This is a genomic window from Luteimonas salinisoli, assembly GCF_013425525.1.
In the GTDB taxonomy this organism is placed as follows: Bacteria; Pseudomonadota; Gammaproteobacteria; order Xanthomonadales; family Xanthomonadaceae; genus Luteimonas; species Luteimonas salinisoli.
Genome location: NZ_JACCKA010000074.1, coordinates 1 through 48,332, shown reverse-complemented (window position 1 = coordinate 48,332; position 48,332 = coordinate 1). Strand labels below are relative to the sequence as shown.

The 48,332-nt window shown below is 71.5% G+C and carries 44 protein-coding genes; 22 read left to right on the top strand and 22 right to left on the bottom strand.

What is annotated here, in order from left to right; translation table 11 throughout:
* Nucleotides 1-32: 32 nt before the first annotated feature.
* Nucleotides 33-512: an FKBP-type peptidyl-prolyl cis-trans isomerase gene (locus tag H0E84_RS13380; protein WP_180679158.1), complete on the bottom strand. Its 480-nt coding sequence runs from the start codon at nt 510-512 to the stop codon at nt 33-35.
* A gap of 264 nt (nt 513-776) precedes the next feature.
* Between H0E84_RS13380 and H0E84_RS13375 the strand changes: the two genes are divergently transcribed.
* The 5 genes from H0E84_RS13375 to H0E84_RS13355 all read left to right on the top strand — a co-directional run bounded on the left by H0E84_RS13375 (nt 777) and on the right by H0E84_RS13355 (nt 6,287).
* Nucleotides 777-2,819, top strand: a complete 2,043-nt coding sequence (locus H0E84_RS13375; RefSeq protein WP_180679157.1) for a S9 family peptidase — start codon at nt 777-779, stop codon at nt 2,817-2,819.
* A gap of 244 nt (nt 2,820-3,063) precedes the next feature.
* Nucleotides 3,064-3,522, top strand: a complete 459-nt coding sequence (locus tag H0E84_RS13370) for a PA2169 family four-helix-bundle protein (RefSeq protein ID WP_180679156.1) — start codon at nt 3,064-3,066, stop codon at nt 3,520-3,522.
* A 328-nt stretch (nt 3,523-3,850) separates the two neighbouring features.
* Nucleotides 3,851-4,216, top strand: a complete 366-nt coding sequence (locus tag H0E84_RS13365; RefSeq protein ID WP_180679155.1) for a DUF6164 family protein — start codon at nt 3,851-3,853, stop codon at nt 4,214-4,216.
* Between the two features lie 46 nt (nt 4,217-4,262).
* Nucleotides 4,263-5,615: an MFS transporter gene (locus H0E84_RS13360; RefSeq protein WP_180679154.1), complete on the top strand. Its 1,353-nt coding sequence runs from the start codon at nt 4,263-4,265 to the stop codon at nt 5,613-5,615.
* A gap of 48 nt (nt 5,616-5,663) precedes the next feature.
* The gene (locus H0E84_RS13355; protein ID WP_180679153.1) at nt 5,664-6,287 is read left to right on the top strand and encodes a hypothetical protein; all 624 of its coding nucleotides are present in this window, start codon (nt 5,664-5,666) and stop codon (nt 6,285-6,287) included.
* Nucleotides 6,288-6,375: 88 nt separating this feature from the next.
* Here the strand turns inward: H0E84_RS13355 and H0E84_RS13350 are convergent, their stop codons facing one another.
* From H0E84_RS13350 to H0E84_RS13330, 5 genes are all read right to left on the bottom strand, one after another.
* Entirely contained in the window at nt 6,376-6,780 is a 405-nt protein-coding gene (locus H0E84_RS13350; RefSeq protein WP_180679152.1) for a VOC family protein, read from the bottom strand.
* Between the two features lie 134 nt (nt 6,781-6,914).
* Nucleotides 6,915-7,457 carry an SRPBCC family protein gene (locus H0E84_RS13345; protein WP_180679151.1) on the bottom strand — a complete coding sequence of 181 codons (543 nt, stop codon included), beginning with the start codon at nt 7,455-7,457 and terminating at the stop codon, nt 6,915-6,917.
* A gap of 22 nt (nt 7,458-7,479) precedes the next feature.
* The gene (locus H0E84_RS13340) at nt 7,480-7,851 is read right to left on the bottom strand and encodes a VOC family protein (protein WP_180679150.1); all 372 of its coding nucleotides are present in this window, start codon (nt 7,849-7,851) and stop codon (nt 7,480-7,482) included.
* A complete protein-coding gene (locus H0E84_RS13335; protein WP_180679149.1) occupies nt 7,848-8,348 on the bottom strand; it encodes an SRPBCC family protein in 501 nt (166 codons plus the stop codon). The genes H0E84_RS13340 and H0E84_RS13335 overlap by 4 nt, the downstream gene beginning before the upstream one ends.
* A gap of 70 nt (nt 8,349-8,418) precedes the next feature.
* The gene (locus H0E84_RS13330; protein WP_180679148.1) at nt 8,419-8,787 is read right to left on the bottom strand and encodes an ArsR/SmtB family transcription factor; all 369 of its coding nucleotides are present in this window, start codon (nt 8,785-8,787) and stop codon (nt 8,419-8,421) included.
* Between the two features lie 162 nt (nt 8,788-8,949).
* Here H0E84_RS13330 and H0E84_RS13325 point away from each other — a divergent pair, with 162 nt between their 5' ends.
* The 4 genes from H0E84_RS13325 to H0E84_RS13310 all read left to right on the top strand — a co-directional run bounded on the left by H0E84_RS13325 (nt 8,950) and on the right by H0E84_RS13310 (nt 12,093).
* Nucleotides 8,950-10,506: a leucyl aminopeptidase gene (locus H0E84_RS13325; RefSeq protein WP_180679147.1), complete on the top strand. Its 1,557-nt coding sequence runs from the start codon at nt 8,950-8,952 to the stop codon at nt 10,504-10,506.
* Nucleotides 10,507-10,566: 60 nt separating this feature from the next.
* Nucleotides 10,567-11,325, top strand: coding sequence for a sulfurtransferase (locus H0E84_RS13320; protein ID WP_180679146.1), 759 nt, complete (start codon nt 10,567-10,569; stop codon nt 11,323-11,325).
* A complete protein-coding gene (locus H0E84_RS13315) occupies nt 11,322-11,516 on the top strand; it encodes a hypothetical protein (RefSeq protein WP_180679145.1) in 195 nt (64 codons plus the stop codon). The genes H0E84_RS13320 and H0E84_RS13315 overlap by 4 nt, the downstream gene beginning before the upstream one ends.
* Nucleotides 11,517-11,592: 76 nt before the next feature.
* On the top strand, nt 11,593-12,093 hold the full coding sequence (locus H0E84_RS13310; protein WP_180679144.1) for a pyridoxamine 5'-phosphate oxidase family protein: 501 nt from the start codon (nt 11,593-11,595) through the stop codon (nt 12,091-12,093).
* A 151-nt stretch (nt 12,094-12,244) separates the two neighbouring features.
* Here H0E84_RS13310 and H0E84_RS13305 read toward each other — a convergent pair whose 3' ends face one another.
* Complete coding sequence (locus H0E84_RS13305; RefSeq protein ID WP_180679143.1) at nt 12,245-13,000, bottom strand: type 1 glutamine amidotransferase; 756 nt, start codon at nt 12,998-13,000, stop codon at nt 12,245-12,247.
* Between the two features lie 744 nt (nt 13,001-13,744).
* Nucleotides 13,745-15,520 carry a DEAD/DEAH box helicase gene (locus H0E84_RS13300; protein ID WP_180679142.1) on the bottom strand — a complete coding sequence of 592 codons (1,776 nt, stop codon included), beginning with the start codon at nt 15,518-15,520 and terminating at the stop codon, nt 13,745-13,747.
* A gap of 135 nt (nt 15,521-15,655) precedes the next feature.
* On the opposite strand from H0E84_RS13300, the gene H0E84_RS13295 reads away from it, so the two are divergent.
* The gene (locus H0E84_RS13295) at nt 15,656-17,215 is read left to right on the top strand and encodes a protein adenylyltransferase SelO (protein WP_180679141.1); all 1,560 of its coding nucleotides are present in this window, start codon (nt 15,656-15,658) and stop codon (nt 17,213-17,215) included.
* Between the two features lie 525 nt (nt 17,216-17,740).
* Complete coding sequence (locus H0E84_RS13290) at nt 17,741-19,690, top strand: ATP-binding cassette domain-containing protein (RefSeq protein WP_180679140.1); 1,950 nt, start codon at nt 17,741-17,743, stop codon at nt 19,688-19,690.
* A gap of 179 nt (nt 19,691-19,869) precedes the next feature.
* Here H0E84_RS13290 and H0E84_RS13285 read toward each other — a convergent pair whose 3' ends face one another.
* From H0E84_RS13285 to H0E84_RS13255, 7 genes are all read right to left on the bottom strand, one after another.
* Complete coding sequence (locus H0E84_RS13285; RefSeq protein WP_180679139.1) at nt 19,870-21,144, bottom strand: efflux RND transporter periplasmic adaptor subunit; 1,275 nt, start codon at nt 21,142-21,144, stop codon at nt 19,870-19,872.
* 36 nt (nt 21,145-21,180) lie between these two features.
* Entirely contained in the window at nt 21,181-23,550 is a 2,370-nt protein-coding gene (locus tag H0E84_RS13280) for an FtsX-like permease family protein (protein ID WP_219339747.1), read from the bottom strand.
* 4 nt (nt 23,551-23,554) lie between these two features.
* Nucleotides 23,555-24,283 carry an ABC transporter ATP-binding protein gene (locus H0E84_RS13275; protein ID WP_180679138.1) on the bottom strand — a complete coding sequence of 243 codons (729 nt, stop codon included), beginning with the start codon at nt 24,281-24,283 and terminating at the stop codon, nt 23,555-23,557.
* A gap of 150 nt (nt 24,284-24,433) precedes the next feature.
* Complete coding sequence (locus tag H0E84_RS13270; RefSeq protein ID WP_180679137.1) at nt 24,434-25,147, bottom strand: hypothetical protein; 714 nt, start codon at nt 25,145-25,147, stop codon at nt 24,434-24,436.
* A gap of 26 nt (nt 25,148-25,173) precedes the next feature.
* On the bottom strand, nt 25,174-25,614 hold the full coding sequence (locus tag H0E84_RS13265) for a YbaY family lipoprotein (RefSeq protein ID WP_180679136.1): 441 nt from the start codon (nt 25,612-25,614) through the stop codon (nt 25,174-25,176).
* Nucleotides 25,615-25,664: 50 nt separating this feature from the next.
* On the bottom strand, nt 25,665-26,504 hold the full coding sequence (locus H0E84_RS13260; protein WP_180679135.1) for an endonuclease/exonuclease/phosphatase family protein: 840 nt from the start codon (nt 26,502-26,504) through the stop codon (nt 25,665-25,667).
* Nucleotides 26,505-26,509: 5 nt separating this feature from the next.
* Nucleotides 26,510-28,285: a M14 family metallopeptidase gene (locus tag H0E84_RS13255; protein WP_180679159.1), complete on the bottom strand. Its 1,776-nt coding sequence runs from the start codon at nt 28,283-28,285 to the stop codon at nt 26,510-26,512.
* A 217-nt stretch (nt 28,286-28,502) separates the two neighbouring features.
* On the opposite strand from H0E84_RS13255, the gene H0E84_RS13250 reads away from it, so the two are divergent.
* Nucleotides 28,503-29,126 carry a rhomboid family intramembrane serine protease gene (locus H0E84_RS13250; RefSeq protein WP_180679134.1) on the top strand — a complete coding sequence of 208 codons (624 nt, stop codon included), beginning with the start codon at nt 28,503-28,505 and terminating at the stop codon, nt 29,124-29,126.
* A gap of 14 nt (nt 29,127-29,140) precedes the next feature.
* Here the strand turns inward: H0E84_RS13250 and H0E84_RS13245 are convergent, their stop codons facing one another.
* On the bottom strand, nt 29,141-29,320 hold the full coding sequence (locus H0E84_RS13245) for a penta-EF hand family protein (protein ID WP_180679133.1): 180 nt from the start codon (nt 29,318-29,320) through the stop codon (nt 29,141-29,143).
* 219 nt (nt 29,321-29,539) lie between these two features.
* Between H0E84_RS13245 and H0E84_RS20525 the strand changes: the two genes are divergently transcribed.
* The 5 genes from H0E84_RS20525 (at nt 29,540) to cfa (ending at nt 33,388) form a co-directional block, all read left to right on the top strand.
* Nucleotides 29,540-30,475 carry a histone H1-like repetitive region-containing protein gene (locus H0E84_RS20525; protein WP_257644223.1) on the top strand — a complete coding sequence of 312 codons (936 nt, stop codon included), beginning with the start codon at nt 29,540-29,542 and terminating at the stop codon, nt 30,473-30,475.
* Nucleotides 30,468-30,782: a GNAT family N-acetyltransferase gene (locus H0E84_RS13235; RefSeq protein ID WP_180679117.1), complete on the top strand. Its 315-nt coding sequence runs from the start codon at nt 30,468-30,470 to the stop codon at nt 30,780-30,782. The genes H0E84_RS20525 and H0E84_RS13235 overlap by 8 nt, the downstream gene beginning before the upstream one ends.
* A gap of 234 nt (nt 30,783-31,016) precedes the next feature.
* The gene (locus tag H0E84_RS13230) at nt 31,017-31,226 is read left to right on the top strand and encodes a cold shock domain-containing protein (RefSeq protein ID WP_180679131.1); all 210 of its coding nucleotides are present in this window, start codon (nt 31,017-31,019) and stop codon (nt 31,224-31,226) included.
* 127 nt (nt 31,227-31,353) lie between these two features.
* Nucleotides 31,354-32,208 (top strand): DUF3298 and DUF4163 domain-containing protein, encoded by an 855-nt coding sequence (locus tag H0E84_RS13225; RefSeq protein ID WP_180679130.1) that lies wholly within the window; start codon nt 31,354-31,356, stop codon nt 32,206-32,208.
* Nucleotides 32,209-32,266: 58 nt separating this feature from the next.
* Entirely contained in the window at nt 32,267-33,388 is a 1,122-nt protein-coding gene (cfa, locus tag H0E84_RS13220) for a cyclopropane fatty acyl phospholipid synthase (RefSeq protein WP_180679129.1), read from the top strand.
* A gap of 154 nt (nt 33,389-33,542) precedes the next feature.
* On the opposite strand, the gene H0E84_RS13215 is transcribed toward cfa, so the two are convergent.
* Entirely contained in the window at nt 33,543-35,771 is a 2,229-nt protein-coding gene (locus H0E84_RS13215; RefSeq protein ID WP_180679128.1) for a M3 family metallopeptidase, read from the bottom strand.
* Nucleotides 35,772-35,953: 182 nt separating this feature from the next.
* On the opposite strand from H0E84_RS13215, the gene H0E84_RS13210 reads away from it, so the two are divergent.
* Nucleotides 35,954-37,990: an amidohydrolase family protein gene (locus tag H0E84_RS13210; protein WP_180679127.1), complete on the top strand. Its 2,037-nt coding sequence runs from the start codon at nt 35,954-35,956 to the stop codon at nt 37,988-37,990.
* A 2-nt stretch (nt 37,991-37,992) separates the two neighbouring features.
* Entirely contained in the window at nt 37,993-38,484 is a 492-nt protein-coding gene (locus H0E84_RS13205; RefSeq protein ID WP_180679126.1) for a glutathione peroxidase, read from the top strand.
* A 109-nt stretch (nt 38,485-38,593) separates the two neighbouring features.
* Here the strand turns inward: H0E84_RS13205 and H0E84_RS13200 are convergent, their stop codons facing one another.
* Complete coding sequence (locus tag H0E84_RS13200) at nt 38,594-39,016, bottom strand: universal stress protein (protein WP_180679125.1); 423 nt, start codon at nt 39,014-39,016, stop codon at nt 38,594-38,596.
* Nucleotides 39,017-39,110: 94 nt separating this feature from the next.
* The gene (locus tag H0E84_RS13195; protein WP_180679124.1) at nt 39,111-39,905 is read right to left on the bottom strand and encodes a ferredoxin--NADP reductase; all 795 of its coding nucleotides are present in this window, start codon (nt 39,903-39,905) and stop codon (nt 39,111-39,113) included.
* A gap of 107 nt (nt 39,906-40,012) precedes the next feature.
* On the opposite strand from H0E84_RS13195, the gene H0E84_RS13190 reads away from it, so the two are divergent.
* Nucleotides 40,013-40,558 carry a DUF488 domain-containing protein gene (locus H0E84_RS13190; RefSeq protein WP_180679123.1) on the top strand — a complete coding sequence of 182 codons (546 nt, stop codon included), beginning with the start codon at nt 40,013-40,015 and terminating at the stop codon, nt 40,556-40,558.
* 37 nt (nt 40,559-40,595) lie between these two features.
* Here the strand turns inward: H0E84_RS13190 and H0E84_RS13185 are convergent, their stop codons facing one another.
* The 3 genes from H0E84_RS13185 to H0E84_RS13175 form a co-directional block, all read right to left on the bottom strand.
* Nucleotides 40,596-40,796, bottom strand: coding sequence for a hypothetical protein (locus H0E84_RS13185; protein ID WP_180679122.1), 201 nt, complete (start codon nt 40,794-40,796; stop codon nt 40,596-40,598).
* Nucleotides 40,793-41,425: a TlpA family protein disulfide reductase gene (locus tag H0E84_RS13180; RefSeq protein ID WP_180679121.1), complete on the bottom strand. Its 633-nt coding sequence runs from the start codon at nt 41,423-41,425 to the stop codon at nt 40,793-40,795. Before H0E84_RS13180 ends, H0E84_RS13185 begins: the two co-directional genes overlap by 4 nt.
* A gap of 152 nt (nt 41,426-41,577) precedes the next feature.
* On the bottom strand, nt 41,578-43,443 hold the full coding sequence (locus H0E84_RS13175; RefSeq protein ID WP_180679120.1) for an ABC transporter ATP-binding protein: 1,866 nt from the start codon (nt 43,441-43,443) through the stop codon (nt 41,578-41,580).
* A gap of 425 nt (nt 43,444-43,868) precedes the next feature.
* Here H0E84_RS13175 and smc point away from each other — a divergent pair, with 425 nt between their 5' ends.
* Together smc and zipA are read left to right on the top strand one after the other, a co-directional pair.
* On the top strand, nt 43,869-47,372 hold the full coding sequence (gene smc, locus H0E84_RS13170; protein ID WP_180679119.1) for a chromosome segregation protein SMC: 3,504 nt from the start codon (nt 43,869-43,871) through the stop codon (nt 47,370-47,372).
* A gap of 64 nt (nt 47,373-47,436) precedes the next feature.
* On the top strand, nt 47,437-48,186 hold the full coding sequence (gene zipA, locus H0E84_RS13165) for a cell division protein ZipA (RefSeq protein ID WP_180679118.1): 750 nt from the start codon (nt 47,437-47,439) through the stop codon (nt 48,184-48,186).
* The last annotated feature ends 146 nt before the right edge of the window (nt 48,187-48,332 follow it).

Here is a 48,332-nt window from a genome sequence, read left to right as displayed (position 1 = left end):
CGGCCGTCTGGAAGGCGCTGCCTCCGGCCGGATCAGGCCGCGGACTGAGGCATGTCCACGTGGCCGACCTGCTTCTCCTCGGGCGAGGCCTCGCGCACGTCGGCCACCTTGACGTCGAAATGCAGCTTGCGCCCGGCCAGCGGATGGTTGCCGTCGATCTTGACCTGCGCTTCGCCGACCTCGACCACGGTGACGAGCAGCGGGCCGCGTTCGGTCTGGGCCTTGAACTGCATGCCGGGCTCGACCGCATCGACGCCCTTGAACGCTTCGCGCGGCACCGCCTGCACCAGCGCCTCGTTGCGCGGGCCGTAGGCCTCCTCGGGCTTCACGTCGACCTCGACGGCGTCGCCCGGCTTCTTGCCGTCGAGCGCCTTCTCCAGGCCGGGGACGATGTTGCCGGCGCCGTGCAGGTAGCTCAGCGGCTGCGACTCGGGCGAGCGGTCGATGACCTGGCCGTTCTCGTCGGTCAGGGTGTAGTGGATGGTGGCAACGCGTTCGGCGGCGATCTCCATGGATGATCTCCTCGATGAATGGGTGGAGGGGGAGGCGCCGGCGGTGTTCACGGCACGGGTAAGGGTCGAGCTGTCCAGGCAGGCTAGACAACTACGCCGCGCTCCGCAACCGCCGGCGCGCAGCGCGAGGCGGTCGCGCAGCCCTCCTGCCGCCGGCGGCGCCGGTGCGCGGCGCCCTGCAGACGCACGGTTGTGCGGTCCTTGCTTTGTCGGCGCGACGCGCTATGGCAAAGTGCGGGCTTCCTGAACGCGGAGCGAGAAATCATGCGCAGATGGCGGATGCCGTTGCTGTCGTCGTGGCTGCTGCTGGCCGTCGTCGCGGGCGCGTCGGCGCGCGAGGGCATGAGCCTGGAGCAGATCGCCACCGCGCGCGCCGTCACCAGCGTGGCGATCAGTCCCGACGGCGGCGAGACCGCCTACGTGCTGTCGGTGCCGCGGCGCCCCGGCGTCGACGACGACGGTCCCGCCTGGTCGGAGCTGCACGTGGTGGACCGCGCCGGCGACAGCCGCGGCTTCGTCACCGGCAAGGTGAGCGTGGCGTCGCCGGAATGGATGCCCGACGGCCGCCACATCGCTTTCCTGTCCAAGCGCGAAGGCGACGATCACCGCGCCCTCTACCGCATCCCGCTGCGCGGAGGCGAGGCCACGCGGATCGCCTCGCTCGGCTCGGCGATCTCCTCCTTCAGCCTGTCGCCCGACGGCCGTCAGGCGGCGCTGCTCGCCGGCGCGCCGGAAGACGAGGCGCTGAAGAAGCGCCGCAAGCAGGGCTTCACCCAGAAGGTGCACGAGGAGGACTGGCGGCCGGTGCAACTGTGGATCGCCGATCTCGACGACCAGGAGGCCGAGCCGCGTCTGGTCGAGGTCGAGGGCAGCGTGCAGAAGGCGCTGTGGAGCCCGGCCGGCGACCGGCTGGCGCTGGTGGTGGCGCCGCGCCAGCTCACCGACGACACCTACGTGGCGGCGCGGGTGCGCATCGTCGGGACCGACGGCCGCGAGCTGGGCCGCGTCGACAACCCCGGCAAGCTCGGCGACCTGGCCTGGAGCCCCGACGGCGCGCACCTGGCGGTCATTTCCGCCGAGGACGAGAACGATCCGCGCGAAGGGCGCCTCACCGTGGTCGGCAGCGCCGGCGGCGCGCAGCGCGACTTGCTGCCGGGCCTGGAGGGCCATGTCTGGAGCGTCGGCTGGCGCGACGCGTCGCGCCTGCTGTTCGTCAGCCATGAGGGCGTGCAGACCCGGCTGGGCGAGATCGGCGTGGACGGCGGCGGCGCGCGCACGGTGCTCGCGGCCGAGGGCCCGGTCTGGTACGGGATGAGCGTGGCGCGCAACGGCGCGGTCGCGCTGCTGGGCAACGCCCCAGAGCATCCCAACGAAGTGTTTCACCTGGCCGCGGACGCGGCGCAGCCGCGGCGCCTGACCGACAGCAATCCCTGGCTGTCCGGGGTCCGGTTCGCGCGCCAGGAGGTGGTGCGCTACCGCGCGCGCGACGGCCTGGAGCTGGAGGGCGTGCTGGTGCACCCGCTCGAGCGCCGCGGCAGCGCGCGCGTGCCGCTGATCCTGGTGGTGCACGGCGGGCCGGAATCGCATTACGCGAACGGCTGGATGAACAGCTACGCACAGCCGGCGCAGTACGCCGCCGGGCGCGGCTTCGCGATGTTCTTCCCCAACTACCGCGCCAGTACCGGACGCGGGGTGGCCTTCTCCAAGCTCGACCACGGCCGGCCCGGCATGGAGGAGTTCGACGACCTGGTGGACGGCGTCGACCATCTGGTCGAGATCGGCCTGGTCGACCGCGACAAGGTCGGCATCACCGGCGGCTCCTACGGCGGCTACGCCAGCGCCTGGGGCGCGACGTACTACAGCGAGCGCTTCGCCGCCTCGGTGATGTTCGTCGGGATCTCCGACCAGGCCAGCCTGGTCACCACCGGCGACATCCCGCAGGAACAGTACCTGGTGCACATGCAGACCTGGCCCTGGGAGAGCCCGGAGCTGTACCGCCAGGCCAGCCCGATCACCCATGCGCAGAAGTCGCGCACGCCCACCCTGATCCTGCACGGCGAGGCCGACCCGCGCGTGCCGCCGATGCAGTCCTACATGATGTACCGCTACCTGAAGCTGGCCGGCCAGGCGCCGGTGCGCCTGGTGCTCTATCCGGGCGAGGGCCACGGCAACGCGCGCGCCGCCTCGCGCTGGGACTATGCGCTGCGGCTGATGCGCTGGATGGAGCACTACCTGCAGGGTCCGGGCGGCGAGCCGCCGGAATACGAAATCGACTACCGCCTGCCGGAGGCGGAGAAGGCTTCCTGAGCGCGCGATCGCGGGGCGGCGCAGGAGGCGCGCCGAGGCGCTCGCCTGAACGCCGCCTCCACCCTGCTGACTGCATTCATCCGGACGGGCAGGCGCATCACGTCCCCTTGAGCGGGCGAGGACTACTCTTGGCGGCGTCGCATCGCATCAGAGCGATCGCGTACGTTTCCCCGGCGAATGCCGCATCCCCCCGTCGCACGACGATGATTTCCGTCGCAGGTGCGATTGCCAAGGAGAGTCCCCCATGAGCGACATCAACAAGAAGACGACCCATACCCTCAACGACCTGATCGCCATCGCCCGCGATGGCCGCGAGTTCTACGAGGAGGCCGCGCAGAAGGTGGACGACGTCGACCTGAAGGCGCTTTTCACCCGCCTGGCCGGCGTCAAGGCGGCGATCTCCAACGAGCTCGGCGGCGCGGTCCAGGCCGCCGGTGGCACCCCGGAGGATTCGGGCACCATGGCCGGCAACATGCGGCAGATGTACGCGAAGCTCCGCGCCGGCCTCGGCGACAAGGAGTACGGCTACGTGGCCGAGCTCGAGGAGTCCGAGGACCGTCTGCTGAAGGCGTTCCGCGAGGCCGCTTCGGACAACGACACCCCGGCCGCCGCGCGCGACATCGTGTCGCGCCTGCTGCCCGAGGTCCAGGCGTGTCACGACGTGATGCGCGATCGCAAGCTGGCGATGAAACGCGCCGCCTGATCGGCGGAACCGCTGCTGTCCCGGCTTCGCGCGCGGATCGCCGCGCGCGAGCCGGGGCAGTCGCGAGACAATCCGCGCAAGCAAGGAAAGACCGGCTGCCGGTGCAGCCGGTCTTTTTTCGTGGCGGATCCTCGCGCTTCGTTGGAGCGCAGTGGCCGGCGCTCGTTGCAAGCGCGATGGCGGCTGCGACGCCCGCGCGGCGAATCCGGCTTCCCTGCGGTCGCGTCCGCGAGCGCATGCCGCGGTGCGGCGGACGCCCGACTTCGATGGCCCGCGTTCCGGCGTAGCCCGCCTTCCGGCGTAGAATGCCGCCGACCGGAGGAACCGCATGTCGAAGCTGCTGCTCAACCTGCGCAACGTGCCCGACGACGAGGCGGCGGACGTGCGTGCCTTTCTCGACGCGAACCGCATCGCCTGGTACGAGACCAGGCCCGGGCCGTTCGGCATCTCGATGGGAGGAATCTGGGTCAAGCACGACCAGGACGTCCCCGAGGCCAAGCGCCTGATGGCCGATTACCAGGCCGGGCGCAGGACGCGGGTGCGCGCCGAGCACGAGGCCGCGCGCCGCGAGGGCCGCGAGGAGACCTTCGCCATGCTGCTGCGCGAACGCCCCGGCTGGGTCCTGCTGCGGGTGGCGGGGATCCTGCTGCTGCTGGCGTTGATGGCATTGCCCGGCTACCTGCTGTGGCGGTAACGTCCGCGCTGCGGCCGAATCCTGGCCGCGCCGCGGGCGGGGAGCGATGACGGCGATCGACGGCAAGGCAACGGACACCGGCGCGGACTTGCTGCCGACCGGCGCGGCACGCCGCCGGGTGTTGTTCGCCAGCCTGGTGGGCACCACGATCGAGTTCTTCGATTTCTACATCTACGCCACGGCGGCGGTGCTGGTGTTCCCGGCGCTGTTCTTTCCGTCGGCGGATCCGGCATCGGCCACCCTGCAGTCGCTGGCCACGTTCGCGCTGGCGTTCTTCGCGCGCCCGGTGGGCTCGGCGCTGTTCGGCCATTTCGGCGACCGCGTCGGCCGCAAGGCGACCCTGGTCGCGGCGCTGCTGACCATGGGAATTTCCACCGTGATCATCGGGCTGCTGCCCACCCATGCGCAGATCGGGGTGGCGGCACCGGCGTTGCTGGCGCTGTGCCGGCTCGGCCAGGGACTCGGGCTCGGCGGCGAATGGGGCGGGGCGGTACTGCTGGCCACCGAGAACGCGCCGCCGCATCGCCGCGCCTGGTACGGCATGTTTCCCCAGCTCGGCGCGCCGATCGGGTTCTTCATGGCCACCGGCATCTTCCTGCTGCTGACCGCGTCGATGGACGAGGCGACGTTCTTCTCCTGGGGCTGGCGGGTGCCGTTCCTGGCCAGCGCGGTGCTGGTCGGGGTGGGCCTGTGGGTCCGGCTGCGGATCCAGGAGACGCCGGCGTTCCGGCGCGTGCTCGACGGCGAACAGCGGGTGCGGCTGCCGATGGCCGAGGTGCTGTTGCGCCACCCCCGCGCGCTGCTGGTCGGCACCGCGCTGGCGCTGGCGACGTTCGTGCTGTTCTACCTGATGACCGTCTTCGCGCTGAGCTGGGGGACCTCTCGGTTCGGCTACTCCCGCGAACAGTTCCTCTGGCTGCAGATGGTCGGGGTGGTGTGTTTCGCCGCCACCATCCCGCTCGCCGCGCTGTATGCCGACCGCTTCGGGCGGCGCCGGGCGATGATTCTGGCGACGCTGGCGATCTTCGTGTTCGGACTCGGCTTCGCGCCGCTGTTCGTGGCCGGCGACGCAGGCGCGACGCTGCTGTTCCTGGTGCTGGGGCTCGGACTGATGGGGTTGACCTATGGCCCGGTAGGCACCCTGCTGGCGGGGCAGTTCCCGACCGCTGTGCGTTACACCGGCGCTTCGCTCGCGTTCAACCTGGCGGGCATCTTCGGCGCGTCGCTGGCGCCCTACATCGCCACCTGGCTTGCCGGCCGCTACGGCCTGCAGTCGGTGGGCTGGTACCTGTGCGGCGCGGCGCTGCTGACCCTTGCGGCGCTGCTGGCGGCGCCGCGGGACGAAGCGGAAGATGCGTCCCGCGGGCGCGCCGACGGCCGACGCGCTCACGCGGGATGAATGCCGCGGTCCTATGATCCTGTGCCGTCGCCCCTACGGACCGTTGCCATGGACACCCGCATTCGCCCCTTCTTTCTCGCTGGTTGCTGCGCGCTCGCCGCGGCTGCGCTGCCGACCGCCTGCGGCCCGACGCCCCCCGAGCGCGATGCCACTGCGCAACCGGCGACGCGCGCCGCTCCGCCGCCGCAGGAGGCGCGCGGGCCGGACCCGACGGTCGAGCGCTCCGAGCGCGCCGCGCCGCCGGAACTGCAGCCGGTGGCGTTGGGAGCGTTCGTTCCCGCCGATGCCGACGCCGAGGCGGCCACCGGACGTCTGGTCGTCGACGACGAATTCATCGAAGGCGCCAATGGCGCGCGCTTCGTCACCGAGCGCATCGCCATCGTCCGCGGCAGCGACCGCTACCGCCCGGGCGAACGCTATGCAGACGCGCTCGCAGTGGGCGGCGAGCAGCCGGTGGAACTGCGCCGGGTCCTGGAGGAGACGCATCCCGAGGCCGGTGCGGCAGAAGGGCTCTGCGGCGGGTCCGGCACCGGGTACATCGCGCTGGCCAGCACGCAGTCGAACGACGGCCAACGGATCAGCCTGCTCGGCCTGGGCGGCGACGCCGTCCCGGCGGCCGCGGCCGAGGACATCGTGCCGTGCAAGGCGGTCCGCTACGACGCGGGAGAATGACCGACGGGCTGCTCGACGCCGCCGCCCGCGCGCCGCCGGGCGGCCGCGCAGGCCGGTCGCCGGGGGCGGCCGTGCGCAGGGTTCCGGCCTAGTCCTTCAGCGGACCGCCGATCGACCACATGTGGCCGAACGGGTCGCGCAGCTGGCCGTAGCGCGCACCCCAGAACTGGTTGTCCAGCGGCATGGTCGCCTCCGCTCCGGCGGCCAGCGCCCGCGCCCAGGCCGTGTCGGCATCGTCCACCTCGAGGTGCAGCGTGCAGCTGGCGCCGCCCAGGCGGCTGGGTGCGCTGGCGCCGCTCCCGCCGAACTCGGGAAACTCGTCGTGGAGGTACAGCGCCTGGCCATCGAGATCCAGGTGCGCGTGCATCAATCGCTTGCCGTCGTCTGCGGCATGCTTCGCTTCCAGCCTGGCGCCGAAGGCCTGCTCGTAGAACGCGATCGCCTGCTCGCCGTCGTTGACGACCAGGTGTGGGACGAGTGCCTTGTTGCTCATGAGGTCTCCTTGCGATGTCGCCCGGCCCCCCTGTGTCCGGGGAGGATAGCGGGATCCGCGAAGCCCGGGAATCGCGGCACGCCGAGGATCGGCGGGATGGCGCGCCATCCGCGCTTCACTGGCGGGCGTACGGATCAGGGTGCCGGCAGTCGCAGGGCGTACTCGCTTTCCAGTCGGGTATGGGCGGGCCAGAAGCTGGCGGGCGCGCGGCCATGCAGACGATCGAGCAGGACGCCCAGGTGGGCGTGCCAGCCGCTGGCGACGCTGATCATGGTGTCGCGCCCGCGCAGGCGGCGATGGGTGAGCACCAGCAGTACCGCATCGTCGCGCTCCTGCAGTTCGAAGCGGACCTCGGAGGCATCGTCGTCCTCCCCGCCCCAGGTATAGGCGAGCAGCCGCGGGGGGGCGCAGGCCGTGACCCGTCCCGCCAGCGCGACCGGGCCTCCGCAACCGGCGTACTTCGCCGGCGGCGCGTCGTCGTGGCCGGTCAGCGCGTCGTTGTGGAACAGCAGTTCGCTGCGGCCGCCGACGTGCAGCTCGATCGCGCCGGCGGCCAGCCACAGGCGGCGTTTTTCCGGATCTGTCAGGTACTCCCAGACCCGCTCCAGCGGCCCGGGCAGCAGGCGTTCGATGCGTACCGTGTCGGCGGCGACGCGTTCGGCGTAGGCCTCGTTCATCTCGGGCTCCATCGGAGGGGCGTCACCATTCGCGTTCGGACGGCGAGACCAGGTGGACGATCGAGGCCGGGCTCAGGATCCAGAACGAGCGTGCCCCGTCCCCGAGCGGCTCGATGTCGTCGCAGCGCACGATGGCGGCATCCCGCAGGCGCGCCGCGGTCGCGTCGATATCGTCGGTGGTCACCTGCAGCCAGATCTCGGCCTGGCTGAGCGCGGGTGCACGGTCGATCCACAACTGGTTGGCGCCGAACTCGAAGCCGATCGCGGGCTCGTGTCCGGTGAGCGGCCTGAGCCCCAGCACATCGCGATAGAACGCGACGGTGGCGTCCCAGGCATGGGGCGGAACCTTCATCGCGATGTTGCGGCCGCCTCGGAGGGTAGGAGTGCGGGTCATGGCCGTTCTCCCGGTGCCGGGGAGGCATCCTCGCCGGCATCGGGCGATTCGCACCATCGCCTGAGCATGTCCAGGACCACGCCCCAGGCGCAGTTGCAGAACCCGAAAAAGGGGCTGTCCTCATCCCAGTCCCGGTGCTGGAAGTCGACCACGGTCATCGGCTTTCCCTCGTGCTCGAGTCCAAGCCATTGGCCGGGGCTCGGCCGCTCCTCGAGTTCGAAGACGATGTGGGTCCCGGTCCAGGCGGATGCCGGGCTGCGCTCGGGATGGGTGCTCACGACCTCCCACTCGATGCGCTTTCCCGGCGTGCTTTCCAGCACCCTCATGCGCACATCGCCATGGGCGGGGCCAGGGCTGTGCGCCAGCACCGGGCCGGTGTCGGTCTCGGTGGACGTGTGCGGCGCCCACCAGCGTCCCAGGCCCTCCGCAGTCGCGAGCGCCGAGTACACGAGCGAACGGGGTGCGTCGATCCAGATCTGGTGGTGAAGAGTCGTCATTGATGATCTCCGTCGTTGGGGCGGCTCTGCACGGGCCGGGCGGGCTGCAGGGATGGGCCTGCAAGGCGGCTCAGCGCCGTTTTCTTCCTGGCCTGCCGGCGGACGCTGGCGGCGCTTCCGCCGCCAGCAGCGCGGCCAGCGCATCCAGGCGCTGGTTCCAGAAGCGCTCGTAGTGGCGCAGCCACTCCGCCCCGGCGTGCAGCGGATGGGCGTCGATCCGGACGCGGTGGGTGCGGCCCTCGACGGTGCGGCGGACCAGACCCGCACGTTCGAGCACCTGGATGTGCTTCGAGGCGGCAGCCAGCGACATGTCGAAGGGCAGGGCGAGCTCGCCGACGCTGGCCTCGCCTTCCGCCAGGCGCTGGAGCATGGCGCGGCGGGTGCGGTCGGAAAGCGCCTGGAACACCGCATCGAGCCGTTCGGGTGATCGTTCAACCATGAGGTTGAATGTCTCGCGGCGCGTGGCATTTGTCAACCATATGGTTGAGCTTCGCGGAGGACGGCCGGTCATGACCATCGGCACCCCGTCCGGAGCGCTTCGGTGCCCTAAAGTCGTCGGCCGCCGGTTTCGCGCCGACGCACCGCCGCCAGGAGTCCCGCAATGACCCGATCCGCATTTCATGCGCGCGCCTTGCTCGCGGTGCTGCTCCTTGCCGCGGTGGTCCTGCCCGCCTGGGCCGGCCGCAACCTCGCGTTCGAGCCCTACGGGGCGGTGGCCGGCGGCACCGTGGCCGTGGCGATGCGCGAGGGGGATGCGCCCGGCGCCGCGTTCGACCAGGTCGACGCAGCCAGCGGCGGCGCGCTGCGGCGTGCGGTCGGGGCGATGGACTTCGAGGGCAAGGCGGGGACCCAGCTCGACCTGCCGGGAATCGGGGCCTACGACCGCGTGCTGGTGGTCGGGATCGGCGACGGCGCCGCGTCGCCGCGCATGCTGGAGGATCTGGGCGGTGCGGTCGGGCAGATGGCCGCCGGCAGCACCGCGCCACGCATCGAGCTGCTCTGGGACGGCGACCAGTCCGACGCCGGGGCGCACCTGGCCTTCGGGGCTGAACTGGGTCGGTACCGTTTCGATCGCTACCGCTCGGCCGATGCCGGCAAGGCGCCGGTCGGCCGGGGCGAACTGGTGATCCGGACGCCAGCGGGCGCCCGCGCAGGCGAGGTGTACGCGGCCCAGTGGGCGCCGGTGGCCGCGGCAGTGGCGTTTGCGCGCGACCTCGTCACCGAGCCGGGCGGCGCGGTATGGCCCGAGGAGTTCGTGGCCCGGACGCGGGAGGCGTTCGCCGGGATCGCCAACGTCGAGATCGCGGTGCTGGACGTGGCGGCGATGGAACGGCTGGGGATGGGCGGCATCCTCTCGGTGGGCCAGGGCAGCGCGCGTCCGCCGCGACTGCTCGCGGTCCGCTATCGCGGCGGACGTGGCGGCGACGCCCCGATCGCCTTCGTCGGCAAGGGCATCACCTTCGATTCCGGCGGCATCTCGCTCAAGGACGGCGATGGCATGTGGCGCATGAAGTACGACATGAGCGGCGCCGCGGCGGCGACCGGGGCGGTGCTGGCGATCGCCGGCCGCCGCGCACCCGTCGACGTGGTGGCGGTGGCCGCGCTGGCCGAGAACATGCCCTCCGGGACCGCGGGCCGGCCGGGCGACGTGGTGCGCACGGCGTCCGGCCGGACCTTCGAGGTGATGAGCACCGACGCCGAGGGCCGCATGGTGCTGACCGATGCGGTCTGGTACGCGCAGCGCGAGTTCTCGCCGCGGGCGGTGATCGACATCGCCACCCTGACCGGCTCGATCGTCACCGCGCTGGGCGACGAGTACGCCGGCCTGTTCTCCAACGACGACACCCTCGCCGCGCAGCTGCAGGCCGCCGGCGCGGCTGCGGGGGAGGAGCTCTGGCGCATGCCGCTGCATCCCTCCTACGCCGAGGACCTGGAGTCCCCCATCGCGGACCTGCGCAACGGCGGGGTGCGCGGCGCCGGCGCCGGGATCGGCGCGCACTTCATCGGCAGCTGGATCGAGGACGGCATGCCCTGGGCCCACCTGGACATCGCCGGGATGGCCTGGCGCGAGAGCGAGGGCCTGCCGACCTCGCCGGCGGGCGCCACCGGGTTCGGGGTCCGGCTGTTCGACCGTCTGGTCCGCGATGCCCACGAGTAGCGGCGTCCCCGCGCTCGGCAAGCAGGTCCGCCGGCGCCGGCTGCGCCTTACAATCCGCGCATGCTGACCAACGTCGCCGCCTACCGTTTCGCGCCCATCGCCGATCCGCCTGCGCTCGCCGCGCGGGTGCGCGACTGGGCCGGGGGGGAGGGCCTGCGCGGTACGGTGCTGGTGGCGGAGGAGGGGATCAACCTGTTCCTGGCGGGCGCCGATGCGGCGGTCGCGGCGTTCATGTGCCGGCTGCGCGCCGAACCCGGCCTGGACCGGCTGCAGGCGAAATACAGCTACAGCCGCGCGCAGCCCTTCGCGCGACTGAAGGTCAAGCGCAAGCAGGAGATCATCAGCTTCCGCCGCGCCGGCGGTGCGCCGCTGGCTCGCCGTGCGCCGACGGTGGACCCCGCGGACCTGGCCCGCTGGATCGCCAATGGGGCGGACGATGGCGGCCGGCGCCTGGTGCTGCTGGACACGCGCAACCGCGAGGAAGTCGGCTACGGAACCTTCGATGGCGCGCTGGCGCTGCCGATCGACAATTTCACCGAGCTGCCCGGGGCGCTCGGGCCGCACCGGGACGCGCTGGCCGATGCCACCGTGGTGAGCTTCTGCACCGGGGGGATCCGCTGCGAGAAGGCGGCGCTGTGGATGCGCGATGCCGGCATGGACAACGTGCTGCAGCTCGAGGGCGGGATCCTCGGCTATTTCGAGCAGGTCGGCGGGTTCGGCTACCGGGGCGAGTGTTTCGTCTTCGACGGCCGGGTGGCGCTGGACCCCGCGCTGCGCCCGCGCGTCGACGCCGCCCCGGCGCTGGAGGAAGCGGCGTGAGCTGGCTCGGCATCGTCGTCATCATTCTCGGCCTGTACCTGGCCTTCAAGCTGGTAGGCGTGGTGTTGAAGCTGGCGATGTGGGTACTGGTGGTCGTGGGCGCGTACTGGTTCCTGGCGCCGCTCCTGGGGTGGCCGGAGCTGGCGGAGCTGGTGTACGTGCTGGGTCCGGACACGAACGGGGTGCTGTGAGCGGCATGTGATTCACCCGGCCTTTGCCGGGGCTGCGCTGAGATGGCGCCTCCCCCATGCACGGCAGGCCAGTCCCATGAGCGACCCGGACCGCAGCGAGCACATCCGCAAGCTCGCCGGACTCATCGAAGACGTCGACATCGCGATGCTCACCACCATCGGACCCGACGGCCGGCTGGTGAGCCGGCCGCTCGGCACCCAGGAGGTGGAGTTCGACGGCGATCTGTGGTTCGCCACCGGCGCCGACAGCGGCAAGGTGGCGGAGATCCGCGCCAACCCGCACGTCAACGTCGCCTACGCCAGTCCATCGAAGAACGTCTACGTCTCGGTCGCGGGTATCGCGAGCATCGTCGACGATCGCGAGAAGATCGAGCGCTTCTGGTCGCCGGCGATGAAGATCTATTTCCCGGAGGGCAAGGACGATCCCAATCTGCGCCTGATCCGGGTGGGCGCGCAATCGGCCGAATACTGGGACGGTCCGGGCAGCGCGGTGGGCAAGGCCCTGTACCTGGCGACCGCCGCGGTGACGGGAGATGCCGGCGCGATGTCGGACAACGAGCGCATCGACCTGTCCTGACGGCGGCGGCCGGGCGGGTCCCGTCGGCGCGCACGGCACGGCTCCGGCCGGGTTGCGGCGTTGCCGGGCCTGGGCGGACGGTGCGAGCGTCGGTGGCATGCCGTTCCTGCGGGGGGGGGCGTTCGTGGGGGCGGCCCGCGGGCCTCGGCCTTCAGAAGAACTCGCGCGACGGCAGCACGATGCGTCGCTGCGGCCGCCCGACGAGATCCAGGAAGTTGTTGAACACCGCATCGGCATGCGCCTGCATCGTCGCGATGTGCTCGCGGGTGTGGACGCGGATGGTCTCGGCGTCGTGCGCGAGTCCGGAGCCCGCGAGTTCGTCCCGGTAGTGCGGGTTGGTGAGCCAGCGTTCGACCAGCGGCTGGTCCATCTCGAGGTGGAACTGGAAGCCGTAGGCGGAGTCGCCCGAGCGGAACGCCTGCGGCTCGCAGGTGTCGGTGCGCGCCAGGTGGACGGCCGCACGCGGCACTTCGAACTGGTAGCGGTGCCACTGGAACACCGGTGTCGCGCCGCGCAGCGGGGCCAGCACGCGGTCCTCGCGGCCGGCCTCGGTCGCGTACAGGCGGTACCAGCCGATCTCCGGATTCTCGCGGCGCGCGACTCCGGCGCCGAGCACGTGCGCCAGCAGCTGCGCGCCCAGGCAGATCCCGAGCACGGGCTTGCCCTGCTGCAGCATGCGCTCGATCGCGCGCAGTTCGGTGCGCAGGTGCGGGCGGTGCGCCTGGTCGTCGACGTTCACCGGGCCGCCCAGCACCACCAGTCCGCGATAGCGGTCGACGTTCGGCTGGGCGTCGGGTTCGCGCTCGAAGTTGACGAAGCGGATGCGATGGCCGCGCCGCCGGATCAGCGGATCGAGCGTGCCGAGCGGTTCTGCGGCGACGTGCTGGAACACGAGGATGCGGGGCATCGCGGGATTCTACGGCGTCGCCGCGCCAGGCAGTCCCATCCGTCGAATTGATCCATCACCGTCGCCACGGGGCGGCGCCAATGAATAGCCGCGTCTGGCAGTTGGTTCGTCGGAAGAACGCCTTCGGTCGACCGCGCGGGGCGTGAGCCGCACCGGGGGTGTTGCTCCGCCCTTCGGTCCGGCCGCGCCAGGCAGTGCCATCCGTCGTGGTGATCCATCACCGTCGCCACGGGGCTGCGCCAATGAATCGCCGTGTCTGGCGATGGTTCGTTCGGAAGAGCGCCTTCGGTCGAGTGCGCGGGGCGTGAGCCGCACCGGGGGTGTTGCTCCGCCCTTCAGTCCGGCCGCGCCAGGCAGTCCCATCCGTCGAACTGATCCATCACCGTCGCCACGGGGTTGCGCCAATGAATAGCCGCCTCTGGCAGGTGGTTTCTTAAGAGCGCCTACGGTCGACCGCGCGGGGCGTGAGCCGCGCCGGGGGTGTTGCTCCGCCCTTCGGTCCGGCCATCCATGGCCGGACTCAGGGCCGCAGGCCATCCATGGCCTGCTCTCCGCAACACCCCCGGCACGGCTCCCGCTGCGGGGTTGGTCGGCTTCGGAGGGATGGGCTACCGGGAATCCGATAGCGAATCGCCGGCCCGGGCGCCGCTGGCTCCGAAGCCCGCGAACCCACCGTTCAAGACGATCCCGAGAGCCGAAACCCGCCTCAGCTCCATTACCGACGCCTCGAACACCAATCACGAATCACGAATCACGAGTCCCCCGCCGCGGCGGCTTTCTTGCCGGGCGCGGCGCGCGCTTGCCGGTGTCCGCCGTGTCGGCGGCCTCCGCGCGGCGCATGCGCAGCTGCTGGCCGGCCACGCGCACGCGCTTGAGGTGCTCGAGCAGCTCGCGCGGCATGCCCTCGGGCAGGTCGACCAGGCTGTGTTCCTCGCGGATGTCGATGCGGCCGATGAAGCGGCTCTCCAGGTCGGCCTCGTTGGCGATCGCGCCGACGATGTTGCCCGGCTGCACGCCGTGGCGATGGCCGACCTCGATCCGGAAGGTCTCCAGGCCGGCTTCCGGCGCGCGTGCGTTGGGCTCGCGCGCCCGGCGCGGGCGCTCGCCGGCATCGTCGGCGCTGCGCGAGGGACGCGCCGCATCGCGCGGGGGACGCGGCGACCGTTCCGGTGTCGCCTTGGCGCGCTCGCGCGGCGGCTCCAGCAGCAGCGGGGTGTCGCCCTGCAGCAGCACCGCCAGCGCCGCGGCGATCTCGATCGCCGGCACGTTGCGCTCGCGCTCGTAGCGCTCGACGAGTTCGCGGAACACGCCGGCCTGAGGGCTTTCCAGGCCGCTGCCGATGCGCTCTAGGAATTTCGCCACGCGTCGCTCGTTGACGGTCTCCACGCTCGGCAGCTCCATCGGCTCGATCTTCTGCCGGGTGGCGCGCTCGATCGCCGCCAGCATGCCGCGCTCGCGCGGCGAGACGAACAGGATCGCCTCGCCGCTGCGCCCGGCGCGGCCGGTGCGGCCGATGCGGTGCACGTAGCTCTCGGTGTCGTAGGGGATGTCGTAGTTGAGCACGTGGCTGATGCGGTCCACGTCCAGGCCGCGCGCGGCCACGTCGGTGGCGACCAGGATGTCGATGCGCCCGTCCTTGAGCGACTGCACCATCTTCTCGCGCTGCTTCTGTTCGACGTCGCCGTGGATCGCCGCGGCCGACAGTCCGCGCGCGGCCAGTTTCTCGGCCAGTTCCTGGGTGCCGAGCTTGGTGCGCGCGAACACCAGCATGCCGTCGAACGGCTCGGCCTCGAGGATCCGGGTCAGGGCATCGAGCTTGTTGACCCCGCTGACCATCCAGTAGCGCTGGCGGATGTTGCGTGCGGTGGTGGTGCTCGACTTGATCGCGATCTCGACCGGGTCCTTCAGGTAGGTCTGGGCGATGCGCCGGATCTGGGTCGGCATGGTGGCCGAGAACAGCGCGACCTGGCGATTCTCCGGAGTCTTCTTGAGCACCGCCTCGACATCGTCGATGAAGCCCATGCGCAGCATTTCGTCGGCTTCGTCCAGCACCAGGCAGCGCAGTTCCGACAGGTCCAGGGTGCCGCGATCGAGATGGTCGATCACCCGCCCCGGGGTTCCGACCACCACCTGCACGCCGCGCTTGAGCGCGCCCAGCTGCTGGCCGTAGCCCTGGCCGCCGTACACCGGCAACACGTGGAAGCCGGGCAGGTGGGTGGCGTACTTCTGGAACGCCTCGGCCACCTGGATCGCCAGCTCGCGGGTCGGCGCCAGGACCAGGGCCTGCGGCTTGCGCGCGGCCGGGTCCAGCCGCGCCAGCACCGGCAGGGCGAACGCCGCAGTCTTGCCGGTGCCGGTCTGGGCCTGGCCGAGCACGTCGCGGCCGGCCAGCAGCGGCGGGATGGTCGCGGCCTGGATCGGCGAGGGCGATTCGTAGCCGACATCGGCCAGGGCGCGCAGCAGCGGCTCGGGCAGGGCGAGGTCGGCGAAGCGGATGTCGGGGCCGTTCTCGGCGCTCATGCAGGGGTCCGGTTGCGGCCGGCGGGCGGCCGGCAGGGGGCGCATGTTACGCCCTTGCGCGCGAACGCCGGCTGATGCGCCGCGAGCGCGGCCGGTGAGCCGGCGTTCGCAGCGGCCCTGCTAGGCTCCGCCGGCATGCACCAGCCAACCTTCGACAACGCCTTCCTGCGCGAACTGCCCGGCGATCCGGAGTCCGGGCCGCGCCTGCGCCAGGTCCACGGCGCGGCCTGGTCGCGGGTTTCGCCCACTCCGGTCGCGGCGCCGCGCCTGCTCGCGCACTCCCGCGAGATGGCGGCTGCGCTCGGATTCGCCGATTCCGACGTGCGCAGCTCCCAGTTTGCCCGGGTGTTCGCCGGCAACGCACTGCTGGAGGGCATGGACCCGTTCGCGTCCAACTACGGCGGACATCAGTTCGGCCAGTGGGCGGGCCAGCTCGGCGACGGCCGTGCGATCTCGCTGGGCGAGACGATCGGCGCCGATGGCGCGCGCTGGGAACTGCAGCTGAAGGGCGCGGGGCCGACCCCGTACTCGCGCCGGGCCGACGGCCGCGCGGTGCTGCGCTCGTCGATCCGCGAGTTCCTGTGCAGCGAGGCCATGCACCACCTGGGCGTTCCGACCACCCGTGCGCTGAGCCTGGTCGGCACCGGCGAGGCGGTGGAGCGGGACATGTTCTACGACGGTCGTCCGCGCGACGAGCCCGGGGCCGTCGTCTGCCGCGTCTCGCCCTCGTTCATCCGTTTCGGCTCCTTCGAGCTGCCGGCCTCGCGCGGCGATACCGCGCTGTTGCGGCGGCTCGCCGACTTCACCCTCCGCCGCGACTTCCCGCATCTGCGGGGCAGCGGCGAATCGCTGTACGGCGACTGGTTCGGCGAGGTCTGCGAGCGCACCGCGCTGCTGGTCGCGCACTGGATGCGGGTGGGGTTCGTCCATGGCGTGCTCAACACCGACAACATGTCGATCCTCGGGCTGACCATCGACTATGGCCCGTACGGGTGGATCGACAACCACGATCCCGACTGGACCCCGAACACCACCGACGCGCACGGACGCCGCTATCGCTTCGGCTGGCAGCCGCGGGTGGCGCACTGGAACCTGTCGCGGCTGGCGCAGGCGCTGGCGCCGCTGTTCGGCGATGCCGCCCCGCTGCAGGCGGGGCTGGACCGGTACGGGGCGGCCTTCGTGGCCGCCGACCGCGACAACGTGGCGCGCAAGTTCGGGTTGGCCGAATGTCGCGAAGGCGATCCGGCGCTGGCGGCGCAGCTGTACGAACTGCTGCACGCGGCCGAGGCGGACATGACCATCTTCTTCCGCGCGCTGGCCGATCTCGATGCCGACGAACCGGCGCTGGGGCCGCTGCGCGATGCCTTCTACGACCAGGCGAAGCTGCGGACGCACGAGACGGCGTTCCTCGACTGGCTCGCGCGCTACGCCGCCCGGCTGCACGACGATGCGTTCACGCCGGCGCAGCGCCGCGCGCGCATGAACGCCGCCAACCCCTGCTACGTGCCGCGCAACTGGCTGGCGCAGCGAGCGATCGACCGCGCCCACGAGGGCGATCTGGAAGGCGTGAACGAGCTGCTGGAGGTGATGCGGCGCCCATACGAAGAGCAGCCCGGGAGGGAGGACTTCGCGGCCCGCCGGCCGGACTGGGCGCGCGACCGCGCCGGCTGTTCGATGCTGTCCTGCAGCTCCTGAGGGAGGGTTGCCCGCCGGACGACGCCCCCCCGGAAGGAGCGTGCCCGGCGCGGCCGGCGATGCCGGCAATCGCCGCCGACCCGCCCCGAGACTCCTCCGGCTTTCGCGGCCATGGGCCGCTCCTACGAGACGCGGGTGTTCCTGCGAGGATCTCCCGCAGGAGCGTGCCATGCACGCGAAGGCCGGCGCGGCCGGCAATGCCCGGAATCGCTACCGACCCTGCCGGAGATTGCGCGGCTTTCGCGACCACGGCCCGCTACGGGGAAGGGCGGGCGTTCCTGTGGACAGCGTGCTGCCCAGGTAGCGGAAAGCCGGCTCATTGGCCGGCTTTCTTCTCCTTCTTCGCTGCGCGCTTTTCCTTCAGCGATTTTTCCGGCTTCTTCTTCTCTTCCTTCTTCTTGTCGAGGCTCTTGGCCATGACGGGGCTCCGCGGGTGGTGACGAGGTGGCGCAAATGTACTGCTTGGAGGGCGCGGCGAACAGGGGGGAGGGCGGGAGACGAAGCGGCGACCGGTAGACTATGCCGATGCCCCTGATCACCCTGAACGCGGTCGACGTGAGCGTCGGCGGCCCCCTGTTGCTCGAGCGCGCCGAGCTGTCCATCGAATCCGGCGAGCGGATCGCCCTGATCGGCCGCAACGGGGCCGGAAAATCCACCCTGTTGCGGGTTCTGGCGGGAGAGCAGGCGCCGGACGACGGCGAGGTGCGTCGCGCAGACGGGGTACGGGTGGCGCGGCTGGAGCAGGAGGTGCCGCCAGGGGCGGGCGGCGACGTGTTCGACGTGGTCGCCGCCGGGTTGGGGGATTTGGGCGCCGCCCTGGCCGAGTATCACCATCTGCTCCACGCCGACGACCTGGACACCGACGCCCTGGCCGCGGCGCAGGCGCGGATCGAGGCCGGCGGCGGCTGGGAACTCGACCGGCGCGTAGGGGAGATCCTGACCCGGCTGGACCTGGACGGCGACGTCGCGTTCGCTTCGCTGTCGGGCGGCATGAAGCGCCGGGTGCTGCTGGCGCGGGCGCTGGTGGCGGCGCCCGACCTGCTGCTGCTGGACGAGCCCACCAACCATCTCGACATCGCCGCGATCGACTGGCTCGAGGAGTTCCTGCGCGGCTGGCCGGGCGCGCTGGTGTTCGTCACCCACGACCGGCGCTTCCTGCGCGCCCTGGCCACCCGCATCGTCGAGATCGAGCGCGGCCGGGTGACCAGCTGGCCCGGCGACTGGGGCAACTACCTGCGCCGCCGCGAGGAGCGGCTGAACGCCGAGTCGCAGGAGAACGCGCGCTTCGACAAGCTGCTGGCCCAGGAGGAGGCCTGGATTCGGCAGGGGATCAAGGCGCGCCGCACCCGCGACGAGGGCCGGGTGCGGCGCCTGCAGGCGATGCGCAGCGAGCGCGCGCAGCGCCGCGATCCGGCCGGCAGCGTGCGCATGCAGGCGGCCCAGGCCGGCGCCTCGGGGAAGAAGGTGATCGAGGCCCGTGGCGTGTCGTTCCGCTACGGCGACGGCCGGCCGCTGCTGGAGGACTTCTCGACCACGATCCTGCGCGGCGATCGCATCGGCCTGATCGGCCCCAACGGCAGCGGCAAGACCACGCTGCTGCGACTGCTGCTGGGCGGCCTGCAGCCGCAGGCGGGCGAGATGCGCATCGGCACCCAGCTGCAGGTGGCCTACTTCGACCAGTACCGCGCCGCCCTGCGCGAGGACTGGAACGCGCTGGAGAACGTCGCCGAGGGGCAGGAGTTTCTCGAGATCAACGGCCAGCGCAAGCACGTCATCGGCTACCTGCAGGACTTCCTGTTCACACCGGAACGCGCGCGCGCGCCGATCACCCGCCTGTCCGGCGGGGAGCGCAACCGGTTGTTGCTGGCGAAGCTGTTCGCGCAGCCCTCCAACCTGCTGGTGATGGACGAGCCGACCAACGATCTCGACGTCGAGACCCTGGAACTGCTCGAGGACCTGCTGGCCGAGTACCCCGGCACGCTGCTGCTGGTCAGCCACGACCGCGACTTCCTCGACAACGTGGTGACCTCGACCCTGGTGATGGAAGGGAACGGCCGCGTCGGCGAGTACGTGGGCGGCTACAGCGACTGGCTGCGGCAGCGGCCGGCGCGGGCAGCGCCGTCCCCGCCAGCGCCGGTGGCGGCCGCAGCGCCGCCTCCGGACGTAGCCGCGCCGGCGAAATCCGGCGCGCCGCGGGCGGCGGGCACCGGCGAGGACTCCGCTGGGCCTGCAGCGCCGCGTGCCCGCCGCAAGCTGGGCTACAAGGACGCGCGCGAGCTGGAGCAGCTGCCGGCACGCATCGAGCGGCTGGAAGAAGAACTCGCGGCGCTCACCGCGGCCATGGCCGATCCGGCGTTCTACCGCCGTGAGCAGGACGCCATCGCCGACCATCACGGGGCCCTGGCGGACAGGCAGGCGGAACTCGAGCGCGCGTACGCGCGCTGGGAAGCGCTGGAGCGCGCCTCGGGAGACTGAGCCGGCCTTCGGCTCTGCGCGCCTGGCTGCCCGGGCGTCGTCGCTGCCGTCGCTCCCACGCCACCAGGTGTCGCCTCGGGAGGACGTGCCGGGCGGCGCATCGAGCCCGATCGTGTAGGAGTCGCGACCCCCGAGGGGTCGGCGGTTCCGGTGGCCGGCCGCCGCGAGCGCGGGCGCGGTCAGTCCTCGCGCGGCTTGATGCGGGTGCCATCTTCCAGGTCGTCGGCGGGATACAGCACCACCCGCTCGCCCTCCTGCAGGCCGCCCAGGACTTCCGCTTCGCGGCTGTTGCGCCGGCCCAGCTCGAGCTTGCGCAGCCGCGCGCGGCCGCCGTCGGCGACAAAGGCCGCCCAGTCGTCGCCGTCGCGGAACAGGCTGCCGACCGGCAGCCTCAGCGCATCCGCCTTGTGCCAGACCACGACGCGCACCTCGACCCGGTAGGCGTCGCCCAACGCCTCGCGCGCCTCGACGGGATCCTCGAAATCGACGATCACGTTGACCCGCTGCTCCTCCACGCCCAGCGCCGAGATTTTCAGGAAACCGGCCGGCTCGATGCGCCGCACCCGCCCGCGCAGGGTGTCGCCGCCGCCCCACTGCTCGATCAGCACGGCGTCGCCCGGCGAGACGCGCACCGCCTCGGAGGACAGCAGGTCCGCGACGATCTCCAGCCCGCGCGCGTTGCCCAACTCCAGCAGTTCGGCGCCCGCCGGCACCACGCCACGGCTTTCGCGCAGGCGCCGCAGCACCACGCCGTCGACGGGCGCCAGCACCAGCAGGTCCTCGCTGTCGGGATCCGGGCGGGATGGCGCCCGACCCTCCGATTCCGGATCCTGGCGCATCAGCCGCGCGCGGGCGGCGGCCAGCTCGTGGCGGGCCTGGGCGACCGCATGGTCCGCCGACTGCAGCGCCTCGCCGGCGGCGTCCGCCTCGGCCTGCTGGGCCTCGACGGCGTCGCGGGCGATCGCGCCGCTGTCCTGGAGCGCGCGCAGGCGCAGGAACTGCTGCCGCGCGCGGGTGGCGATGGTGGCGGTGCGGCCACGCTCGGCCTGCACGCGCGCGAGCGCTGCAGCGCTGGCCTGCACCGCGGCCTCGAGTTCGGCGCGGGTGCGCGCGTCCAGCGGCGCCGGCGCCGCCGGGCGCATGCGCGCCACCACGGTGCGTCCGGCCTCGACCGGGTCGCCGGGCTCCAGTTCGATGCGGCGCACCTCGCCGGCGACGGGCGCCGAGACCATGTAGCGCTCGCGGACCCGGGTCTCGCCCTCCTCGTCGACGGTGACCATCAGCTCGCCGATGGTGGCGGTGGCGAGTTCGACCTCGGCCGCCCGCGGCCACAGCGCCAGCGCCAGCAGCATCACGACCACCGCGATCCCGGCCCAGACGCTGCGCCGCTTCAGGAAGCCGAACCTGCGCAGCAGCGCGGACTTGCGGCCGGCGGCTTCACTCTTGCCGGTCATGATGCCTGGTCCTCATGGCTTCTCTCTCCTCATGGTTCATTCGCGCGTCTTCAGCACCCCGACCAGGTCCAGCCGATCGAGCCGCCGCCGCACCACCAGCCCGGAGACCGCCGCCGCGGCGATCACCACCAGCGCCGCCCAGGCCAGGGTCGACGGATCGATGGTCAGCTGGAAACGGTACACCTCGCTCTCGATCTGCTTCACCATGGCCTGCGACATCAGGTAGCCGAGCACTGCGCCGAGCGGCAGCGACAGTGCGGTCAGGATCACCAGTTCGCCGAGCAGGATCAGCGAGATCTCGGCGCGGGTGAAACCGAGCACGCGCAGGCTGGCCAGTTCGCGCGAGCGCTCCGAGAGCGAGACCCGCGCCGCGTTGTAGATCACCCCGAAGGCGATGATCCCGGCGAACACCACGTTGATGGTGATCATCAGGCCGATGTTCTCGGACATGGTGCGGCGGAAATTCTCGATCACGGTGCGCTTGATCGCCACGCCGGCCACCACCGGCAGCGCCTTGAGCGCCCGCGACAGCGCTTCCTCGTGCGCCGGATCGGTCTTCAGCGCGGCGCCGGTCAGGGTCGCGCCCTCGCGCATCAGGCTCCGCAGGGCGTCGATCTCCATGTAGACCGACAGCCCCAGGGCGTCGTCGACCAGCCCCGAAACCTGCACGCGGCGGTGCGGCCGGCTGCCCTGCAGCACCTCGAGCATCACCTCGTCGCCGGGGCCGACCCCGAGGATCTCGGCGAGCATCGAGGACAGCACCACCCCCTCCGGCGGCACCGGCAGGGCGCGGCCGTCGGCGCCGACGATGCGTCGCAGCCGCGCGTCGCTGCCGACACCGGTGACAGCCAGGTCGCGATGGCGGTGGCCTGCGCGCAGGCGCGCGGGCACAGTGCGCTGCGGTTCCACTGTGAGCACGCCGGGCAGCCGTGCCAGGGCATGGCCGGCCGCGGCCGAGGCCGGCTCGACGAAGTTGACGGTCACGTCCTGGCGTTCGGCCACCGCGAACTGCTGCACGATCAGGCGATCCACCGAGGCCACCATGGCGAACCCGAACAGCAGGATGCCGCCGGCGAAGGCGGTGCCGACGATCGACGCCAGCGCGCGCAGCGGCTGGCGCTCGAGGTTGCGCAGGATCATCCGCATGGCGGTGCCGAGGCGCTCGCGGATGCCGGGCCGCTCGATCAGGCTGCGGCGGTAGCGCGCCGGCGGTTCCGGCCGCATCGCCTCGGCCGGCGGGATCCGCACCGCGCGCCGCACCGCCGACCAGGCGCCGGCCGCCGCGGTCGCCAGGCTCGCGGCCAGGGCGCCCAGCGCCACCGCCGGCGAGACGTGGTAGGCGGTCTCGGGAAAGCTGAAGTACTGGGCGTACAGGTCGGTCATCTGCGCCCCGAGCCAGGCGCCGGCGGCCACGCCCAGCAGCGCGCCGGCCGCGGCGATCGCCAGTGCCCACTTCATGTAGTGCCAGGCGAGTTCGTCGTTGCGGTAGCCCAGCGCCTTGAGCGCGGCGAGCTGCGGCCGCTGCAGCGTCAGCGCGCGGTTGAGCGCCACGTTGAGCACGAACCCGGCGACCAGCAGGAACATCGCCGGAACCGCCACGCCCATGCTGCGCAGCTGCTGCAGTTCCGACTCCAGGATCCAGTGCGAGGGCTGCAGCTCCCGCGGCAGCGCGCCGAGGCCGCCATGGCGCTCCAGCAGGTCGTCCAGCCGCGCGATCACCTCATCGACCTGCGTCCCGGGGGCCAGCTTCAGCGCGACGTCGTTGAAGCCGCCCTCCATGTCGAAGGCGGCCGCCAGCGCACGCCGCTCCATCCAGAACACCCCGAAGCGGCGATCGTCCGGGATGATCTCGCCGGGGCGGATGCTGTAGACGTACTCGGGCGACATGGCCACGCCGACGATCTCCAGGTCGCGCCAGCGGCCGTTGATGATCGCGCCCACCCGATCGCCGACGCGGAAGCCGTTGGCGTCGACGAAGGCGGCGCTGGCCAGCACCTCGTCGGGCCGGCCCGGAGCGATCCAGCGGCCGCTGCGCAGGTACAGGTCGTTGAGCGCCGGGCGGCGGTCGGCGGGCACCGAGACCAGGCGGCCGCTGGCCGGCTCGTCGAGGCCGGGCACGTCCAGCACCACGTCGGCGACCACGCGCGTCTCGGTGCGGGCCACGCCGGGGATCGCGGCGATGCGCGCGGCCACAGGCTCCGGCGCGCGCTTGAGGTTGGCGAACACGTCGGCGAAACGCTGGCGCTCGTAGTAGGCGCGCTGGCTGCGCTCCAGGGACTGGAAGTTGGACAGGTACATCACCCACATGGTCATGCCGGCGGCGAGCACCAGGGCGATCGCGGTCGCCTGCCCGGCCATCGCACGCAGGTCGCGCAGAAGTTTCCTGTTCAGTGCCGAGATGCGCACCGGTTCACCATTCCAGCTCGTCGGGGGAGACGCGCTGCGCGTTGCGCTCGGACGAGACGATCCGCCCGTCTGCCATGCGCAGCACCACGTCGGCCATGCCGGCGATCGAGGCGTTGTGGGTGATCACCAGGGTGGTGGTGCCCATCTCGGCATTGGCCTGCGCCAGCGCCTTGAGCACCACCACGCCGGTGGACAGGTCGAGCGCGCCGGTGGGCTCGTCGCACAGCAGCACCGCCGGGCGCTTGGCCACCGCGCGCGCGATCGCCACGCGCTGCTGCTCGCCGCCGGACAGCTGCGAGGGGAAATGGTCGAGGCGATTCTGCAGCCCCACCAGGGCCAGGGCGTCTTCGGGCGGGAGCGGGTCGTCGACGATCTCGGTCACCAGCGCGACGTTCTCGCGGGCGGTCAGGCTGGGGATCAGGTTGTAGAACTGGAACACGAAGCCGACGTGCTCGCGCCGGTAGCGGGTCAGCGCGCCCTCGTCGCCGGCGTCGAGCGTCCGCCCGCGGTAGCGGATGGTGCCGCTGGTGGGGGTGTCGAGGCCGCCGAGCAGGTTGAGCAGGGTGGACTTGCCGGACCCCGACGCGCCCAGCAGCACCACGAACTCGCGCGCGTCGAGGGTCAGGTCGACGTCGTCGAGCGCGCGGACCTCCACCTCGCCCATGGTGTAGATCTTGGTAAGGCCCTCGACCTCGAACACCGGTTCGCGCGCGTCGTCGTCTTCGTCCGTCATCGTCGGTCGGTGCGGGAGGGAGCGGACAGGGGCTTCGGGAGTGGCGGCCGGGCGCCGGGCAGCGGATCGGATGGTCCTGGACTCATGCGGACCGGCGGGGCGCGATGCCGCGCGATGGCGCGGTCGCGAACGGTCGCTGCCCGGGCCGCCTCAGTCCTCCAGGTACGCGCCGCAGCCATGGTACTCCCGGTCGCCGACCCGCAGCCGCGCGGCGGCCTCGAAGCGCTCGCCGCTCATCGGGTCCGCGCAGGACTCGCGGGCGATCTCGAGACGGACCTCGGTGCCGTCGCCGGTCTCGCCGTGGAACCCCGAGCCGTCGTCGAGCGGGGCGGCATCGGCGAGCTCGATGCGGCGCTCGCCGTAGTCCAGCTGCGCCGACAGGTTCGGCTGTTCCCCGTCGCCGATCTCCACCAGCCAGCCCGGCTCCTGGCCCAACGCGCGGAACGCGACGCCGCGCGCTGCGGCCGCCTCCCAGGGCGAGACATGCTCGGTCGGCACGCATTCGCGAGTGGGCTCTCCGGCCAGCGCCAGCGAGGCCGGCGCTCCGCTGCGGAAGACGTTGCCGGCGTCGTCGACGTAGTCCGCGCCGTCGCCCGCCAGGGTGCGCCGCTGCCCGGAGTAGGCCAGCTCCACGCTGTCGCCATCGGCGGTGAAGCGCGCACCGACCGCGAGCTCGCCGCACTGGTAGCGCACGACAGGCGCCTCGGCCGCGGTCTCGGTGAATCCGCTCTGCGCAGCGGTTCCGTCGGCGGCGTCGTCGGTCGCGGCGTTGCCGGGCGCCTCGGCTGAGGGGGCGGGAGGCTGGCAGGCGGCCAGGACCATGGACAGGGAGACGGCGGCGAAGAAAGCGTGGCGGGTGGTCATCGGATCTCCGGGCGGTCGCGGCAGGCTCAGGGCGTGGTGGTGCGCAGCATGCGGAATTCGACGGTCGCGGCGCTGCCAGGCTGCACCGCGACCGGGGTCTCGGTGGCGAAGAACACCTCGCCCTGCGGCGTGGAGAGCGTGACGCCGAGGCCGTAACGGCCGCCTTCGCGCAGGCGTGCCGGGTCGTAGGGCAGGGCGAAGTCGTAGGGCGGGCCGGATAGAGGGGTGAAGCTTGCCGCGGCGACGACCGCGCCGGGTGCGCCTGCTGCGGCGTCGCGGTCGAGCAGGCGCACCTCGAGCACCGAGTCGGACGGCATCAGCATCTTTTCGTAGTAGGTGGCGCGCCCGCGGATCATCGCGTGCTCCGCGGCGGCGAGGCCGGCATTGGTGGCCGGTGGCGGTGGCGACTGGCAGCCCGTCGGCGCGAGCAGCAGGCAGCAGGCGAGGACGGCGGGGCGGGCGGGCATGGAGCGGCTCCCGTGGCGATCGCGACCAGCATGATGTCGCGCCGATGACCTCAGCGTGTACGCGCGGGCCGCAAGCGCGCGAGGATACCGAAATGATCGCTGGGCCAGGTGCCGGCGGCATCGGGCGCATCGAGCACGCGCCGGGCCTCCAGCACCTCGAACCCGCGCACGAACACGTGATCGATGCGGCGGCGGTCGGCGCCGAAATAGTGGGGGTTGAGGGTGGTCACGGCATCGGCCCCGGCATGCAGGCTGCCGAACGCGTCGACGAAGCCGCCGGCCAGCGGCGCCAGCTCCGGGGCCGAGACCTCGGCGTTGAAATCGCCCGCCAGCACCATCGGCGCGCCGTCGTCGCGGGCCTCGATGTGGGCCAGCGCCTGGGCGAGTTGTTCCTCGCGCAGCGCTGCGCCCTCGGGGGTGTGATGCAGGTGGGTGTCGTAGAGATCGACGGCGATGCCCGCGACGTCGACGCGAAGGTGCGCGAGGGTGCGCGAATCCTGCAGCGACTGCAGCACGACGCCGCCGCGGGCGAGGATCGGGTGGCGGACGAGGATCGCATTGCCGTAGCGCCGCGTCTCGCCTTCGGGGTCGGTCGAGACGAAGTGGGCTTCGTAGCCGAGCGCGGCGGCGATGTCCTCGGCCTGGTTGCGCAGGGTCCCGTGCTGCAGCACCTCCTGCAGCGCGATCGCGTCGGGCTGCAGCGCGCGCAGCCCTTCGATCACCAGCGGGCGGCGCTTCGGCCAGTCGTCGCGGTCGTGGTAGAGGTTGAGCGTGACCACGACGAACCCGGCGGTGTCCGGCTGCTGGCGCGGCCCGCTCGTCGCGCAGCCCGCCAGCAGCGAGGCCGCCAGCAGCAGCACGCCCGCGGCGAACGGTTGCAGCCGTCGCACCGCGCCTACCGTGGATCGCCCCCGGTGCGGTACACCGGGTACAGGTTGTGGCGCTCGTCCCAGGCGCTGTGACGCCGGTAGAAGAAGTCCAGGCGCGCGCGCGGGTTGGCGGCGAACTCGGCGTCCTCGCGCAGGCGCCGCTCGAATTCCGTCTTCAGCCGCGGATCGGCGGCCAACATCTCGCGGGCCACCGCCTCGGCGACGTAGGCCTCCATGTATTCCTTGCGCTCGAAATGGTTGTTGAACATGCCCCAGGCGGCGAACGAATCCGGCGCCTGCGGCTCCAGCAGCGCCATCGCCAGCCGCGCCTTGGGCTGCGCGATCGGCACGAACAGCGCGCCGGCGGCGACGTCGCGCCGCTCGGTTTCCCAGCTGCCCTCGAGGGCGAGCATCTGATGGCCCTCCAGCGTCGTCGCCGACAGCTCCGCGCTGTCGGCGCGGAAGGTCTCCAGCCGCGCCTGCGGCAGCGGCCGCGCCAGGCGCACGTGCTCGATGCCGTGCAGGGCCAGCTTGTCGGCCACCCAGGCCGCGTGCGCCGGCGGCACCAGGTAGCCGCCGGCGGGTGCCTGGACGCTGCGTCCAGGCACCACTTCGTCGCGCAGCGGCACCCGCCAGACCTGCGGCGTGGCTTCGTCGTAGCGGGTCATCGGCGCGCCGGAGACCTCCGAGGGCTCGCGGGTCCAGGCATAGCCGCGGAACTCGATGGTGCGCGCGGTGTCGGTGGCGCGGTAGTCGAGCGGCACCGGCCGGCCGGCCAGGCGCGCGGCACGGGCGTCCGCTTCGCGGGCGGTACGCAGCCAGTCGCGGCCGTCGCGGGCGGCGTGCTCGAGCACCGAGACGATGGTGTTGCGGGTGGCGCGCACGCGCTGTGGGTATTCCTTCCAGGAATGCGTCTCCACCAGCATCGCCAGGCGGTTGCGCAGCGGGAAGTAGCCGGTGGAGAAGCGCGGCGGGGAAACGCCGTCCTCGAAGCCGGAGTCGGGATTGTCGTACTCCACCAGCGAGGGATAGAACGGCAGCGGCAGCGAGCCCTGCGCTGCCAGGTCCCCGATCACTCCGTCGCGCAGGGCGAGGCCGACATCGCGCAGCGCCGCGTCGCCGGCGTGGAGCGGCTCGACCTGGATGGCGATGTCGTGCTCGAACTGCGCGCCGTTGGTGGCGTGCAGGTCGATGACGGCGATCGGATCCCACTCCTCGACCAGGCGCAGCATCGCCTGCATCTCCGGCGCCTCGGCCTTGGCGTAGTCGCGGTTGAGGTTGTAGTTCTGCGCGGTGGTGCGCCAGCCCATCTGTTCGGGGCCGCGCTGGTTGGGACGGTTCCAGGCACCGAAGCGCTCGTGGCCGTCGACGCTGAACACCGGGACGAACAGCCAGACCAGCCGCTCCAGGCTGCCGGCGGCGGCCTCCCCCTCGAGGACCTCGCGCAGCGCCAGGAATCCTGCGTCCTTGCCGTCGATCTCGCCGGCATGGATCCCGCCCTGCATCAAGACCACCGGCAGGCCGCGCTCCTGCGCCGCTCGCGCATCCAGTGCGCCGCCGCGGGACACGGCAAGCGCCTTCATCGGGCGCCCCTCCGGCGAGACGCCGAAGTCGAAGCAGCGCACCGCCTCCGGGTGGGCCGCGGCGAAGGCGTCGCACAGCGCGACGACTTCCTCGTAGCGCCCCGTCCGTAGAAATCCGCTGCGTTCGGAGACGGTGGCGAGCGCAGGTTCCGCGGCCGCGGCGGGAGGGCTGGGCAGGAAACAGAGCAACAGCGTGGCGAACAGTGCGGGACGGATCATCGTGCGTTGGCGGCCTTCGGGACGATGCGACATGATGCCCGTTCGCGCCCTCCGCTGCAGCAGGCGGACGCCGGCGGGGGCGTCGGAAGGCGCCGTCCCGGGGCGGCGCGGCGAACGGCGCGGACCGGGCCGGCGCCGATCGCGCCGGGCTGTGCGGCGCGCCTCATCCTGCTAGGCTTCGGCGGCCGCGCCCGCGGTCGGCAACGGATTGAACTGGATGGAATCGATCGTCACCTTCGCCATCATCGGCGTCACCGTGCTGGTCTCGTGGCGGGCATTCGGCGACCGGCGCCTGATCGAGCGGCTGCTGCTGTGGCCGCCGGCGATCGACCGCCACCGTCAGTACGAGCGCCTGGTGACGCACGGCTTCGTGCATGCCGACTGGATGCACCTTTTGTTCAACATGATCACGCTGTTCTTCTTCGGCGGCGTGATCGAGCAGTTCTTCTCCGAGCGGATCGGCGCGATCGGCTACCTCGCGTTCTATCTTTCGGCGATCGTGGTCGCGATCCTGCCCACCTACCTGCGCCACCAGCACGATCCCGCCTACCGCAGCCTCGGCGCCTCGGGCGCCGTCTCGGCGGTGCTGTTCTCGTTCGTCCTGCTGGCGCCGTGGTCGCCGATCTACCTGATGCTGATCCCGATCGGGATCCCGGCCTTCGTGTTCGCCCTGCTCTACATCGGCTACAGCATCTGGATGGATCGGCGCGGCGGCGGCAACGTCAACCACAGCGCCCATCTGTGGGGCGCGGTCTACGGCATGCTGTTCACGGTGATGATGGAGCCGCGCGTGGCCACCACCTTCCTGCAGCGGCTCGCCAGTCCCTCGACCGGGGGCTGAGCGAGGGCGGCGGCTCAGGTCGCGACGGCGGTCTGGCGGACGATGCCTTCCTCGGCGCCGTAGGTCTGCACCAGGGCGTGGAACACCTGTCGGTCGAGCTGGCTGTACTCGCTGCTCTCGGTGGCGCCGTCGCGGGCGAGTTCGTAGAGGCGGTTGACGGCCTCGAGTTCTCCGGAATGGTCGAGCATGGTCATGGCGCCAGGCTGTCTTCAGGGGTCGAGTGGTTCGGAAGCATCAACCATGCCATGTCGTTGTGTGAATTCATCCGCAGATTCGGTGACGCTCAGCGGCAGGTCGGCGACGCCTCCGAGCCCTTTTTGACACCCCGTGGGCAAAGGCCGTCACCGGCAATGCATCCGGGCTGTGATATTCCCCGGCGCGTACCCGACCCACCCGAGCCACGAGGAAAGCCGATGCCGATGACCCGCACCAGGGCGACCAGCCTGCTCAACAAGACCGAAATGGGCCTCTACGACGACAGTCGGGCCAACCCTCTGCGGCGCATGGACAGCACCACGCTGAGGGGCCGGGTCGAGCGCGCCAGGAAGGCTCGCGACCGCGCGCGCGACCTGGTGCAGCGGCACAAACTGGCCTCGCGCAGGCGCAGCGGCAGCAAGCGCGGCCCCACCGATACCGACAACCAGCGCAGCCGCGACAAGGCCGAACTGCTGGCCGACATCCTCAAGCGCTTCGAGGCGCAGCTGAAGCTGGCCGGAAGGAACGAGGCCGCCGTGGACAAGGCCGCCAGGGCGACGAAGAAGTCCGCGGCCGCCAAGAAGAAGACCGCCGCGAAGCAACCTGCCGCCAGGAAAGCTGCTGCGAAGAAGGGTCCGGCAAGGAAGGCGACCGGCAAGAAGGCCGCCACGAAGAAGGTTGCCGCCAGGAAGGCGACGGCGAAGACGGCTTCGACAAAGAAGGCCACCGCCAAAAAGGGAAAAGCGACGAGCGCGGCGGCGAAGAAGGCGGCACCGAAGAAGGCGACCGCGAAGAAGACGACCGCGAAGAAGACGACCGCGAAGAAGACGACCGCGAAGAAGACCCCCGGCAAGCGCGCGGGCACCTCGGGATCGCGACGCCGCCAGGGGATCACGCCCGAGCAGGCACTGGAGAACACTCGCGCCCTTCTCGAGGCAAAGCAGGAGCAGGCCCGGCGCCCGAAGCCCTGGGAGGCGGTCGGCGGCGACGCCGCGGGCACCCCCTCCGCCGGCTTCCAGTCGGATGGTGCGGCGCATCGGGCAGAGGAGCTGCACGCCGCCGAGACGCGGCTGCCGGCCATCCAGGGCAGCATCGGCACCCGTGATCGCATCAACCAGGGCAAGCGCGATCATCGCGGAGACGCCGGTGAGTGAGGTCGCGGGCTCGGTGCGGCACGACCCCGGGGCCGGGCGCTTCTGGGTCGACGTCGACGGCCATCGCGGGACCCTCGAATACCGCCGCAGCGGCGGAACGATGGCGATCGTCCAGACCGTGGTGCCGCCCGCCGTGGGCGGCCGCGGAATCGCCCGGCGGCTGGTCGAGGCGGCCGTGCGACATGCCCGTATCGAGGGGCTGGCGGTCGATCCGATCTGTTCCTATGCCCAGGCCTGGCTGCGCCGCCACCCGGAACGCGCCGGAGCGGGCGGCCCGGCCCGGGATGGCGCCGCGTCCGGCCGCTGACCCCCCCCCATTCACACTTTTGTCCGCAAGTAGGGTATGGTTCCCAAACTGTTCAAAGCGGGATCACGGTACATCGTGGCTCCGATGCGGTAGATCAAAGGCTGTACGCCCGGCTCCGGCCGGTCGGGACGATCCGCTCCATCGCTTTCGCGTTACCCCTTGCTCGACAGTCGCGGCGCCGCAGTGCGCGGGCCGTGTCCAATTCAACAAAACTGTGTTTGAGGAGTAGCAAACGTGAGCGATCGCCAGACCGGAATCGTCAAGTGGTTCAACGATGCCAAGGGCTTCGGCTTCATCACCCCGGAAAGCGGCCAGGACGTGTTCGTCCATTTCCGCTCGATCCAGGGCACCGGCTTCAAGTCCCTGCAGGAAGGCCAGAAGGTCTCCTTCAAGGTCGTGCAGGGCCAGAAGGGCCTGCAGGCCGACGAAGTGCAGCCCGAGTAAGCCTTCACGGCAAACGGCTACAGGAAAAACCCGGCTCCGGCCGGGTTTTTCTTTGCCCGCCTCCATCGGGCCGTCACGCCCGCGGCGCTATGATGCGCCGCCGCGAACGACGGGGAAGGGAGCCGCGATGAGACGTGGGACGATCTGCCTGGTGCTGATGCTGGTGGCCGCCGTGGCCGGGTGCCGGCGCGAGTCCGGGCCGCCGCAGGTGCCTTCACCGCAGCAGCAGTCGCCCGCGCAGATGAGCGATCCGTCGGCATCCGCCCCCGCGGGCCCGGTCGAAGCGGCCGCGGCGGCGGCGCTCGAGGACGTGGTCGAGCACGATCCGCGCTATGTGGTCGGCATCAGCTATCCCGAGGCCGCCAGGCGCTACCCGGGACTGGCCGCCGAGCTGCATGGCTACGCCGAGGCGGCGCGCGCGGAACTGGCCGAAGCCGTGGCGGCGATGGGCGAAGGCAGACCGACGGCGCCCTACGACCTCTCGCTGGAGTTCCGCATGGTCGCCGAGTCCCCGAGGGTGGTGGCAGTGGCGGCCGACGGCAGCACCTATACCGGCGGCGCCCACGGCAATCCGATGGTGGCGCGCTTCGTCTGGCTGCCGCGGCAGCAGCGGATGCTTCGCGCGCAGGACCTGTTCGCCGATGCGGCAGGCTGGGAGGCGCTGTCCGCATACGTGCGCGAGCAGCTGCATGCGACGCTGTCGCAGCGCATCGACGCCGAGGAACTGGAGCCGGACCAGCGCCGCGAGACCATCCGCTCGGCGGGACGCATGATCGACGAGGGCTCCGGGCCGGAACCGGGCAACTTCGCGCAGTTCGAGCCGATCATGGCGGTCGACGGCCGGATCCGGGCGCTGCGCTTCGTGTTTCCGCCGTACCAGGTGGGGCCCTATGCCGACGGCACACAGCGCGTAGAGGTGCCGGCCAGGGTACTGGCGCCGTATCTGGCCGAGCCGGTGAAGGGACTGTTCGCGAACGGCTGAACGAGACGCCGGGCGGCGCTAGACTGCTTCCGGGCCGACCCGGGGGCAGGTTCCAGCGATGGCCAGCAGCGATCGATTCCGGCGCCGGGTGCAGGCGCTGCTCGCGGACGCGGATATCCGCCTTGACGGCGCGCGCGCCTGGGACCTGCAGGTCCGCGACGCGCGTTTCCATGCCCGGGTGCTGGCGCAGGGTTCGCTCGGCCTGGGCGAGTCGTACATGGACGGCTGGTGGGACGCCGGGTCCCTGGACGGTCTGCTGCTGCGCCTGGTGCGCGCGCGCCTGGACGAGCGCGTGTACGGGGTCGGCGACGTGCTGGACGGCGCCCGCGCGCTGGTCCTGAACCTGCAGGACCGGCGCCGCGGACGCATCGTCGGCGAGCGCCACTACGACCTCGGCAATGAGCTGTACGCGGCGATGCTGGGCCGGAGGATGGTCTACAGCTGCGGGTACTGGCGCAACGCCGACGACCTCGACGCCGCCCAGGAAGCCAAGCTCGACCTGTGCTGCCGCAAGCTCGGACTGCAACCGGGCATGCGCGTGCTCGACATCGGCTGCGGCTGGGGCGAGATGCTGCAGTTCGCCGCCGAGCGCTATGGCGTGACCGGGGTGGGGGTGACGATTTCGCGCGAGCAGGCCGTGCACGCACGGCGCTTGTGCGCCGGCCTGCCGGTGGACATCCGCCTGCAGGACTACCGCGAGCTGGACGAGCGCTTCGACCGCATCGTCTCGATCGGCATGTTCGAGCACGTCGGGGTCAAGAACTACCGTCGCTATTTCCGCCTGGCGCACCGCTGCCTGCAACCGGACGGGCTGTTCCTGCTGCACACCATCGGCGGCAACGTCTCGCGGCACCGCACCGATCCCTGGATCGATCGCTACATCTTCCCCAACTCGATGCTGCCGTCCGCGGCGCAGATCGCGCGCGCCCTGGAGCGCCGCTTCGTGATCGAGGACTGGCACGGTTTCGGTCCCGACTACGACCGGACCCTGCAGGCCTGGCGCGACAACATCGAGCGCGCCTGGGATACGCTGCCGCCGCGCTACGACGCACGCTTCCGGCGCATGTGGCGGTTCTACCTCGCGGCCTCGATGGCCAGCTTCCGCGCCAGGCGCATCCAGCTCTGGCAGCTCGTCCTATCGCCCGGGGGCGTGCCCGGGGGCTACGACGCGCCGCGCTGAGCGCCGACGGGTCTGCGGGCCGGTCGCGCGAATCCCTCCCGGCTTCGGGCTCCGGGTCGTCCCTGCCCGCTGATGTCGTGAAAAAAAGCCGCCCGGATCGCTCCGGGCGGCTCGCATGGGTGTCGGCGCGCGGCGACGACGCCCGCGTTACGCGTTAGCTGCCGGCGGGGGCCGGAGTAGGGACGTCGGCGTCGGGCGGCGCGCTGTCGTCGGAGGTCGGCGCCAGGCCGCGCTTCTCCAGCAGCGGCGCGATGTCGGGGTCGGCGCCGGAGAAGTCGCGGAACAGCTGCAGGGCGTCCTTGCTGCCGCCCTGCGACAACAGGGTGGTGCGGAAGCGGTCGCCGTTGGCACGGGTCAAGCCGCCGTTCTCCTCGATCCACTTGACGGTATTGGCGTCCAACACCTCGGACCAGATGTAGGCGTAGTAGCCGGCCGAGTAGCCGCCCATGATGTGGCTGAAGTAGGGCAGCTTGTAGCGCGGCGGCACCGCGGCGAAGTCGATGCCGTCGGCGGCGAGAGCCTGCGCTTCGAATCGCACGATCTCGTCCGCGGCCGGGATCGCGTCGCCCTCGGCCTGGTGCAGGCGCTGGTCGAGCATGGCGGCGGCCAGGTATTCGGTGGTGGCGAAGCCCTGGTTGAACTTGGCGGTCTCGAGCACCTTGTCCAGCAGCTCCTGCGGCATCGCCTCGCCGGTCTCGTGGTGCTTGGCGTAGTTGGCCAGGATCGACGGCCAGTCCGCCCACATCTCGTTGACCTGCGAGGGGAACTCGACGAAGTCGCGGGGCACGCTGGTGCCGCTGAAGTAGGGGTAGGCGACGTCCGAGAACATGCCGTGCAGGCCATGGCCGAACTCGTGGAACATCGTGGTGACCTCGTCCCAGGTCAGCAGGGTCGGCTCGCCGGCCTGCGGCTTGGGGATGTTCTGGTGATTGGCCACGACCGGGCTGGTGCCCTCCAGCTCCGACTGCGAAACGTAGGAGTTCATCCACGCGCCGCCACGCTTGGAGTCGCGGGCGTACGGATCGAAGATGAAGATCGCCAGCTGGCTGCCGTCGGCCTCGAACACGTCGTAGATCCAGGTGTCCGGGTGGTACTTCGGCAGGTCGGTGCGCTCCTTGAAGCTGATGCCGTAGAGCTGGTTGGCGGCATGGAACACGCCGTCCTCGAGCACGCGCTTCATCTCGAAGTACGGCTTGAGCTGCGATTCGTCGAAGTCGTACTTCGCCTGGCGCACCTTCTCGGTGTAGAAGGCCCAGTCCCAGGGCTCGAGCTGGAAGCTCGGCTCGCCCTTGGCGGCCTGCTCCTGGTCGATCATCGCCTGCAGTTCTGCGGCCTCGCGGCGGGCGTTGGCAACCGCGGCCGGGGCCAGCTGTCCCAGCATGTCGTTGACCGCCTGCGGGGTTTTCGCGGTCTCGTCCTCGAGCACGTAGGTGGCGTGGTTGGGGTAGCCGAGCATCTTGGCGCGCTCGTCGCGCAGCTTCACCACCTGGGCGATGATGCCGGTGTTGTCCCATTCGTTGCCGCGCGCGCCGCGCGCCACCGAGGCCTCGAAGATGCGCTCGCGCAGGTCGCGGTCGGTCAGCTGCGACAGCGGCGGCTGGCCGGTGGTATTGAGCAGGGTGATGACGTATTTGCCTTCGTGGCCGCGCGACTTGGCGGCTTCGGCGGCGGCGGAGATCTGGGCCTCGGTCAGGCCGTCGAGTTCCTCGCGGGTGTCGACCACAACCGCCGAATCGTTGACCTCCGCCAGCACGTTCTGGCTGAACTTCGTGCCCAGGCCGGCGAGCTCGGCGTTGATCTCCTTCAGGCGCGCCTTCTGCGACTCGTCGAGATTCGCGCCGGAACGCACGAATTCGGTGTAGTAGCGCTCCACCAGGCGCACGCCTTCGGCGTCCAGGCCCAGAGAGTCGCGGTTTTCGTACAGCGCGCCGATGCGCTCGAACAGTTGCGGATTGAGCGCGATGGCATCCTGGTGCGCGGCGAACTTCGCCGAGTAGTCGGCCTGGAGCTGCTTGCGCGCGTCGTTGGTGTCGGTGCCGACCAGATTGAAGAACACGCGCACGGCGCGGCCGAGCAGCTGGCCGGACTTCTCCAGCTCCAGGATGGTGTTCTCGAAGGTCGGCGGCTCGGGATTGCCGGCGATCGCCTCGACCTCGGCAAGGTTCTGCTTCATGCCGGCATCGAACGCCGGGGCGAAATGCTCGTCGCGGATCCGGTCGAAGTGCGGATATTCCAGCGGCAGGGTGCTCTTCTCGAGGAAGGGATTGCCCTGCAGGGCTTCGGCGCCGGCCATGGCGGACTCCTCCTGGGCCTGGGCATGGACGGAGGCGGGGGCCACGCTGGCGAGGGCGATGGCCAGGGCGAGACTGAGCGGATGCTTCATGGGGCTTCCCGGAGATGCGGATTCCCAAGCATAGCCCAAGGCCCCGCGGCGGGACCCGTGACCATCGGCACGGTGCGGAGCGACGGGATCGGTTGCCTTCGGCCGTTGCAGCGAGGCCCGCGGCGGGCCACAGTGGGGCCATCGGCTGCCGCCGGCGCCGGCCGTTCGTCATGGAGAAATGCATGAACCGCTTCCTCGCAACGGGGCTGGCCCTGCTGCTGGCCTTGGGCCCGGCATGGGCGAGCGAGCGCCTGCGCTATGTCGCCCTGGTCGACGGCGGCAGGCAGGCGGGCCACCAGCTGGTCGAGACCGGCGAGGACGGCGTCACCCGGGTGGAATTCGTGTTCAAGGACAACGGCCGCGGGCCCGAGCTTCAGGAGGAGTTCGCGCTCGCCGCGGACGGGACCTACCGCAGCTACCGGGTACGGGGCGAGTCGACGTTCGGCGCCAAGGTGGACGAGAGCTTCAGCCGCGAGGGATCGCTGGCGCGCTGGCGTTCGACGTCCGATGCGGGCGAACGCGAGGTCGACGGGGTGGCGCTGTACACCCCGCTCGGCGGCACCCCTGCCGTGTTCTCGGTGGCGCTGGGCGCCCTGGCCGCGCGCGGCGATGCCGGCCTGCCGCTGATCCCGAGCGGCACGCTGCGCGCGCGCAGGCTGGCCGGAGCCGAGATCCGGCGCGGCGAGGAGACCCGCAGCGTGCAGCTGCTGGCGCTGACCGGCATCGGCTTCACCCCGCAATTCGCCTGGGCGACCACCGGCGAGCGGCCGCGGCTGTTCGCGTTCATCTTCCCGGGGTTCCTGCAGCTGATCGAGGAGGGCTGGGAGGCCAACGCCGACGCGCTCGAGGCGCAGCAGAAGGTCGAGGAGGGCAAGGCCCTGGTCGACCTGCAGCGCCGCCTGGCGCAGCCGCTGCGGGGCGCCACCCTGGTGCGCAACGCTCGGGTATTCGACAGCGAGAAGGCGCAGCTGGGCGCCAGCGCCGACGTGCTGTTGCGCGACGGTCGCATCGTGGCGGTGACCGCGGCCGGGGGCGGCGGCGATGCCGACAGGATCATCGACGCCGGCGGCCGCGTGCTGCTGCCCGGCCTGTTCGACATGCACGTGCACGCCGGCCGTTGGGACGGCGGCCTGCATCTCGCATCCGGGGTCACCACCGTGCGCGACATGGGCAACGACAACGCCACGCTGCAGCAGCTGATGCAGGAAGAGCGCGAGGGCACCCTGCTCTCGCCGCGCGTGGTGGCGGCCGGCTTCATCGAGGGCGAGAGCCCGATGTCGGCCCGCAACGGCTTCGTCATCGAGGACCTCGACGACGCCCGGGCCGCGGTGGACTGGTATGCGGCCAACGGCTACCCGCAAGTCAAGATCTACAACTCGTTTCCCAGGCGGCTGCTCGGCGACACCGTCGCCTATGCCCACGAAAAGGGCCTGCGGGTGAGCGGCCACGTACCGGCGTTCATGCGCGCGCAGGACGTGGTGGACCTCGGGTTCGACGAGCTGCAGCACATCAACCAGCTGTTGCTGAACTTCTTCGTCACGCCGGACACCGATACCCGCACCCTCGAGCGTTTTTACCTGGTGGCCGAGAAGACCGCCGGCCTGGACCTGGATTCGCAGCCTGTGCAGGACTTCATCGCGCTGCTGGCGGAGAAGCGGATCGCGGTGGATCCCACCCTGGCGACGTTCGAGTTCCTGCACCAGCGCGACGGCGAACTGTCGCCGATCTTCGCGTCGATCGAGGACCACGTGCCGCCGGACGTGCAGCGCAGCCGTCGCGTAGCCGAGATGGACATCCCCGACGACGCCACCGGCGCGCGCTACCGCGAGTCGTTCGCGAAGCTGGTCGAGTTCGTCGGGCGCATGTACCGGGCCGGGGTGCCGATCGTCGCCGGCACCGACGAGGTGCCGGGTTTCACCCTGCAGCGCGAGCTGGAGCTGTACGTCGAGGCCGGGATGACCCCGGCGCAGGCGCTGCAGGTGGCGACCTGGACCGCGGCGGGAATCTCGGGGGTCCGCGACGACCGCGGCTCGATCGCGCCGGGAAGGCGCGCCGACCTGATTCTGGTCGACGGCGACCCGACCCGCGACATCGGCGACATCCGCAGGGTCGCGCTGGTGATCAAGGGCGAGACGGCCTACGCGCCGGCGGCGATCCACGCCGAGCTCGGCATCAAGCCGTTCACCGAAGCCGCGGCGATCGTGCCGGCGGGGCGTTGAGAATGGGCGCCGCGGGATCGGTCCACGACTTCGAGGCGCCCGACCTGGAGGGACGCCCGCTGTCGCTGGAGCAGTACCGCGGCAAGGTGCTGCTCGTCGTCAACGTCGCTTCGAAGTGCGGCTTCACTCCGCAGTACGCCGGCCTGGAAACGCTGTGGCGCGACTACCGCGACCGCGGGCTGGTGGTGCTGGGCTTTCCCTGCAACCAGTTCGGACAGCAGGAGCCGGGCGGTGCGAAGGAGATCCGCGAATTCTGTTCGCTCGACTACGGCGTCACGTTCCCGCTGTTCGGCAAGGTCGAGGTGAACGGCGACGGCGCGCATCCGCTCTGGACGTGGCTGAAGGCGCAAAAGAGCGGCTTCCTGGGGACCCGTGCGATCAAGTGGAACTTCACCAAGTTCCTCGTCGGCCGCGACGGCCGGGTGATCTCGCGGCACGCGCCGAACGACGCCCCGGAGTCGCTGCGCGCCGACATCGAGCGCGCGCTCGGCTGAGCCAGCCAGGCGCCCGGCGGGCCCGGCCTGCTCTCGGGAGCGGCCCATGGCCGTGAAGGCCGCGGGAGGCTCCGGCGGAGCGGCAAGCTCCTGCCGGTGCGTGCGCCGCTCAGCGGACGATGGTCACCGGGATGTCGGTCTGCGCGATCACCTTGCTCGAGACCGAGCCCAGCAGCACGCCCTTGACCGCGGTGCGGCCGTGCGAGCCCATCACGATCATGTCGGCACGCGGCTTGTGCGCCACCGCCAGGATCGTTTCGGCGATCTCGCCGATTTCCGGACGCTCGATCGCCTCGAGCTTCGCGCGTGCCAGGGCGCGCCGCGCCGGTGCCAGCATGTGCTCGTGGTTGTCGTCGTGCAGGCGCTGCGCCGCGGCGCTGCCGATCTTCTTCTCGACCCCGGGGAACAGCGGCGGATCCACCGCCAGCAGGGTCAGCTTCGCCGGCTCCGCGAGCTTGCCGGAGAGCTGGATCGCGTACTTGACCGCGCGCAGGCTGATGTCGCTGCCGTCGACGGCGACCAGGATCTTCATCTTCGTTCTCCGCGGACGGTAGGCGCGGCCATTCTACGCGCGCCGCGGGGGTGCAGGGAACGCGGCGGGGCCGGCGAGCCGGCCGCCGCCGCGCTCACTTCTCGACGAAGGCGCGTTCGAACACGTAGTCGCCGGGCACGCCGATGCGCGGCGCCGCGGTGAGGCCGCGGCCGTCGAGCAGGGCGCGGAAGTCGGCCAGCATCTGCGGACTGCCGCAGATCATCGCCCGGTCGCGGGCCGGATCGAGCGGCTCGATGCCGAGCAGCTCCGCCATGCGCCCGCTGTCCATCAGCGTGGTCAGGCGGCCGCGGTGGTCGCGGCCGTCGAACGCGAAGTCCTCGCGGCTGACGGCGGGAAAGTAGCGCAGCCTGGCGGCGATCTCCTCGCCCAGGAACTCGTGCCGCGGCAGCTCGTTGACGATGTAGTCGCGGTAGGCCAGGTCGGCGGCGCGGCGCACGCCGTGGCACAGGATCACCCGCTCGAACCGCTCGTAGGTGGCCGGATCCCTGATCACCGCAAGGAACGGCGCCAGGCCGGTGCCGGTGCCGAGCAGGTAGAGGTTGCGGCCGGGGTGCAGGTCGTGGATCAGCAGCGTGCCGGTGGGCTTGCGCCCGATCAGGATCCGCTCTCCCGGGCGGATGTGCTGCAGCCGCGAGGTCAGCGGCCCGTCCGCGACCTTGATGCTGAAGAACTCCAGCTGCTCCTCCCAGTTGGCGCTGGCGATCGAATACGCGCGCATCAGCGGCCTGCCGTCGATCTCCAGGCCGATCATCACGAACTGGCCGTTGTCGAAGCGGAAACCGTCGTCGCGGGTGGTGGTGAAGCTGAAGTAGTCGTCCGTCCAGTGACGGACGTCCAGCACCGTCTCGGTGCCAAAGGCGGCTGACATGCGGGGAGGGGAGCGAAGCGGACTGCGTCCATTGTAGCCGAGGAAGGGTCCGCCCCCCCGGCGCCGTCTCGACACGGTCCATGCCCGGTGTCCGGCAGACTGCCGCCATGACCCGCACGCTCTGGACCGTCGGCCACTCCACCCACGACTGGGACGCTTTCGTCGCGCTGCTGCGCGATGCCGGGATCGCCGCCGTCGCCGACGTGCGCCGATACCCCGGCTCCCGGCGTCACCCGCAGTACGCCGCCGAGGCCATGGCCCGGGAACTGCCGCGCGCGGAAATCTCCTATGAGCCGATCCCGGAACTCGGCGGGCGGCGCCCGGCGCGCCCGGATTCGCCGAGTACGGGCTGGCGCAACGCCGGCTTCCGCGGCTACGCCGACTACATGGCCACGCCCGGCTATGCCATTGGGCGGGAGCGGCTGGAGACGCTCGCCGCCGCCGTACCGACTGCGGTGATGTGCGCGGAGGTGCTGTGGTGGCAATGCCATCGCGGCCTGATCGCCGACGACTTCAAGGCGCGCGGCTGGGAGGTGCTGCACCTGCAGCCGGGCGGTCGCAGCCAGGCGCACCCGTGGACCGGCCCGGCGCGGATCGTCGACGGCCGGCTCGACTACTCGGCCCCGGCCGACGATCAGCGCACCCTGTTCTGAGCGGGGACCCGCGCGGCGGGTCCCCGGGTGCTGCGGTTCAGCCGCAGCAGTAGCAGACGCCGGCGATGTAGCTGCCGCCGAAGCCCGGACAGTCGGACTCGCAGACCCAGCTGCAGGAGTTGGACTGGGCCTTCTCCGCGGTGCCGCTGGCGACGGCCTGCATGGTCCCGAAACCCATGGCCCCGGCGAAGGCGGCCGCGAGCAGCAGCTTGCGCAGCGAGACTTTCGAACGCTTCATGGTGTGCTCCTTGTTGGCGTGGCGGCCGCGGGGGGCGTTTCCGTACGCATCGCGGCCAGGATCGAACCGACCTGGTCCATGGTGTCGAGGGTGCCGAGCTGCGAATGCAGTACCCGGCCGTCGGCGCCGACGACCAGCACCAACGGCACGCTGCTGCCGCGGTACAGCATCAGGGTGCGGCGGTCCTGGACCGCGGCGACCGGGAAATCGAGCCGGTGCTCGCGCACGTAGGCCTGCAGCGTCGCCGCCGCCGCATCGCCGACGCCGATCATCTGCACGCGGCCGCCGAACGCCTGCTGCAGCCGCGCCGCCAGGGCGCGCACCATCGGCACCGATTCCAGGCAATACGGGCACTGCGGAGCGAAGAAATAGAGCACCTGGAACCCGCCCTGCGCGCGGCCCAGCACGAGCGCCTGGCCGTCGATCCCGTCCACCGCGATCTCCGGCACGTACATGCCGTGGTAGGGCCGGGTGGCGCGCTCGCCGAGCCAGTCGCGCTGCTGGCGCAGCTCGCGGTTCTGCCAGGCCAGCAGCGCCACCAGCGCCAGCGCCAGCAGCAGGGCCGCGGGCAGCAGCGGCGAGCGGCGTGGAGCCGCAGGGGAGTCCGCCGGCTGGGTCGGGGTGGCCATCGTCCGGCCGACGCTAGAGAGGACGCGCAGCGGCCGTCAACGCGCAGGAGATGACCGGATGCGCAGTTCGGGGCAGACGCACCGCTGCGGTGCGCGCGCGAGCGCCGGGCTGTGCCGGCCCTCACAGTCGCCGCGGCAGCGCAACATCGCGTTCAGCGGTAGCCGGCGGCCTGCAGCTCGAACAGTTCCGCGTAGCGGCCGCCCTGGGCCATCAGCTCGGTGTGGGTGCCGCTGGCCTCGAGCAGCCCCTGGTCCAGCACCAGGATCCGGTCGGCCATGCGCACGCTGGAGAAGCGGTGCGAGATCAGCACCGCGGTGCGCCGCTCCGAGAGTTCCTTGAAGCGCCGGAACACCTCGAACTCGCTGCGCGCGTCGAGCGCGGCGGTGGGCTCGTCGAGGATCATCACCTGCGCGTCGCGCATGTAGGCACGGGCGATGGCGATCTTCTGCCATTGCCCGCCGGACAGGTCCACGCCGCTGCGGAAGCGCCGGCCGACCAGCTGGTCGTAGCCGCCGGGCAGGGCGGCGATCACCTCGTCCGCCATCGCCCGGCGCGCGGCGTCGCGGACGCGCGCCTCGTCGTCCATGGCGTCGACCCGGCCGACGCCGATGTTCTCGCCGGCGGTGAGGTGATAGCGCACGAAGTCCTGGAAGATCACCCCGGTATTGGCGCGCAGCGCGTCCGGGTCGTATTCGCGCAGGTCGCGGCCGTCGAGCAGGATCCGCCCCTCGTCCGGATCGTAGAGCCGCGCCAGCAGCTTGACCACGGTGGTCTTGCCGGCGCCGTTCTCGCCGACCAGCGCCAGCACCTCGCCGGCGCGCAACTCGAAGTCCAGGCGCCGTACCGCCCAGCGCTCGGCGTCCGGATAGCGGAAGCCGACGTTCTCGAACACGAAGCCCCGGACGATGGGCTTCGGGAATGGGGCCGGCCGCGGCGGCGAACGGATCTCCGGCTCGACGGCGAAGAACGAGAACAGGTCGTCGAGGTAGAGCGCCTGGCCGGCGACCTGCGAGAACCCGGTCAGCAGGCCCTCCAGCAGCTGGCGCAGGCGCCGGAAGCTGCCGGCCAGGAAGGTCAGGTCGCCGATCGAGAAGTCGCCGCGCACCGTGCGCCAGGCGATGTAGGCGTAGGCGACGTAGTAGCCGAGGGTGCCGAGCGCGGCCAGCAGCGTGCCCCAGATCGCGCGCCGCCGCGCCAGCGCGCGGTTGGCGCGGAAGAAGCGATCGGCCAGGCCGCGGTAGCGCTCGATCAGGAACCGGTGCAGGCCGAAGATCTTCACCTCCTTGGCGGTCTCGACGCTGGCGCCGGTCTGGCGCACGTATTCCAGCTGGCGCCGCTCCGGCGTCCACTGGAAGTTCAGCGAGTAGTTCATCGCGTTGAAATGCGCCTCGCCGATGAACGCCGGCACCAGCGCCACCGCCAGCAGCAGGATCAGCCATGGCGCATAGACCAGCAGGCCGACCGCGAAGCTGGCGACGGTGATCGCGTCCTGCAGCTGGCCGGCCAGCTGGCCCATCAGGTTCATCCGCCCCATGGTCTGGCGCCGCGCGCGGTCGAGGCGGTCCTGCAGTTCCGGGTCCTCGAAGTCCTCCAGGTCGAGCGTCGCCGCGTGCTCCATCAGCCGCACGCTGGTGGCATTGGTGAACAGCTCCGAGAGCAGCGACTCGGCGTAGGCCACCGCGCGGCCCAGCAGGTCCGAGGCGATGGCCAGCGCGAACTCGATCCCCAGCAGCCACAGCAGACGGTCGAGCAGGCCGCCGCGCCAGGCGGCATCCATCGAGTCGAAGGCGAGGTCGAGGGCGACCAGGCGCACCGCCTCGTCGATGATCAGCTTGCCGACGTACAGCATCAGGATCGGCAGGAAGGCGCGCAGCACGCGCAGCCCGAGGCTCGACAGCGCCAGCGCCGGGCTGGCCGCCCAGACCTGCCTCAGGAACGGCGGCAGGTTGCGCATCGCGTGGAAGCGCTCGCGCAGGCTCGGGTTCGGGCGCCCGGCGGGCGGCGGTTGGCTGGACATCGGAGGATTGTGCCTGCACCGCGACCCCCGAACCCGCCGCGCTGCCATGCCCCCCCGTAGAGCGGAGCTTGCTCCGCTGCTCCCGCCTCCGGAGCCCAAGCCCGCGCAGCCGAGCAAGCTCGGCTCTACAGGCGCGCGATGCGCGGCGGCGCAACGGACAGCCGCCGGTCCCGCCCCACCGTAGAGCGGAGCCTGCTCCGCTGCTCCCGCCCCCGGAGCCCGCGCAGCCAAGCAGGCCCCACGGCCCGGCACCCGTCGGCGATGGCTGACGCGGCTTCGCGGGTGCCCGTATACTCGTTGCTCGCCGCGGCATCTTGCCGCGGTTCCTGCTATTGATTCAATCAGTTACGGATCGTTCTCGATCCTTTTTCTCATTTCGTGCGCCGCGGCCGGGCCGCGGCCCGCCAAGGCCTCCCGACCGCCGCATGCGCCTGTCCACGATCAAGCTGTCCGGATTCAAGTCCTTCGTCGATCCCACCACGCTGCACCTGCCGACCAACATGACCGGCGTGGTCGGGCCCAACGGCTGCGGCAAGTCCAACATCATCGACGCGGTGCGCTGGGTGATGGGCGAGAGCACCGCCAGCCGCCTGCGCGGCGATTCGCTGACCGACGTGATCTTCTCCGGATCCTCGGCGCGCAAGCCGGTCTCGCAGGCGATGGTGGAGCTGGTGTTCGACAACTCCGACCACACCATCAGCGGCGAATACGCCGCGTTCAACGAGATCTCGGTCAAGCGCACGGTCAGCCGCGACGGCCAGAGCACCTACTTCCTCAACGGCACCCGCTGCCGCCGTCGCGACATCACCGATCTGTTCCTGGGCACGGGCCTCGGGCCGCGCAGCTATTCGATCATCGAGCAGGGGATGATCAGCCAGATCATCGACGCCCGCCCCGAGGACCTGCGCGTGTACCTCGAGGAGGCCGCCGGCATCTCCAAGTACAAGGAGCGGCGCAAGGAGACCGAGACCCGCATCCGCCACACCCGCGAGAATCTCGACCGCCTCAACGACCTGCGCGAGGAGGTCGGCAAGCAGCTCGAGCACCTGCGGCGCCAGGCCCGCCAGGCCGAGCAGTACACCGCGATCCAGGCCGAGCGCAAGGTGCGCGACGCCGAGTGGAAGGCGCTGGAATACCGCGGCGTGAACGCGCAGCTGCAGGCGCTGCGCGAGGGCCTGTCGCAGGAGGAGACGCGGCTGCAGCAGCTGATCGCCGAGCAGCGCGAGGCCGAGCGCGAGATCGAGACCGGACGGGTACGCCAGCAGGAGGCCGGCGAGGCGCTCAACCGTGCGCAGGCGGGGGTCTACGAGGTCGGCAGCACCCTGGCCCGCGTCGAGCAGCAGATCGCCCACCAGCGCGACCTGTCCGAGCGATTGCGCCGGGCCCACGAGGAAGCCCAGGGCGCGCTGGCCGAGATCGGCGAGCACATCAGCGGCGACCGGCAGCGGCTGGATGCCCTGCAGGAGGCGATCGTCGAGGCCGAGCCGCGCCTGGAGCAACTGCAGGCCGAGGACGAGGCGCGCCAGGAGGCCCTGCGCGAGGCCGAGACGGCCCTGGCCGACTGGCAGCAGCGCTGGGACGGGCACAGCCGCGAGAGCGCCGAGGCCGCGCGCGGAGCCGACGTCGAGCGCACCCGCGTCGATTACCTGGACCGGCAGTCGCTGGAGGCGGACCGCCGCCGCGAGACCCTGACCGCAGAGCGCGCCGGGCTGGACCTGGAGGCGCTGGCGGCGGCGTTCGAGGGCGTGCAGGCGCAGCACGACGAGCAGAAGGCGGGGCTGGAGACGCTGGTTGCGGACCTCGAGGCGCGCAAGCAGGCGGCGCTGGCGCTGCAGGACGAGCAGCGCAGCGCCCAGAACGAGATCTCGGAAACCCGCAAGCGCGCCCAGGAGGCGCGCGGCCGGTTGTCATCGCTGGAGACGCTGCAGCACGCGGCGCTGGGCCAGGAGCAGGGCGCGGCGGTGGAGTGGCTGCGCCGCCAGGGCCTGGACTCGGCCGCCCGCGTCGGCGAGCGGCTCGATGTCGAGCCCGGCTGGGAAAACGCCGTCGAGGGCGCGCTCGGGCAGCTGATCGAGGGCGTGCTGGTCGAGGACCCGCAGGCCCTGGTCGCGGCGTTGGGCGATCTCGGCGAGGGTCGCCTGGCGCTGGTGGCGGCCGAGGCCGGCGCTGCGGAGTTCGCCCCGACCTCGCTGGCCGCGAAGGTGCGCGGACCGCTGGCGATCCGCCGTCTGCTGGCGCGGCTGCACGTGGCCGAGACCCTGGAGGAGGCGGGCGCGCTGCAGGGGCGGCTGGACGCCGGCGATTCGGTGATCACCCGCGGCGGCGAGCGCCTCGGCGCCGGCTGGGTGCGGGTGCTGCGCTCGGGCGCGGCGAAGCAGGGCGCGCTGCTGCGCGAACGCGAGATCCAGGAGCTGCGCGCGGCGATCGCCACCCTGCAGGAGCGCGAGGCGGCGCTGGAGGAGGAGATCACCGCACGGCGCGACCGGCTGCTGGTGGCCGAGCAGCAGCGCGAGGACGCGCAGCGGGCGCTGTACATGGCCCATCGCAGCGTCTCCGAGCTGGCCGGCCAGTTGCAGAGCCAGCAGGGGCGGCTGGATTCGGCGCGCAACCGCATCGAGAAGATCGACGCGGAACTCGAACAGTTGCACGAGACCCTCGACGCCGGCGCGCGGCAGACCCGCGAGTCGCGCGCGCAGCTCGAGGACGCGGTGACGCGCATGGCCGAGCTGGAAGCCGCCCGCCAGGCCCTGGAAGCCGAGCGCCGCCGCCTCGCCGAGGCCCGCGACGCCGCCCGCGACGCCGCCCGCGCCACGCGCGACGCCGCGCACGCGCTGGCGCTGACCCTGGAGTCGCAGCGCGCCCAGGTGCAGGCGCTGACGCAGGCGCTGGAACGGATGGGCGGGCAGCGCGGCCAGCTCGACAGCCGGCTCGAGCAGCTCAATGCCCAGCTCGCAGAGGGCGACGTCCCGGTCCGCGACCTCGAGGCCGAGCGCCAGAGCGCGCTGGAGCAGCGCGTAGTCGCCGACAACGCGCTCAACTCGGCGCGGGCGGCGCTGGAAGGGGTGGAGCACGAGCTGCGCCGCTTCGAGCAGGTGCGCCAGCAGCGCGACGAACAGGCGCTGGCCCAGCGCGAGGCGATCTCGCAGCGCCGGCTCGACCAGCAGGCGCTGGCGATCCGCACCGAACAACTATCGACGGCGGTGGCCGAGGCCGGCTTCGAACTCGAGAGCGTGCTCGAGGGACTGCCCGGAGACGCCGAGCCGGCGGGCTGGGAGAAGGCGGTGGCCGATTTCGATGCCAAGCTGCGCCGGCTCGAGCCGGTCAACCTGGCGGCGATCCAGGAGCATGCCGAGGCCGCCGAGCGCAAGGAATACCTGGATCGCCAGGACGCCGACCTCACCTCGGCGCTGGAGACCCTGGAGGACGCCATCCGCAAGATCGACCGCGAAACCCGCGGCCGCTTCAAGGACACCTTCGACCGGGTGAACTCGGGGGTGCAGGAGCTGTACCCGCGGCTGTTCGGCGGCGGCCATGCCTATCTGGAACTGACCGGCGAGGACCTCTTGGACACGGGCGTGGCGATCATGGCGCGGCCGCCCGGCAAGCGGGTCTCGAACATCTCGCTGCTGTCCGGCGGCGAGAAGGCGATGACCGCGGTGGCGCTGGTGTTCGCGATCTTCCGGCTCAACCCCGCGCCGTTCTGCCTGCTCGACGAGGTGGACGCGCCGCTGGACGAGGCCAACGTCGGCCGCTTCACGGCGATGGTGCTGGAGATGAGCGAGAAGGTGCAGTTCCTGTTCGTCACCCACAACAAGTCGACGATGGAGGCCGCGCGGCAGCTGTCGGGCGTTACCATGCGCGAGCCCGGGGTCAGCCGGCTGGTGTCGGTCGACCTGGCCGAGGCCGCGCGGCTGGCGGGGGCCGCCTGAGCCGCGCCGGCCGCACTTTCGAGGGTGCGGTGACTGGCCTCCCATCTACCGCGAGGAGACGACGATGTCGGACGAATGGCTGATGCGGATCTGGATCCTGGTGGCGAGCGCGTTCCTGATCGCCGCCATCTGGTATTTCGGCACCCGGCCGCGGCAGAACTCGCAGGGGCGGCGGCTGAAGACCGCCGAGCGCGGCGAGCGGCCGCGCATGGAGCCGACCCTCGGCGCCCAGCTCGAGGAGGAGCTGGCCGCCGACGGCGACGCCGCCGAGGAGGCGGTGCAGGCCGAAATGGAGCTGTTCGACAGCGCCGTGGGCGAGCCCGCCGCGCCGAATTCGGAGCTGGGGCGGCGGGTCAGCGAGGACTTCGACAAGATCGTCACCCTGTACATCGCCGCGCGCGCCGGGCAGGTGCTGCGCGGGCCCGACATCGTGGTGGCGGCGGAGAAGGCCGGTCTGACCTACGGCCACATGAGCGTGTTCCATCGGCTGGTGGAAGGGCACCCGGAACGCGGGCCGATTTTCAGTGTGGCCAACATCCGCAAGCCGGGCAGCTTCGAGATGGCGGAGATCCAGGCGCTGGAGACGCCGGCGATCGCCTTTTTCCTGACCCTGCCGGCGCCGGTGAGCGCGCTCGATGCCTGGGACGCGATGCAGCCGACCGCGCAGCGGATGGCCGAGCTGCTCGACGGGGTGCTGCTGGACGAGCAGCGCAACGCCCTGGGCCGCCAGCGCATCGCCCACCTGCGCGACGAGTTGCGCGCCTACGACCGCCAGCGCGAGGCCCCGCCGCTGACCCGCAGCCCGCGCTGGTAGCCGCGCCGCGCCAGGCAGCTCGATCCGTTGCGAAGATCCATCACCGTCGCCGCGCCAGGCAGTCCCATCCGTTGCGGGGATCCATCACCGTCGCCACGGGGCTGCGTCAATGAATCGCCGCGTCTGGCAGTTGGTTCCTTGGAGGA

What these genes read in the sequence shown, in the direction of transcription:
- H0E84_RS13340 (WP_180679150.1), bottom strand. Translation starts at nt 7,851, where the DNA reads ATGACCCGCACTCCTACCCTCCGAGGCGGCCGCAACATCGCGATGAAG.
- H0E84_RS20525 (WP_257644223.1), top strand. Translation starts at nt 29,540, where the DNA reads ATGCCGATGACCCGCACCAGGGCGACCAGCCTGCTCAACAAGACCGAA.
- H0E84_RS13355 (WP_180679153.1), top strand. Translation starts at nt 5,664, where the DNA reads ATGGACACCCGCATTCGCCCCTTCTTTCTCGCTGGTTGCTGCGCGCTC.
- H0E84_RS13200 (WP_180679125.1), bottom strand. Translation starts at nt 39,016, where the DNA reads ATGAAGATCCTGGTCGCCGTCGACGGCAGCGACATCAGCCTGCGCGCG.
- H0E84_RS13300 (WP_180679142.1), bottom strand. Translation starts at nt 15,520, where the DNA reads ATGAGCGCCGAGAACGGCCCCGACATCCGCTTCGCCGACCTCGCCCTG.
- H0E84_RS13330 (WP_180679148.1), bottom strand. Translation starts at nt 8,787, where the DNA reads ATGGTTGAACGATCACCCGAACGGCTCGATGCGGTGTTCCAGGCGCTT.
- H0E84_RS13215 (WP_180679128.1), bottom strand. Translation starts at nt 35,771, where the DNA reads ATGAAGCATCCGCTCAGTCTCGCCCTGGCCATCGCCCTCGCCAGCGTG.
- H0E84_RS13335 (WP_180679149.1), bottom strand. Translation starts at nt 8,348, where the DNA reads ATGACGACTCTTCACCACCAGATCTGGATCGACGCACCCCGTTCGCTC.
- H0E84_RS13255 (WP_180679159.1), bottom strand. Translation starts at nt 28,285, where the DNA reads ATGATCCGTCCCGCACTGTTCGCCACGCTGTTGCTCTGTTTCCTGCCC.
- H0E84_RS13205 (WP_180679126.1), top strand. Translation starts at nt 37,993, where the DNA reads ATGGGCGCCGCGGGATCGGTCCACGACTTCGAGGCGCCCGACCTGGAG.
- H0E84_RS13190 (WP_180679123.1), top strand. Translation starts at nt 40,013, where the DNA reads ATGACCCGCACGCTCTGGACCGTCGGCCACTCCACCCACGACTGGGAC.
- H0E84_RS13320 (WP_180679146.1), top strand. Translation starts at nt 10,567, where the DNA reads ATGCTGACCAACGTCGCCGCCTACCGTTTCGCGCCCATCGCCGATCCG.
- H0E84_RS13295 (WP_180679141.1), top strand. Translation starts at nt 15,656, where the DNA reads ATGCACCAGCCAACCTTCGACAACGCCTTCCTGCGCGAACTGCCCGGC.
- H0E84_RS13345 (WP_180679151.1), bottom strand. Translation starts at nt 7,457, where the DNA reads ATGAACGAGGCCTACGCCGAACGCGTCGCCGCCGACACGGTACGCATC.
- cfa (WP_180679129.1), top strand. Translation starts at nt 32,267, where the DNA reads ATGGCCAGCAGCGATCGATTCCGGCGCCGGGTGCAGGCGCTGCTCGCG.
- H0E84_RS13225 (WP_180679130.1), top strand. Translation starts at nt 31,354, where the DNA reads ATGAGACGTGGGACGATCTGCCTGGTGCTGATGCTGGTGGCCGCCGTG.
- H0E84_RS13245 (WP_180679133.1), bottom strand. Translation starts at nt 29,320, where the DNA reads ATGACCATGCTCGACCATTCCGGAGAACTCGAGGCCGTCAACCGCCTC.
- H0E84_RS13370 (WP_180679156.1), top strand. Translation starts at nt 3,064, where the DNA reads ATGAGCGACATCAACAAGAAGACGACCCATACCCTCAACGACCTGATC.
- H0E84_RS13375 (WP_180679157.1), top strand. Translation starts at nt 777, where the DNA reads ATGCGCAGATGGCGGATGCCGTTGCTGTCGTCGTGGCTGCTGCTGGCC.
- zipA (WP_180679118.1), top strand. Translation starts at nt 47,437, where the DNA reads ATGTCGGACGAATGGCTGATGCGGATCTGGATCCTGGTGGCGAGCGCG.
- H0E84_RS13250 (WP_180679134.1), top strand. Translation starts at nt 28,503, where the DNA reads ATGGAATCGATCGTCACCTTCGCCATCATCGGCGTCACCGTGCTGGTC.
- H0E84_RS13210 (WP_180679127.1), top strand. Translation starts at nt 35,954, where the DNA reads ATGAACCGCTTCCTCGCAACGGGGCTGGCCCTGCTGCTGGCCTTGGGC.
- H0E84_RS13325 (WP_180679147.1), top strand. Translation starts at nt 8,950, where the DNA reads ATGACCCGATCCGCATTTCATGCGCGCGCCTTGCTCGCGGTGCTGCTC.
- H0E84_RS13270 (WP_180679137.1), bottom strand. Translation starts at nt 25,147, where the DNA reads ATGACCACCCGCCACGCTTTCTTCGCCGCCGTCTCCCTGTCCATGGTC.
- H0E84_RS13305 (WP_180679143.1), bottom strand. Translation starts at nt 13,000, where the DNA reads ATGCCCCGCATCCTCGTGTTCCAGCACGTCGCCGCAGAACCGCTCGGC.
- H0E84_RS13380 (WP_180679158.1), bottom strand. Translation starts at nt 512, where the DNA reads ATGGAGATCGCCGCCGAACGCGTTGCCACCATCCACTACACCCTGACC.
- H0E84_RS13310 (WP_180679144.1), top strand. Translation starts at nt 11,593, where the DNA reads ATGAGCGACCCGGACCGCAGCGAGCACATCCGCAAGCTCGCCGGACTC.
- H0E84_RS13290 (WP_180679140.1), top strand. Translation starts at nt 17,741, where the DNA reads ATGCCCCTGATCACCCTGAACGCGGTCGACGTGAGCGTCGGCGGCCCC.
- H0E84_RS13175 (WP_180679120.1), bottom strand. Translation starts at nt 43,443, where the DNA reads ATGTCCAGCCAACCGCCGCCCGCCGGGCGCCCGAACCCGAGCCTGCGC.
- H0E84_RS13195 (WP_180679124.1), bottom strand. Translation starts at nt 39,905, where the DNA reads ATGTCAGCCGCCTTTGGCACCGAGACGGTGCTGGACGTCCGTCACTGG.
- H0E84_RS13275 (WP_180679138.1), bottom strand. Translation starts at nt 24,283, where the DNA reads ATGACGGACGAAGACGACGACGCGCGCGAACCGGTGTTCGAGGTCGAG.
- smc (WP_180679119.1), top strand. Translation starts at nt 43,869, where the DNA reads ATGCGCCTGTCCACGATCAAGCTGTCCGGATTCAAGTCCTTCGTCGAT.
- H0E84_RS13265 (WP_180679136.1), bottom strand. Translation starts at nt 25,614, where the DNA reads ATGCCCGCCCGCCCCGCCGTCCTCGCCTGCTGCCTGCTGCTCGCGCCG.
- H0E84_RS13185 (WP_180679122.1), bottom strand. Translation starts at nt 40,796, where the DNA reads ATGAAGCGTTCGAAAGTCTCGCTGCGCAAGCTGCTGCTCGCGGCCGCC.
- H0E84_RS13365 (WP_180679155.1), top strand. Translation starts at nt 3,851, where the DNA reads ATGTCGAAGCTGCTGCTCAACCTGCGCAACGTGCCCGACGACGAGGCG.
- H0E84_RS13285 (WP_180679139.1), bottom strand. Translation starts at nt 21,144, where the DNA reads ATGACCGGCAAGAGTGAAGCCGCCGGCCGCAAGTCCGCGCTGCTGCGC.
- H0E84_RS13360 (WP_180679154.1), top strand. Translation starts at nt 4,263, where the DNA reads ATGACGGCGATCGACGGCAAGGCAACGGACACCGGCGCGGACTTGCTG.
- H0E84_RS13350 (WP_180679152.1), bottom strand. Translation starts at nt 6,780, where the DNA reads ATGAGCAACAAGGCACTCGTCCCACACCTGGTCGTCAACGACGGCGAG.
- H0E84_RS13180 (WP_180679121.1), bottom strand. Translation starts at nt 41,425, where the DNA reads ATGGCCACCCCGACCCAGCCGGCGGACTCCCCTGCGGCTCCACGCCGC.